General features: G+C 60.4%; 54 protein-coding genes and 1 tRNA gene (2 of these 55 cut by a window edge). 37 read left to right on the forward strand and 18 right to left on the reverse strand.

Features of this window, described 5'->3' with window-relative positions; translation table 11 throughout:
• The 3 genes in view from sdhA to HTY61_RS16700 are tightly spaced (at most 16 nt apart) and all read left to right on the forward strand, a layout consistent with a single transcriptional unit that may run on beyond the window.
• Positions 1-552, forward strand: the 3' portion of a protein-coding gene (sdhA, locus tag HTY61_RS16690; protein WP_175277865.1) for a succinate dehydrogenase flavoprotein subunit. It extends 1,293 nt beyond the left edge of the window; the window shows 552 of its 1,845 coding nt (coding positions 1,294-1,845); its start codon lies beyond the left edge, outside the window; it ends in the stop codon at positions 550-552.
• Positions 553-554: 2 nt separating this feature from the next.
• Entirely contained in the window at positions 555-992 is a 438-nt protein-coding gene (locus tag HTY61_RS16695; RefSeq protein ID WP_175277866.1) for a DUF3052 domain-containing protein, read from the forward strand.
• A gap of 16 nt (positions 993-1,008) precedes the next feature.
• Positions 1,009-1,788, forward strand: coding sequence for a succinate dehydrogenase iron-sulfur subunit (locus HTY61_RS16700; protein ID WP_175277867.1), 780 nt, complete (start codon positions 1,009-1,011; stop codon positions 1,786-1,788).
• A gap of 667 nt (positions 1,789-2,455) precedes the next feature.
• Here HTY61_RS16700 and HTY61_RS16705 read toward each other — a convergent pair.
• Both HTY61_RS16705 and HTY61_RS16710 read right to left on the reverse strand, forming a co-directional pair.
• Positions 2,456-3,574 (reverse strand): Leu/Phe/Val dehydrogenase, encoded by a 1,119-nt coding sequence (locus HTY61_RS16705; RefSeq protein WP_175277868.1) that lies wholly within the window; start codon positions 3,572-3,574, stop codon positions 2,456-2,458.
• A 157-nt stretch (positions 3,575-3,731) separates the two neighbouring features.
• Positions 3,732-4,157, reverse strand: coding sequence for an OsmC family protein (locus HTY61_RS16710; protein ID WP_175277869.1), 426 nt, complete (start codon positions 4,155-4,157; stop codon positions 3,732-3,734).
• Positions 4,158-4,357: 200 nt separating this feature from the next.
• Between HTY61_RS16710 and msrA the strand changes: the two genes are divergently transcribed.
• The 3 genes from msrA to scpC all read left to right on the forward strand — a co-directional run bounded on the left by msrA (position 4,358) and on the right by scpC (position 7,765).
• Positions 4,358-4,999, forward strand: a complete 642-nt coding sequence (gene msrA, locus HTY61_RS16715) for a peptide-methionine (S)-S-oxide reductase MsrA (RefSeq protein ID WP_343045198.1) — start codon at positions 4,358-4,360, stop codon at positions 4,997-4,999.
• A 155-nt stretch (positions 5,000-5,154) separates the two neighbouring features.
• Complete coding sequence (locus HTY61_RS16720; protein WP_175277870.1) at positions 5,155-6,054, forward strand: 1-acyl-sn-glycerol-3-phosphate acyltransferase; 900 nt, start codon at positions 5,155-5,157, stop codon at positions 6,052-6,054.
• Between the two features lie 199 nt (positions 6,055-6,253).
• Entirely contained in the window at positions 6,254-7,765 is a 1,512-nt protein-coding gene (gene scpC, locus HTY61_RS16725; RefSeq protein ID WP_175277871.1) for a succinyl-CoA:acetate CoA-transferase ScpC, read from the forward strand.
• 75 nt (positions 7,766-7,840) lie between these two features.
• Here scpC and fsa read toward each other — a convergent pair whose 3' ends face one another.
• Entirely contained in the window at positions 7,841-8,494 is a 654-nt protein-coding gene (fsa, locus tag HTY61_RS16730) for a fructose-6-phosphate aldolase (RefSeq protein WP_175277872.1), read from the reverse strand.
• A 79-nt stretch (positions 8,495-8,573) separates the two neighbouring features.
• Here fsa and HTY61_RS16735 point away from each other — a divergent pair, with 79 nt between their 5' ends.
• The 9 genes from HTY61_RS16735 (at position 8,574) to HTY61_RS16775 (ending at position 17,497) form a co-directional block, all read left to right on the forward strand.
• Positions 8,574-10,760, forward strand: a complete 2,187-nt coding sequence (locus HTY61_RS16735; protein WP_175277873.1) for a primosomal protein N' — start codon at positions 8,574-8,576, stop codon at positions 10,758-10,760.
• Positions 10,761-10,810: 50 nt separating this feature from the next.
• On the forward strand, positions 10,811-11,737 hold the full coding sequence (locus tag HTY61_RS16740) for a DMT family transporter (protein WP_246272838.1): 927 nt from the start codon (positions 10,811-10,813) through the stop codon (positions 11,735-11,737).
• A gap of 25 nt (positions 11,738-11,762) precedes the next feature.
• Entirely contained in the window at positions 11,763-12,155 is a 393-nt protein-coding gene (locus HTY61_RS16745) for an AGROH133_08824 family phage infection protein (RefSeq protein WP_175277874.1), read from the forward strand.
• A gap of 223 nt (positions 12,156-12,378) precedes the next feature.
• Positions 12,379-12,936 (forward strand): F0F1 ATP synthase subunit delta, encoded by a 558-nt coding sequence (locus tag HTY61_RS16750; protein WP_175277875.1) that lies wholly within the window; start codon positions 12,379-12,381, stop codon positions 12,934-12,936.
• Positions 12,936-14,465 carry a F0F1 ATP synthase subunit alpha gene (gene atpA / locus HTY61_RS16755; protein WP_175277876.1) on the forward strand — a complete coding sequence of 510 codons (1,530 nt, stop codon included), beginning with the start codon at positions 12,936-12,938 and terminating at the stop codon, positions 14,463-14,465. The genes HTY61_RS16750 and atpA overlap by 1 nt, the downstream gene beginning before the upstream one ends.
• Before the next feature lie 36 nt (positions 14,466-14,501).
• Complete coding sequence (locus HTY61_RS16760) at positions 14,502-15,380, forward strand: F0F1 ATP synthase subunit gamma (RefSeq protein ID WP_175277877.1); 879 nt, start codon at positions 14,502-14,504, stop codon at positions 15,378-15,380.
• Between the two features lie 15 nt (positions 15,381-15,395).
• Complete coding sequence (atpD, locus tag HTY61_RS16765) at positions 15,396-16,859, forward strand: F0F1 ATP synthase subunit beta (protein WP_175277878.1); 1,464 nt, start codon at positions 15,396-15,398, stop codon at positions 16,857-16,859.
• A gap of 27 nt (positions 16,860-16,886) precedes the next feature.
• Positions 16,887-17,081 (forward strand): hypothetical protein, encoded by a 195-nt coding sequence (locus tag HTY61_RS16770; RefSeq protein WP_175277879.1) that lies wholly within the window; start codon positions 16,887-16,889, stop codon positions 17,079-17,081.
• Positions 17,082-17,089: 8 nt separating this feature from the next.
• Entirely contained in the window at positions 17,090-17,497 is a 408-nt protein-coding gene (locus tag HTY61_RS16775; protein ID WP_175277880.1) for a F0F1 ATP synthase subunit epsilon, read from the forward strand.
• Between the two features lie 52 nt (positions 17,498-17,549).
• On the opposite strand, the gene HTY61_RS16780 is transcribed toward HTY61_RS16775, so the two are convergent.
• The 12 genes from HTY61_RS16780 to obgE all read right to left on the reverse strand — a co-directional run bounded on the left by HTY61_RS16780 (position 17,550) and on the right by obgE (position 28,607).
• Positions 17,550-18,050 (reverse strand): GNAT family N-acetyltransferase, encoded by a 501-nt coding sequence (locus tag HTY61_RS16780; RefSeq protein WP_175277881.1) that lies wholly within the window; start codon positions 18,048-18,050, stop codon positions 17,550-17,552.
• A gap of 24 nt (positions 18,051-18,074) precedes the next feature.
• Positions 18,075-18,791: an aspartate/glutamate racemase family protein gene (locus tag HTY61_RS16785; RefSeq protein ID WP_175277882.1), complete on the reverse strand. Its 717-nt coding sequence runs from the start codon at positions 18,789-18,791 to the stop codon at positions 18,075-18,077.
• Positions 18,788-19,324, reverse strand: a complete 537-nt coding sequence (locus HTY61_RS16790) for an RNA pyrophosphohydrolase (RefSeq protein WP_175277883.1) — start codon at positions 19,322-19,324, stop codon at positions 18,788-18,790. Before HTY61_RS16790 ends, HTY61_RS16785 begins: the two co-directional genes overlap by 4 nt.
• A 26-nt stretch (positions 19,325-19,350) precedes the next feature.
• The gene (locus tag HTY61_RS16795) at positions 19,351-20,568 is read right to left on the reverse strand and encodes a divergent polysaccharide deacetylase family protein (RefSeq protein ID WP_175277884.1); all 1,218 of its coding nucleotides are present in this window, start codon (positions 20,566-20,568) and stop codon (positions 19,351-19,353) included.
• 85 nt (positions 20,569-20,653) lie between these two features.
• A complete protein-coding gene (locus tag HTY61_RS16800; protein ID WP_175278608.1) occupies positions 20,654-21,979 on the reverse strand; it encodes a S41 family peptidase in 1,326 nt (441 codons plus the stop codon).
• Positions 21,980-21,984: 5 nt separating this feature from the next.
• The gene (locus tag HTY61_RS16805; protein ID WP_175277885.1) at positions 21,985-23,295 is read right to left on the reverse strand and encodes a murein hydrolase activator EnvC family protein; all 1,311 of its coding nucleotides are present in this window, start codon (positions 23,293-23,295) and stop codon (positions 21,985-21,987) included.
• Positions 23,296-23,402: 107 nt separating this feature from the next.
• Complete coding sequence (gene rlmH, locus HTY61_RS16810; protein ID WP_175277886.1) at positions 23,403-23,888, reverse strand: 23S rRNA (pseudouridine(1915)-N(3))-methyltransferase RlmH; 486 nt, start codon at positions 23,886-23,888, stop codon at positions 23,403-23,405.
• Between the two features lie 30 nt (positions 23,889-23,918).
• Positions 23,919-24,236, reverse strand: a complete 318-nt coding sequence (rsfS, locus tag HTY61_RS16815) for a ribosome silencing factor (RefSeq protein ID WP_175278609.1) — start codon at positions 24,234-24,236, stop codon at positions 23,919-23,921.
• A 193-nt stretch (positions 24,237-24,429) separates the two neighbouring features.
• On the reverse strand, positions 24,430-25,083 hold the full coding sequence (locus HTY61_RS16820; RefSeq protein WP_246272839.1) for a nicotinate-nucleotide adenylyltransferase: 654 nt from the start codon (positions 25,081-25,083) through the stop codon (positions 24,430-24,432).
• Between the two features lie 6 nt (positions 25,084-25,089).
• Positions 25,090-26,376 carry a glutamate-5-semialdehyde dehydrogenase gene (locus HTY61_RS16825; RefSeq protein WP_175277887.1) on the reverse strand — a complete coding sequence of 429 codons (1,287 nt, stop codon included), beginning with the start codon at positions 26,374-26,376 and terminating at the stop codon, positions 25,090-25,092.
• A 73-nt stretch (positions 26,377-26,449) separates the two neighbouring features.
• Positions 26,450-27,568, reverse strand: coding sequence for a glutamate 5-kinase (gene proB / locus HTY61_RS16830; protein ID WP_175277888.1), 1,119 nt, complete (start codon positions 27,566-27,568; stop codon positions 26,450-26,452).
• Between the two features lie 4 nt (positions 27,569-27,572).
• Complete coding sequence (gene obgE / locus HTY61_RS16835) at positions 27,573-28,607, reverse strand: GTPase ObgE (protein ID WP_175277889.1); 1,035 nt, start codon at positions 28,605-28,607, stop codon at positions 27,573-27,575.
• A gap of 84 nt (positions 28,608-28,691) precedes the next feature.
• Between obgE and HTY61_RS16840 the strand changes: the two genes are divergently transcribed.
• On the forward strand, positions 28,692-29,516 hold the full coding sequence (locus HTY61_RS16840; protein ID WP_175277890.1) for an endonuclease/exonuclease/phosphatase family protein: 825 nt from the start codon (positions 28,692-28,694) through the stop codon (positions 29,514-29,516).
• A gap of 145 nt (positions 29,517-29,661) precedes the next feature.
• Here HTY61_RS16840 and HTY61_RS16845 read toward each other — a convergent pair whose 3' ends face one another.
• The 3 genes from HTY61_RS16845 to HTY61_RS16855 all read right to left on the reverse strand — a co-directional run bounded on the left by HTY61_RS16845 (position 29,662) and on the right by HTY61_RS16855 (position 31,409).
• Positions 29,662-30,270 (reverse strand): GNAT family N-acetyltransferase, encoded by a 609-nt coding sequence (locus HTY61_RS16845; protein ID WP_246272840.1) that lies wholly within the window; start codon positions 30,268-30,270, stop codon positions 29,662-29,664.
• A 131-nt stretch (positions 30,271-30,401) separates the two neighbouring features.
• Positions 30,402-30,671 carry a 50S ribosomal protein L27 gene (gene rpmA, locus HTY61_RS16850; RefSeq protein ID WP_175277891.1) on the reverse strand — a complete coding sequence of 90 codons (270 nt, stop codon included), beginning with the start codon at positions 30,669-30,671 and terminating at the stop codon, positions 30,402-30,404.
• Positions 30,672-30,758: 87 nt separating this feature from the next.
• The gene (locus tag HTY61_RS16855) at positions 30,759-31,409 is read right to left on the reverse strand and encodes a 50S ribosomal protein L21 (RefSeq protein WP_175277892.1); all 651 of its coding nucleotides are present in this window, start codon (positions 31,407-31,409) and stop codon (positions 30,759-30,761) included.
• 265 nt (positions 31,410-31,674) lie between these two features.
• On the opposite strand from HTY61_RS16855, the gene HTY61_RS16860 reads away from it, so the two are divergent.
• The 21 genes from HTY61_RS16860 to HTY61_RS16960 form a co-directional block, all read left to right on the forward strand.
• Positions 31,675-31,764 (forward strand) — tRNA-Ser (locus HTY61_RS16860).
• A gap of 85 nt (positions 31,765-31,849) precedes the next feature.
• On the forward strand, positions 31,850-33,808 hold the full coding sequence (locus HTY61_RS16865; RefSeq protein ID WP_175277893.1) for a DUF6538 domain-containing protein: 1,959 nt from the start codon (positions 31,850-31,852) through the stop codon (positions 33,806-33,808).
• A 125-nt stretch (positions 33,809-33,933) separates the two neighbouring features.
• The gene (locus HTY61_RS16870; RefSeq protein WP_175277894.1) at positions 33,934-35,850 is read left to right on the forward strand and encodes a response regulator transcription factor; all 1,917 of its coding nucleotides are present in this window, start codon (positions 33,934-33,936) and stop codon (positions 35,848-35,850) included.
• 170 nt (positions 35,851-36,020) lie between these two features.
• A complete protein-coding gene (locus HTY61_RS16875) occupies positions 36,021-37,049 on the forward strand; it encodes an ABC transporter permease (protein WP_175277895.1) in 1,029 nt (342 codons plus the stop codon).
• The gene (locus HTY61_RS16880; protein ID WP_175277896.1) at positions 37,049-37,924 is read left to right on the forward strand and encodes an ABC transporter permease; all 876 of its coding nucleotides are present in this window, start codon (positions 37,049-37,051) and stop codon (positions 37,922-37,924) included. The genes HTY61_RS16875 and HTY61_RS16880 overlap by 1 nt, the downstream gene beginning before the upstream one ends.
• Positions 37,924-39,606 (forward strand): nickel ABC transporter ATP-binding protein NikE, encoded by a 1,683-nt coding sequence (gene nikE, locus HTY61_RS16885; protein WP_175277897.1) that lies wholly within the window; start codon positions 37,924-37,926, stop codon positions 39,604-39,606. The genes HTY61_RS16880 and nikE overlap by 1 nt, the downstream gene beginning before the upstream one ends.
• 31 nt (positions 39,607-39,637) lie before the next feature.
• Positions 39,638-41,200, forward strand: a complete 1,563-nt coding sequence (locus HTY61_RS16890; RefSeq protein WP_175277898.1) for a hydantoinase/oxoprolinase N-terminal domain-containing protein — start codon at positions 39,638-39,640, stop codon at positions 41,198-41,200.
• Entirely contained in the window at positions 41,190-42,320 is a 1,131-nt protein-coding gene (locus tag HTY61_RS16895) for an S-methyl thiohydantoin desulfurase family protein (RefSeq protein WP_175277899.1), read from the forward strand. Before HTY61_RS16890 ends, HTY61_RS16895 begins: the two co-directional genes overlap by 11 nt.
• Positions 42,317-43,414 (forward strand): S-methyl thiohydantoin desulfurase family protein, encoded by a 1,098-nt coding sequence (locus HTY61_RS16900; RefSeq protein ID WP_246272841.1) that lies wholly within the window; start codon positions 42,317-42,319, stop codon positions 43,412-43,414. The genes HTY61_RS16895 and HTY61_RS16900 overlap by 4 nt, the downstream gene beginning before the upstream one ends.
• A 35-nt stretch (positions 43,415-43,449) precedes the next feature.
• Positions 43,450-45,024 (forward strand): ABC transporter substrate-binding protein, encoded by a 1,575-nt coding sequence (locus HTY61_RS16905; RefSeq protein ID WP_175277900.1) that lies wholly within the window; start codon positions 43,450-43,452, stop codon positions 45,022-45,024.
• A gap of 752 nt (positions 45,025-45,776) precedes the next feature.
• Positions 45,777-47,315, forward strand: a complete 1,539-nt coding sequence (locus tag HTY61_RS16910; protein ID WP_175277901.1) for an ABC transporter substrate-binding protein — start codon at positions 45,777-45,779, stop codon at positions 47,313-47,315.
• Positions 47,316-47,348: 33 nt separating this feature from the next.
• Positions 47,349-48,356 carry an ABC transporter permease gene (locus HTY61_RS16915; RefSeq protein WP_175277902.1) on the forward strand — a complete coding sequence of 336 codons (1,008 nt, stop codon included), beginning with the start codon at positions 47,349-47,351 and terminating at the stop codon, positions 48,354-48,356.
• The gene (locus HTY61_RS16920; RefSeq protein WP_246272842.1) at positions 48,353-49,258 is read left to right on the forward strand and encodes an ABC transporter permease; all 906 of its coding nucleotides are present in this window, start codon (positions 48,353-48,355) and stop codon (positions 49,256-49,258) included. Before HTY61_RS16915 ends, HTY61_RS16920 begins: the two co-directional genes overlap by 4 nt.
• Positions 49,255-50,262 carry an ABC transporter ATP-binding protein gene (locus HTY61_RS16925; protein ID WP_175277903.1) on the forward strand — a complete coding sequence of 336 codons (1,008 nt, stop codon included), beginning with the start codon at positions 49,255-49,257 and terminating at the stop codon, positions 50,260-50,262. The genes HTY61_RS16920 and HTY61_RS16925 overlap by 4 nt, the downstream gene beginning before the upstream one ends.
• On the forward strand, positions 50,259-51,278 hold the full coding sequence (locus tag HTY61_RS16930; protein WP_175277904.1) for an ABC transporter ATP-binding protein: 1,020 nt from the start codon (positions 50,259-50,261) through the stop codon (positions 51,276-51,278). Before HTY61_RS16925 ends, HTY61_RS16930 begins: the two co-directional genes overlap by 4 nt.
• 1 nt (position 51,279) lies before the next feature.
• On the forward strand, positions 51,280-52,371 hold the full coding sequence (locus tag HTY61_RS16935) for a C45 family autoproteolytic acyltransferase/hydrolase (RefSeq protein WP_175277905.1): 1,092 nt from the start codon (positions 51,280-51,282) through the stop codon (positions 52,369-52,371).
• A 38-nt stretch (positions 52,372-52,409) separates the two neighbouring features.
• Positions 52,410-53,405, forward strand: a complete 996-nt coding sequence (locus HTY61_RS16940; RefSeq protein WP_175277906.1) for a sigma-54 interaction domain-containing protein — start codon at positions 52,410-52,412, stop codon at positions 53,403-53,405.
• A 158-nt stretch (positions 53,406-53,563) separates the two neighbouring features.
• On the forward strand, positions 53,564-54,922 hold the full coding sequence (locus HTY61_RS16945; RefSeq protein WP_175277907.1) for an acyclic terpene utilization AtuA family protein: 1,359 nt from the start codon (positions 53,564-53,566) through the stop codon (positions 54,920-54,922).
• Between the two features lie 2 nt (positions 54,923-54,924).
• A complete protein-coding gene (locus HTY61_RS16950; protein WP_175277908.1) occupies positions 54,925-55,257 on the forward strand; it encodes a DUF4387 domain-containing protein in 333 nt (110 codons plus the stop codon).
• A 300-nt stretch (positions 55,258-55,557) separates the two neighbouring features.
• The gene (locus HTY61_RS16955) at positions 55,558-56,811 is read left to right on the forward strand and encodes an NAD(P)/FAD-dependent oxidoreductase (protein ID WP_175277909.1); all 1,254 of its coding nucleotides are present in this window, start codon (positions 55,558-55,560) and stop codon (positions 56,809-56,811) included.
• Positions 56,812-56,847: 36 nt separating this feature from the next.
• On the forward strand, positions 56,848-57,010 hold the 5' portion of the coding sequence (locus HTY61_RS16960; RefSeq protein ID WP_175277910.1) for an acyl-CoA dehydrogenase. It continues 1,040 nt past the right edge of the window; only the first 163 of its 1,203 coding nucleotides appear in the window; its start codon is at positions 56,848-56,850; its stop codon lies beyond the right edge, outside the window.

The raw sequence follows: 57,010 nt of genomic DNA on the forward strand, positions 1-57,010 counted from the left end.
CGCGCAGGCGAGGTGATCGACCGCGACGAGCCGATCCCGGACGTCAACGAGGCGGCCTGCGAGAAGATCATGGACCGCTTCGACCGGCTGCGTCACGCCAACGGCTCCACGCCGACGGCGGATCTGCGCGAGAAGATGCAGCGCGCCATGCAGGAGGACGCCGCCGTCTTCCGCACCCAGGAGAGCCTGGAGCAGGGGTGCAGGCGCATCACGGAGATCTGGGGCGAGCTGTCGGACATCAAGGTTACCGACCGCTCGATGATCTGGAACTCCGATCTCGTCGAGACGCTCGAGCTGGAAAACCTGATGGCCTGCGCCACCACCACGGTGCACGGCGCCGAGGCCCGCAAGGAAAGCCGCGGCGCGCATGCGCGCGAGGACTACAAGGACGGTCCGATGGGCGGCCGCGACGACGAGAACTGGCGCAAGCACACGCTCGCCTGGGTGGACGAGAAGGGCAAGGTCACGCTCGACTATCGCCCGGTCCACACCGACCTGATCGCCGACGGCATCGACATCAAGAAGATCGCGCCGAAGGCGCGGGTCTACTGACGATGACCCTGGCGGCGGCCGGATATTCGGGCAGGCCCCTGGCCGACAAGCTCGGCATGAAGGACGGTCATGCCGCCCTGTTCGTGGGCTTGCCGGACGCGGTTGCCGGACTGGCGGAGGCGCGCGATTTCGCGTCCCTCGAAACCGCCGCATGGGACGCGCTGCCGGGCGAGGGGCATTACGATTTCGTGCACGCCTTCACGACCGAAAGGGCGGACCTGGAGGAAAACGCGGAGACGCTGCGCGACCGGATCATGCCGGACGGCATGGTCTGGATATCGTGGCCGAAGAAGTCGTCGAAGGTCGCGACCGACATCACCGAGGACCGGATTCGCGACGTGCTGCTGCCGTGCGGCCTCGTCGACGTGAAGGTCTGCGCCGTCACCGACATCTGGAGCGGGCTGAAGCTCGTCGTCCGCAAGGAACTGAGAACGCATTGATGCGGAGCCGATAGAAATGGTTGAACTCGCACTTCCCAAGAACTCGAAGATCACCCAGGGCAAGGTGTGGCCGAAGCCCGAGGGCGCGACCAACCTTCGCGAGTACCGGATCTACCGCTGGAGCCCGGATGACGGGAAAAACCCGCGAATCGACACCTACTATGTCGACATGGACGATTGCGGACCGATGGTGCTCGACGGCCTGCTGTGGATCAAGAACAGGATCGACCCGACGCTGACGCTGCGCCGCTCCTGCCGCGAGGGGATCTGCGGCTCCTGCGCCATGAACATCGACGGCACCAACACGCTGGCCTGCACGAAGGGCGTCGACGAGATCGACGGGCCGGTCAAGGTCTATCCGCTTCCGCACATGCCGGTGGTCAAGGACCTCGTGCCGGACCTGACCCAGTTCTACGCCCAGCACGCCTCGATCCAGCCCTGGCTGGAAACCAGGACCCCGGCGCCGGAAAAGGAATGGCGCCAGAGCCACGAGGACCGCGCCAAGCTCGATGGCCTCTACGAGTGCATCCTGTGTGCCTGCTGCTCGACCTCCTGCCCGTCCTACTGGTGGAACGGCGACCGCTATCTCGGACCCGCCGCGCTGCTGCAGGCCTATCGCTGGCTGATCGACAGCCGCGACGAGGCGACCGGCGAGCGGCTCGACCACCTGGAAGACCCGTTCCGGCTCTATCGCTGCCACACCATCATGAACTGCACCCAGGCCTGTCCGAAGGGCCTGAACCCGGCCAAGGCGATCGCCGAGATCAAGAAGATGATGGTCGAGCGGCGGGTCTAGGCGCGCCGTTTCTTTCCCGGGGCCGGTTCGCCGCGATGTCGGCGACCGGCCGATGTCGCGTGCCCTATACCCCGCGCCCCGTTGGATAAATTTCGCCCCCTTTCCCGGAACTCCGGCATTTCCGCGAAAACTTGTCCAACGCCCTCCGGCCTCGCCTATCCTTCCCCTTGCCCCCTCGCGGAAGCCTGAGTGCGCACCGGCATTTCGGGGAGGGGGACGGTACCCGGTGTCCGCGTGCAGGTGGCGCGGGCAGGAGCCGGCTTGACGGAAGTCGCCCAACAGCTCCGAAACCGGGGAGGCATATCGGTCCCGCGCGTGGCCGCCGTGCCGCCGGCTCCCCCGGGCGGTAGCAGCAGCGGCGGGCGAGCGGCGCCGGAACGCGAGCGCATCCGCCACGGGGAAGGCGGGTCACAGATGCGTGCCGTATCCGGCCTGCGAGCTGCCCACGGGCAAGGCGGCGGGATGACTGATGTCGTGAGAATGCCGAGCGGGCGGTCGGGGGACCGCGCAAAAATCAAGATGAGCGGCCTCCGACCGCCCGTCTTCCACCCGTTTCAATGGCCAGACCGGTTGGTTCCGGGGCGTGGCGAGGATGGCGCGCGCCTTCAGTTTGCCCGTGTCGCGATCGCCGCCGCCGCGCCGATCGCGCTGCCTTCGACGCGCCCGGCTAGGCGGACCTGGCCGCCGCGATGCGCTCCGCCGCGATGGCGTCGGCGATCTCGGCAGTGGTCGCGCCCGTTTCCGCCGCCCGGCGGAAGATCTCGTCCAGCGTGTCCGGGATCGTCGCGACCTTCGCCATGGCCGCGTCGCGGTCGTAGCCGCCCGGGGACAACTCGGCGGCGACATTGATCAGGCCGCCGGCATTGATGACGTAGTCGGGGGCGTAGAGGATGCCGCGATCAGCCAGCCTGCGCGCGTCCTCCGGGCGGGCGAGCTGGTTGTTGGCCGAGCCGGCGACGACCTTCGCCTCCAGCGCGGGGATCGTCCGCTCAGACAGCACGCCGCCCAGTGCGCAGGGGGCCAGAACGTCGGCTTCCGCCGCAAGGATCGCGTCCGGACCGGCCTTGCGGGCGCCGAACTCGGTCGCCGCCGCCTCGACGCGGGTGCTGTCGATGTCGGTCACGGTGAGAGCCGCGCCGGCTGCGTGAAGCCGCTCGCACAGCGCCCAGCCGACCGCGCCGAGACCCTGGACGGCGACGCGGATGCCCGCGAGATCCTCGCGTCCGAGCCGGTGGCGCACCGCCGCCCTCAGGCCGAGAAAGGTGCCTTCCGCCGTGACCGGCGAGGGGTTGCCGCTGCCGCCCGCCGTGGTGCCGGTGACGTTGGGCGTCAGCGTGTGCAGGAAATCGGCATCGGCCAGGCTCATGCCGACATCCTCGGCGGTGACATAGACGTCGCGCAGCGTCGCCAGCATCTCGCCATAGGCTTCCAGCATCGCCCTCGGCTTGCCGGCGCGCGCATCGGCGATGATCACCGCCTTGCCGCCGCCCAGCGGCAGGCCCGAGATCGCGGCCTTGTTGGTCATGCCGTGGGACAGGCGCAGCACGTCGGTCAGCGCCTCGTCGAAACCGGCATAGGGCCAGACCCGCGTCCCGCCAAGCGCCGGCCCGAGAACGGTGGAATGAATGGCGACGATAGCCGTCAGGCCGCGCGCGGAATCGCGGCCGGCGACGACACGCTCATGGTCCGCGAAGTCGGGCAGGGCGCGCGCCTCGCCGGTGATGTCGGTGATTTCGAGCGTGGGAGAGACCGCCCTGACGCCGGCCTCCTCGTTGCGTTTGAGCATGGTGTTTCCTCCTCCGGTATGGGAAAAGGATACGCCCGAAACCGCGACATTTGGTTGCGATCTTGGCGCGGGAAACGTCACGAAAAGCGAAGGAAATACCGTCGCTGCGTAACAAAATTGCCCGTTTCCCGATGCGCCGCGGCAGGCGCCCGCCGGCTCAGACCAGCCGGGCGTCCAGCGTGATTGCGATTGACGCCAGGGCGCCGGATACCGGGCACTCGCGCTTGGCCCGTTCCGCCAGTTCCGCGAAGCTGTCCGCGTCGATGCCGGGAACCTCTGCCTCGAGGTCGAGGGCCGAGCCCAGGATGCCCTCACCGGGCTTTACCTCGACGGTGGCCGTGCATTCGAGCTTCCTGGCCGGGGTGCCGTTCTCGGCGAGGAAGTGGGAAAGCTGCATCGCGTAGCAGCCCGCATGGGCGGCGGCGATCAGTTCCTCCGGATTGGTGCCGGTCGTGCCCTCCTCGTCCTCGAAGCGCGCGCGGAAATCGTAGCGCTTCTCGCTCAGCGCGCCGCTTTGCGTGGTCAGGTTGCCTCGGCCTTCCTGCAGGTTGCCGGTCCAGATCGCGGTTGCGTGGCGTTTCATCGTGTTCTCCTCGTGCAGGGATTTGCGGTTGGCGTCGCGCCTCAGGCAATAGGTTGCCCATTCGGAACGATCTTCAAGGGCATTTGTTGCGCTCCGCGTCCCGCCACGCGCCGGGCGTTCACGCAAGCGTGTTCAGTTATGACTGGGCTTGCCGGGGAGATTCGTGGTTTGTCTGCGACAGGAAACCCGGAGAAACCGAGATGGGAAAAATGAAGACCGCCATGCTGACACTGGCCCTTGCAGCCTCGGCGCTGGGCGCGGCGAAGGCGGAGACGCGGTCGCTGGTCGTCGCCGGTGGCTGCTTCTGGTGCGTGGAGAGCGATTTCGATCACATGGAGGGGGTGGTGGCCACAACCTCCGGCTATGCGGGCGGCGAGATGAGAAACCCGACCTACCGCAACCACGGAAAGCACCGCGAGGTGGTGAAGGTCGACTACGACGACACAAAGACCGACTACCGCACCCTGGTCGGAAACTTCCTGCGCACCATCGACGTGACCGATGCCGGCGGACAGTTCTGCGACCGCGGCCATTCCTACACGACCGCGATACACGCCGCCGATGAGGAGGAGGCACGAATCGCCCGGGAGCTGCTTGCCGAGGCCGAGAAGCAGCTCGGGCAGGAAGTCGTCACGCCGGTCGAGGGCAAGGTCGTCTTCTGGGAGGCGGAGGACTACCACCAGGACTACTATCTGAGCCAGGAGAAGCAGCTCACCCGGTTCGGCCTCGTCACCCGGGCGGAAGCCTACAAGGGTTACCGCGAGGGATGCGGGCGCGACCAGCGGGTGCGCGAGCTATGGGGAGACCAGGCCTTCCGCGGCGTCGTCAAGGAAGGCATGTAGGAACTTGCCCCCGGCGTGAACCCTTGCTAGATCGCCGTGCAACAGCCTGCGGCGCACGGTCCCGCAGCGCGGCACTTCAATATCACGCTGTTGTGTCATACTATCGATACACTAATCGGTGAGAGGACGGGTCAAAACCCACCGGACACATGGCCATGGAATTCCAGAGCGCATCTTCGACCTTCGCGGACATCGTGACCGGGCGTGCCGATGCGCGCTCTCTGCGACAGCAGCATATCGTCGACCAGCTGATCGAGGAACGTGGCCAGAACCTGGTCCGGCATCCGCTATGGCCGCTGATCCGCCCGGCGCTCTACAAGGTCCTCTACTATGAGCAGGCCGTGCGCATGGCCGACGATGTCGCCGAGATGAGCGGCATCGAGTGTTTCGAATATGTCAGCAGGCTGCTCGATCTCGACATCACGGTGGAGGGCAAGGAGAACCTGCCGAAGGAAGGTGGCTTCATCCTCGTCTCGAACCACCCGACCGGGATCGCCGACGGCGTCGCCGTCTACGACATGCTCAAGGACACGCGCCCGGATCTGGTCTTCTTCGCCAACCGCGATGCCATCCGCGTCAACCAGCGCCTGTCGGAGATCATCATCCCGGTCGAATGGCGCACCACGGAAAAGTCGCACGCCAAGAGCCGCGAGACACTGGTGCGCACCAGCCGCGCCTTCGCCGAGAAGCGGGCCATCGTTCTGTTCCCGTCCGGTCGCATCGCATACTGGTCGAAGGGACGCCTCAACGAGCGCCCCTGGCAGGCCACCGGCGTGCACATGGCCAAGCGCTACAACGTGCCGGTCGTTCCCATGCACATGAGCGCGCGCAACTCGAAGCTGTTCTATCTCCTGTCGCACCGCACGCCGGAACTGCGCGACATGACGGTTTTCCACGAGCTGCTCAACAAGAAGGGCCAGCCGTTCCGGATCAATATCGGCAAGCCGGTCGATCCCGGGACCATGGACGGCGACGTGCAGGACCTGACCGTGCGCCTGCAGCGGCATTGCGAGCATGTCCTGCGCGAAAGGCCCGACGCCGAATTCGAGGGCTGAAGCCTCGTTCCGCCAGAATGGCCGATGCACCCACTTGGTGCCGGCTGCGGCATTTCGTCCGGAATATGCCATTTCCGGCTTGCATCCGAGCATTTAATAAGCTGGCTGCCTATCTGTCGATCGACGGGCGGCGGATGCCATGTCCTGCCGCGCCGGATCGAGTGCCCGTCATTCTTTGCGTGATGCGAGGACATTTTCCATGACCAGCCGAATTGCCCATGCCGGACTCCGTTCCAAGATCGCGACGGCGGAAGAGGCCGCAGCGTTCATCCAGTCCGGATCGACGGTCGGGATGAGCGGTTTCACCGGATCGGGCTACCCCAAGTCGGTACCGGTGGCCCTGGCTTCCCGGATCGAGGCGGAGCGCGCCGCCGGACGGCCCTTCCGCGTGCGGGTGTGGACCGGGGCCTCGACCGGACCGGAACTCGATGGCGCGCTGGCCAAGGCAGACGGGATCGAGTTCCGCCTGCCCTACAATTCCGATCCGATCGCGCGCGAGAAGATCAACAGCGGCGAGATGAGCTATTTCGACATGCATCTCAGCCAGGTGGCACCAATGGCGTGGCAGGGCTTCCTCGGGCCGCTCGATACCGCCGTGGTCGAGGTCTCCGGCATCACGCCTGACGGCGCGCTGATTCCCTCCTCCTCCGTCGGCAACAACAAGACCTGGCTCGACCAGGCGAAGCAGGTCATCCTCGAGGTCAATCGCTGGCAGAGCGAGGCGCTCGACGGCATGCACGACATCTACTACGGCACTGCGCTGCCGCCGCATCGCAAGCCGATCCCGCTGGTCAATCCGGGTGACAGGATCGGCGAGCCGCATTTCCGGGTCGATCCCGACAAGATCGTGGCCATCGTCGAGACCGACGCGCCGGACCGCAACCTGCCCTTCTCCGAGCCGGACGAGGTGGCGAGGGCGATCGCCGGGCACTTGCAGGAATTCCTCGTGAACGAGGTCGCGCGGGGGCGGCTGACGAAGGAACTGCTGCCGCTCCAGTCCGGTGTCGGCAATGTCGCCAATGCGGTCATGGCGGGGCTGCTCGACGGGCCGTTCGAGAACATGACCGCATTTACCGAGGTCATCCAGGACGGCATGCTCGACATGCTCGATGCGGGCAAGTTGCGGATGGCTTCGGCAACGGCCTTCTCGCTTTCGCCCGAGTCGGCGCAGCGGTTCAATTCCAACGCTCACCTTTATCGCGACAAGCTCATCCTGCGGCCGCAGGAGATTTCCAATCACCCGGAACTGGTGCGGCGGCTCGGATGCATCGCCATGAACGGGCTGATCGAGGCCGACATCTACGGAAACGTGAACTCCACCCACGTCATGGGGTCGCGTATCCAGAACGGTATCGGCGGCTCCGGCGATTTCGCGCGCAATGCCTATGTATCGATCTTCATGACGCCTTCCACGGCCAAGGGCGGCAAGATCTCGGCCATCGTGCCGATGGCCAGCCATGTCGATCACATTTCGCAGGATGTCCAGGTGATCGTCACGGAGCAGGGCCTGGCCGACCTGCGGGGCCTCGCGCCGAAGCAGCGGGCCGAACTGATCATCTCCAATTGCGCGCATCCCGACTACCGGGATGCACTGCGGGACTACTACGACCGCGCCTGCAAGACCTCCTTCGGACGCCACTCGCCGAACATTCTGGACGAGGCGCTTTCCTGGCACCGCCGTTTCGTCGAAACCGGAACGATGCTTCCATAGAAGTGCAAGTGAAAACGCCTGCCCGGTTCCTACCGGGCAGGCGTCTTGAACAGCGTGTCGGCCATGTGCCGAAGATCAGGCGATCTTCTGGCCGGTCTTGGCCCAGTCGGCGAGGAAGGCGTCGAGGCCCTTGTCGGTCAGCGGATGCTTGACGAGCGCCTTCAGCACTGCCGGCGGCACGGTGGCGACATCGGCGCCGATCAGGGCCGCTTCCTTGACGTGATTGACCGTGCGGATCGACGCAGCAAGGATTTCCGTCTGGAAACCGTAATTGTCGTAGATGGTGCGGATCTCGCCGATCAGTTCCATGCCATTGAGGCCGATGTCGTCGAGACGGCCGAGGAATGGCGAGATGAAGGTCGCGCCGGCCTTGGCTGCGAGCAGCGCCTGGTTGGCCGAGAAGCACAGCGTCACGTTGGTCTTGTAGCCTTCCGAGGTCAGCGCCTTGCAGGCCTTCAGGCCCTCCAAGGTCAGCGGCAGCTTGATGCAGATATTGTCCGCGATCTTCGCGAGCACCTTGCCTTCCTTGATCATGCCCTCGAAATCGGTCGCGGTGACCTCGGCGGAAACCGGCCCGTCGATCATGTCGCAGATTTCCTTCGTGACCTCGGTGATGTCACGGCCCGATTTCATGATCAGCGACGGATTGGTGGTCACGCCGTCGACGAGTCCGATATCGTTCAGTTCGCGGATTTCCTTCACGTCCGCGGTATCGACAAAGAATTTCATGTTTTGGCCCCTGGTGTGCGCTTGAGGGAGTTCGATCGGGCTTCCGTTTAGACCAAAGAGTGGGCAAGGTCACGGGGTAATGCCGCAAGATTCGCTCTTCGTTTCCAGGACAGTCCCGGTTCTCGTCCCGACTCCGTCGGAACGGCCCTATACCTATGCCGTGCCCGAGGGAATGGAAGTCGAGCCGGGTGCGATCGTCGCGGTTCCGCTCGGTCCGCGCACGGTCGCCGGTGTCGTCTGGGACGACGACCGCAAGGACGAGGTGGATCCGAAGAAGCTGAGAGCCATCGAACGCGTTTTCGACTGTCCGCCACTGTCGGCGGACATGCGCCGTTTCGTCGACTGGGTGGCGCGCTACACGCTTTCGGCGCCCGGCATGGTCGCGCGCATGGTGCTTCGCGTGCCGGCCGCCTTCGACCCGGAGCCCGCGGTGCCGGGCCTGCGGCGGACCGAAGTGCTGCCCGAACGGATGACGCCGGCGCGTGCGCGCGTACTGGAACTGGCGACCGGGTGCCTCGGCTGGACCCGTTCCGGGCTGGCACATGCCGCAGGCGTGTCGCTGTCCGTCGTGGACGGGCTGACGAAGGCCGGCGTGTTCGAGGAGATCGAGTTGCCGCCGATGCCGGTCGTTGCCGCGCCCGATCCGGACTATGCCGGCGCGAGGCTTTCGGAGGACCAGCGGGCGGCCGCCGATTCGTTGCGGGTACCGGTCGAGGAAGGGGGGTTTTCCGCGACCCTGCTCGAGGGTGTCACCGGCTCCGGCAAGACGGAGGTCTATTTCGAGGCTATTGCCGCCGCGCTCGAGGCGGGAAAACAGGTGCTGGTCCTGTTGCCCGAGATCGCGCTGACGCACAGCTTCCTGGAACGATTCCACGACCGGTTCGGCGCGCCACCGGCCGAATGGCATTCCGAAATCGCGCCGAAGGCCCGCGAGCGGGTCTGGCGACAGGTCGCCGACGGCCGTGTCCGCGTCGTGGCCGGCGCGCGCTCGGCACTCTTCCTGCCGTTTTCCGAGCTCGGCCTGATTGTCGTCGACGAGGAGCATGATCCCGCCTACAAGCAGGAGGACCGCGTTTTCTATCATGCCCGGGACATGGCCGTGGTACGGGCCCATATCGGCGGGTTCCCGATGATCCTCTCGAGCGCGACGCCCTCGGTGGAAACGCGCTACAACGCGGAAAACGGGCGTTACCGGCATGTCAGGCTGTCGCGGCGCTTCGCCGAGGCCGCGATGCCGGAGATCGCTGCCATAGACATGCGGCGCACACCGCCGGCGCGCGGGCGGTTCCTCGCGCCGCCCCTGCTCAAGGCCATCGGCGAGACGCTGGAACGCGGAGAGCAGTCGCTCCTCTTCCTGAACAGGCGTGGATACGCGCCACTGACGCTGTGCCGCGTCTGCGGCCACCGGTTCCAGTGTTCCGACTGCTCGTCATGGCTGGTCGAGCATCGTTTCCGGGGCGTCCTGATGTGCCATCATTGTGGCCATCACGAGCCCGTGCCGGAGGCGTGTCCGGAATGCGGGACGCTTGATCACCTCGTCGCGTGCGGTCCGGGCATCGAGCGCATCGCCGAGGAGGTTGTGCAGGCATTCCCCGATGCGCGGACCATCGTGCTGTCGTCGGACATGCTTGGCGGGGTGAAGCGGCTGCGCCTTGAACTGGAAGCGATCGAGAAGGGCGACGTGGACATCGTCATCGGCACCCAGCTGGTCGCCAAGGGGCACAATTTTCCGAACATGACGCTGGTCGGCGTCGTCGACGCCGATCTGGGCCTGGCCAACGGCGATCCGCGCGCGGCCGAGCGCACATTCCAGCTGCTGTCCCAGGTGACCGGTCGTGCCGGGCGCACAGGCAAGAAGAGCCTCGGCCTGATCCAGACCTTCCAGCCCGAACATCCGGCAATGCGGGCCATCGTTTCCGGCGACGGGGAGGCCTTCTACGGGAACCAGATCGCCGAGCGCGAGCGCGGCCATCTGCCGCCTTTCGGCCGCCTCGCCTCGATCATCGTCTCGGCGAACAGCCGGGCCGAGGCGGAGACTCACGGGCGCGCCCTGCGTGCCGCGGCGCCGGTGGGGGAGATCATGGTGCTGGGGCCCGCGGAGGCGCCGCTGGCGCTGATCCGGGGACGGCACCGGTTCCGCCTGCTCGTTCACGGGCCGGAACGCGCGAACATCCAGGCATTCCTGCGCGCGATGATCGGCAACGCGCCGCGGCCGCGCGGCTCGGTGCGGGTCAGCGTCGATGTCGATCCGCAAAGTTTTCTTTGACATGGCCGGGGTCCCGGCGCATGGACGGGATGTTCATCGGAGGCAGAAAATTGTCCCCACAAAATACCCGCACGGATGTCGACAGCGAGGCGATGCCGCCGGTCGCCCTGGCGCTGTCGCTCGGCGTTTTCCTGATGTTCGCGCTTCTGGATACCTCGGCCAAGTATCTGGTCACCTCGGGGCTGGCCGCGATCTTCGTGGTGTGGTGCCGCTTCGCCCTGCAGGCGCTGCTCCAGGCGGTGATCTCCCGGGCCTGGGCCAATGCCGATGCCTGGCGGATGAGGAATGTTCCGCTGCAACTCGTGCGCGGCATCGCCTTGCCGGTGACAACGCTGCTCAACTTCAAGGCGCTGGAGACGCTGCAGCTGGCGCAGACGGTTTCCGTCTTCCTGTCGTCGCCGATGATGGTGACGGCACTTGCCGGCCCGCTGCTGGGCGAATGGGCGGGCCCGCGGCGCTGGGCGGCGATCATGGTCGGCTTTGTTGGTGTGCTTGTTGTGGTGCGCCCCGGCACCGCCATGTTCGACCCCGCGATCCTCTACTCGATATCCGCGACGCTGGTTTATGCCATCTATTCAATTCTTACGCGCAAGTTGGCCGGCACCGAAACCGAGGCGAGCCTGGTGTTCTATTCCTCCTTCTTCGGTGTTGTGCTGCTGGCACCTTTCGCCTGGGTGAGTGCGTCAATGCCAGACCGGCCGCTGGATGTAGTGCTCCTGTGCGTGTTCGGCATTTTCGGCATGATTGGCCACACGATGTTCATCAAGGCGAGTCGGCTCGCCTCAGCGCCGAAGATTGCCCCGTTCGTTTACAGCCAGCTCCTGTGGATGACCCTGCTTGGTTTCATCGTGTTCGGCGATTTTCCGGATTGGTGGACCATTCTTGGCGCGGCGATTATCTGTGCGAGCGGCCTCTACCTGATGTATCGAGAAAGGGTGCTCCGGCTGGCGCGAAGCGCGGCCCCCATAGAACGTTGATCCGAACACCAGAAAGAAGGCTTCCATGTTCGAGTTCGTACTTCCGCAGTCGCCCGGCGAGTGGTTGGCATGGGTATCGGCTCTGGCAACGCTGGCGTTGGGGCTCGCATATCTTCTGGCACCCAGACTTGCTTTGCGCGTCATGCGCCTTCGAATCGCCGAAGGTGTGCCGGAAGCCCTATTTGAATTTCGGGCAACCATATCCGGTTTCTATCTCGGCGTCTCGCTGATGGCGCTTCTGTTCAACCAGCCATTTCTGTGGATGGCCCTGGGCGCAGCATGGGGCCTTTCGGTGCTGGGCCGTCTGGTCTCAATCCTGATCGATCGCGGCGAGAGGAAATTCAACTGGATTGCCACCATCGTCGAGGCGGTCCTGGCTGCTTGCCCCCTCGTATATGTCTTCGGATATGTGGCCTGATCGACATTAAGCTGGCAGGAAACTGGCGTTTCTGCGACAAAAGGCGGTCCCGGTCGTGTTGCGCAGGCGAAAAGCATGTGCTAGACGGCTCGCAATTCGCAGCCGGGGTGCGACTGTCGTATTCTATTGCGAATAGTAAACATCAACAAGTTCAATGCGTTACGCATAGCCGGCCGGCTCCCTTCCGTTTGCGCATTGAGACGAGACAGAGAAGCGATAGCCAGTGGCCATATCATCTCTCACTTCAGGTGTTGCTTCCCGTTACGCACAGTCTCTTTTCGACATTGCGCTTGAGGCGAAAGCGCTTGCCAGGGTCGAAGAGCAGATGGTCGCGTTCGAAGCCCTTCTCAGCGAAAGCGATGACCTGCGGCGCCTGATCGGCAGCCCGGTCTTTTCTTCCGATGAACAGTTGCGCGCAATCGACGCGATCGTGGACAAGGCCGGTTTCGATGGCGTGTTCGGCAATTTCCTGAAGGTGGTGGCATCGAACCGTCGCCTGTTTGCGTTGCCAGGTATGTTTGGGGCATTTCGTGCCATAGCTGCCGAGCACAAGGGTGTCGTCGCCGCGGAGGTGACGAGTGCCGCGAAGCTGACGGCCGCGCAGGAGAAAGAACTGAAGGCGACCTTGAAGGATGTCGCCGGCAAAGACGTGGACATCAACGTGACGGTCGATCCGTCGCTTCTTGGCGGCCTGATTGTCAAGATCGGCTCGCGCCAGATCGACACGTCGCTACGCACCAAATTGTCATCAATGAAGCTCGCGCTGAAAGAGGTCGGCTGATGGATATTCGCGCTGCGGAAATTTCCGCGATCCTTAAGGACCAGATCAAGAATTTCGGACAGGAGGCTGAGGTATCCGAAGTCGGTTCCGTCCTGTCCGTAGGTGATGGTATCGCCCGCGTCTACGGTCTGGACAATGTCCAGGCCGGTGAAATGGTTGAATTTCCCGGTGGTATTCGCGGGATGGCGCTGAACCTCGAAACCGACAATGTCGGTGTCGTTATCTTCGGTGCTGACCGTGACATCAAGGAAGGCGACACTGTCAAACGGACCGGCGCCATCGTCGACGTGCCGGTCGGCAAGGAGCTTCTCGGTCGCGTGGTCGATGCGCTGGGGAATCCTATCGACGGAAAGGGGCCGCTCAAAGCGAAGAAGCGTGAGCGTGTCGATGTCAAGGCGCCCGGCATCATTCCGCGCAAGTCGGTGCATGAGCCGATGTCGACGGGTCTGAAGGCTATCGATGCGATGATTCCTGTCGGTCGCGGTCAGCGCGAGTTGATCATCGGTGACCGCCAGACCGGCAAGACTGCCATTGTTCTCGACACATTCCTTAACCAGAAGCCGATCCATGACAACGGCCCGGAAAAGGACAAGCTGTATTGTGTCTATGTCGCTGTCGGCCAAAAGCGTTCGACGGTTGCGCAATTCGTGAAGGTGCTTGAGGAGCGTGGTGCGCTCGAATATTCGGTCGTCGTCGCGGCAACCGCGTCGGATCCCGCACCGATGCAGTACCTCGCGCCGTTTGCGGGTTGTGCGATCGGCGAATATTTCCGTGATAACGGAATGCACGCGCTGATCGCCTATGACGATCTGTCCAAGCAGGCTGTCGCTTACCGTCAGATGTCGTTGCTGCTGCGTCGTCCGCCGGGGCGTGAAGCCTATCCGGGTGACGTCTTCTACCTTCATTCGCGCCTGTTGGAGCGCGCCGCGAAGCTCAACGACGATCACGGTGCCGGTTCGCTGACCGCGCTGCCGGTCATCGAGACGCAGGCCAATGACGTCTCGGCCTACATTCCTACCAACGTAATCTCGATCACGGATGGACAGATTTTCCTTGAGACCGACCTGTTCTTCCAGGGTATCCGCCCGGCTGTGAACGTGGGTCTGTCGGTTTCTCGTGTCGGTTCGGCCGCGCAGATCAAGGCGATGAAACAGGTTGCCGGCTCGATCAAGGGCGAGCTTGCCCAGTATCGCGAAATGGCGGCATTCGCCCAGTTCGGCTCCGATCTTGATGCCGCAACGCAGCGTCTGCTCAATCGTGGTGCGCGCCTGACCGAATTGTTGAAGCAGCCGCAGTTCTCACCGCTCAAGACGGAAGAGCAGGTCGCGGTGATCTTTGCGGGCGTGAATGGTTATCTCGATGACTTGCCCGTTTCCGATGTCGGTCGGTTCGAGCAGGGGCTGCTTGCCCACATGCGCGCGGAAGGCAAGGATGTGCTCGAGGCGATCCGCAAGGAGCAGAAGCTGACCGACGAAATCGAGGCGCAGCTCAAGGCGCAGATCGACGCCTACGCGAAGGCCTTCGCGTAAGGGCGGGGTCGAAACCAGAAAACGGAAAGCCCGGGCATGCCTTCACTCAAGGACCTTAGGAACCGCATCTCTTCGGTCAAGGCGACGCAGAAGATCACCAAGGCCATGCAGATGGTGGCTGCGGCGAAACTGCGTCGTGCTCAGGAAGCGGCCGAAGCCGCGCGCCCCTACTCGCAGCGTATGGGCGCGGTGCTTGCAAATATTGCCCAGACGCTCGGTGATGGTGACGACGCGCCGAAGCTGATGGTCGGTACCGGCAAGGACGATACGCATCTTCTGCTCGTCTGTACCGCTGAGCGCGGCCTATGCGGCGGTTTCAATTCTTCGATCGCGCGCATGGCTCGCGATCATGCTCGCAAATTGATCGCCGAGGGCAAGACGGTGAAGATCATCACCGTCGGCAAGAAGGGCTATGACATACTGCGTCGCGATCTCGGGAACTACGTAGTCGACCGGGTCGATCTGCGGGATGTGAAGCGAATCGGTTTCGACAATGCCGTGGCAATTGGCAAGAAAGTAATCGATTTGTTCGAGGCCGGCGAATTCGATGTCTGCACTCTCTTCTATTCGGAATTCAAATCGGTGATTTCCCAGATTCCGACGGCGCAGCAACTGATACCGGCGAGAGCCGAGGGCAGCGAGGCCGAAACGGCGGGTGACGCGATCTACGAGTATGAACCGGACGCAGGCGCGATTCTCGAGGACCTTATCCCGCGCAATATTTCCGTCCAGGTGTTTCGTGCACTTCTGGAGAACGCCGCTTCCGAACAGGGTGCGCGCATGTCCGCGATGGACAACGCGACACGCAATGCAGGCGAAATGATCGACAAACTGACGCTTTCCTACAACCGTCAGCGTCAGGCGCAGATCACCAAGGAACTGATTGAGATCATCTCTGGCGCGGAAGCGCTGTAAGAAAAGGGTAGCACGATGGCAAGAGCAGCAGCAAAGAAACCGGCCGCCGTGAAGTTGGCCAAGGGCCCGGAAGGCAAGATCGCACAGGTGATCGGCGCCGTCGTGGACGTGAAGTTCACCGACCACCTGCCGGCGATCCTGAATGCGCTTGAAACCGACAACAATGGCCAGCGCCTCGTTCTCGAGGTTGCGCAGCATCTCGGTGAAAACACGGTGCGCTGCATTGCGATGGACTCGACCGAAGGTCTTGTGCGGGGGCAGACGGTAGTTGATACCGGCAAGCCGATTTCGGTGCCTGTCGGGCCCCAGATGCTTGGCCGCATCATCAACGTCGTCGGTGAGCCGGTTGACGAAGCCGGTCCTGTCAAGGGCGAGGAAATCCGCAGTATTCACCAACCGGCTCCGGAGTATGTCGAACAGTCGACGGAAGCCGAAATTCTTGTGACGGGCATCAAGGTCCTCGATCTGCTGGCACCCTATGCAAAGGGCGGCAAGATCGGTCTGTTCGGTGGCGCCGGCGTCGGCAAGACGGTTCTTATCCAGGAACTCATCAACAACATCGCGAAGGCACATGGTGGCTATTCGGTGTTCGCCGGGGTGGGTGAACGGACCCGCGAGGGTAACGATCTCTACCACGAGTTCATCGAATCCGGCGTGAACAAGGCCGGTGGCGGTGAGGGTTCCAAGGCCGCTCTCGTTTATGGTCAGATGAACGAGCCGCCCGGTGCCCGTGCTCGCGTTGGCTTGACCGGCCTGACCATTGCGGAGTATTTCCGTGACCAGGGGCAGGACGTGCTGTTCTTCGTGGACAACATCTTCCGCTTTACCCAGGCCGGTTCGGAAGTTTCGGCCCTGCTGGGACGCATCCCGTCTGCCGTGGGCTATCAGCCGACGCTCGCGACGGATATGGGGGCGCTGCAGGAGCGCATCACAACAACAACAAAGGGTTCGATCACCTCGGTACAGGCCATCTACGTGCCCGCCGACGACCTGACCGACCCCGCCCCGGCGACCTCGTTCGCCCACCTCGACGCGACGACGGTGCTCAACCGCGCCATTTCCGAGAAGGGCATCTACCCGGCCGTCGACCCGCTCGACTCCACGTCGCGCATGCTCGATCCGCAGATCGTCGGCGAGGAGCACTACAAGGTGGCCCGCGACGTCCAGCAGACGCTGCAGCGCTACAAGTCGCTGCAGGACATCATCGCCATCCTGGGCATGGACGAGCTTTCGGAAGAGGACAAGCTGACGGTGGCACGCGCGCGCAAGATCGAGCGCTTCCTGTCACAGCCTTTCTTCGTGGCCGAGGTGTTCACCGGCTCGCCTGGCAAGCTTGTCGATCTGGAAGACACGATCAAGGGCTTCAAGGGCCTTGTCGAGGGCGAATACGACCACCTTCCGGAAGCCGCCTTCTACATGGTCGGCACCATCGAAGAAGCGGTTGAAAAGGCAAAGCGTCTGGCTGCGGAAGCGGCCTGACGCGCAAGCTGAACGCGGAACGGCACCATGGGCCGATGGACGGAAATCGCGCAGATCGCGCTGGCGGGAGCCCTCACGGGCTTCCTGATCGGGCCCGACTCGCTCGACCAGTTCTTCGGTCTCAGCATTTCCAACCCGGCTGCGCTGAACGTAATCGTCGGCGCGGCGGCCGGGTTGGTCCTCGGGTTCCTGGCGACGCTGTCCAAAAAACAGGCTGAGTGATCTGAATCATGGCTGACGCATTCAAATTCGAACTGGTTTCGCCGGAACGCCTCCTGGTCTCCGAAGACGTGCTGGAGGTGGTGGTGCCTGGGCAGGAGGGATATTTCACCGTCCTTTCCAACCACGCGCCGCTGATGGCCGGGCTTCAACCGGGCGTGGTCGAGGTCAAGAACGCTTCCGGCGAACAGGAGCGATACTGCGTGTTCGGCGGTTTCGTCGACATCATGCCCGATTCCTGCACCTTGCTTGCCGAATCGGCGGTCAATGTGAAGGATATCGATCCGGAGGATGTTGCCCGGCGCGTCCAGGATGCGCGCGAGGACCTCGAGGACGCGAAAAGCGACGAAGCGATCCAGAAGGCGAAGCTCTACCTCGATCAGCTCACGACGCTGCAGCAGGCAATCCTGCCCGCGTGAGAGGTTCAACCATTCGGTGTTCGAGGCCCGCCCACGGCGGGCCTTTTTCGTTTCACGATTCCAGGAAGGCCTCGGGATATACCACGGCTCCCCGATAGCCATCCAGGGCGCGGGGCACCAACTCCAGTGCCATGAAACCGGGTCCCGACCAAGGCGCATCCATTTCCCGGGTCAATTCCGCCTTGAAGCCGAACCGACCATAGTAGACCGGGTCTCCGAGAACGAACACCGACATCCAGCCCTTGTCGCGTGCGCTGGCCAGCGCTCGGTTCGTCAATTCCGTGCCAATCAGGAAATCGCGCCAGTCGGGATCGACACAAAGGGGTGCCAGGGCGAGGGCTCCTTCCGGGCCACGCAATTCGGTCAACAGGATGTGCCCCACAATCATGCCGTCAAGATCCGCAACCATCGAGATCGTCCTTTCAGGACCCTCGATCAGGCGATCGACCAGTTCCGCCTCCGCATCACGTCCGAATGCACGGCGCTGCAGGGCCAGGATGCCCAGCCTGTCTTCGGGTATTGCAGGCCGGAATTCGGTCTTGTCCAGAATCATGTCAGCCTCACTTTCGGAGCCGTGTCAGGTTTTCTGTCCGAGAAGGTCACCCTGCAATGCCAAGGCGACCGCTGCCCGCGCATGCAGCGCGGTTGTATCGAACACGGGCAGGGCGCTACGTTCGGGAGATACGATCATCCCGATCTCCGTGCATCCGAGAATGACGGATTCGCAGCCCGCCCACTTCATGCGATCGATTATTTGACGGAACCTCGCGGCCGATACTTCCCGAAACACGCCGAGGCACAGTTCCTCGTAGATGATACGATGGATATCGGCACGTTCATCCTCCCCGGGAATCTCGACCTTGAGGTGAAAACGGTTTTCCAGCCGCTGCCGGTAGAAGTTTTCTTCCATCGTGAACCGGGTCGCCAACAAGCCAACCTTCCGGTGACCGGCCTGCCGGATCGCCTCACCCGTCGGGTCCGCGATATGAAGGACCGGAAGGCCCGAGCCTTCCTCGATTTCGTCAGCCAGCTTGTGCATCGTATTGGTGGCAATCACCAGGAATGAAGCACCGCCAGCCTTCAGGGACCTGCCTGCATCGACGAGGACCCGTGCGCATCGTCCCCACTTGCCTTCGTGCTGGTCGTGCTGGATGGGCTCGAAATCGACGGAATGCAGCAACACCCGTGCCGAGTGCAGCCCGCCGAGCGCATCCCGAGCCGTTTCGTTCATTATGCGGTAATAGATCGCGGTCGACTCCCAGCTCATGCCGCCGAGCAAGCCGATGAGCATCATGATGCCTGCGCCTTCGCAAGATGGTTGAAAACGCGCACGACCTCTTCATATACGCCGCGCTTGAAGGGCACGATCAATTCGGGGAGCGTATCCATCGGCACCCAGGCCCATTCGTCGAACTCGCGCTGGTGTCCGTCAGGGGGCGGGTCGATCCGTATCTCGGATTCGTCACCGGTGAACCGCATGGCAAACCATTTCTGTGTCTGGCCACGATACCTGCCCTTCAGGCCGATCCCGATCATGTCCGCAGGCAGATCGTAGTGAATCCATTCCGGCGCTTCCTCGACCAGTTCCACCGAGTGCATGCCCGTTTCCTCGTAGAGTTCCCGAAGCGCGGCCGGCAAAGGTTCTTCTCCCTTGTCGATTCCGCCCTGGGGCATCTGCCAGAGCTTGGGATGGCCCGAATATTCGGTGTTGCCTTCCTTGGCCCTCTTGCCGACCCAGACAAGGCCATCCGGGTTCAGCACCATGATCCCGACGCAGGGCCGATAGGGCAGATCCTGCGCGGAAACCTCGTTCGCCTTCTTCTTCATGTTTCAAGCCTTCACAACGAACCGGGTCAGCGCGCCAGCGCGGAGACCCCGACGATCTCGAATCCACGCTTCTTGGCGCTGTTCGCCCAGGCAGCAACCGTATCCACGGTAACTTCGAACGCGGAGCCGCTTCCGATAGCGAAGCCGTTTGCGTCTGCGATGCTTTCCAGTTCCTCGAGCCGTTCCCTGATGGAGGCGGGGTCCTGGGTCGAATCGATTACGACATGGCCGGAGACATAGGGCGTATCGAAGTCTTGGGCGAGTGCGGCCAGCTTCGGTCCTCCTGCAGTACCGTCGTTCAGGTACAGGAGACCCCGGTCCGATATCTCGTCCAGCACGGGGCCGATGGCGTCGGGATCCGCCGCGAAGCGGGCGCCAAGATAATTGACGATGCCCGTGAAGTTGGTGAGCCGACCAAGTGCCCAGCGCAAGTTCGCCAGGTTAGCATCCCTTTCGGCCGATACCGTGAGCGTATGCGGGCCCGGATCATTGCGTGGGTAGTCGAAGGGTTCCATCGGAACCTGCACAAGAAGTTCATGCCCCTTGCTGCGAGCCTCCCGCATCCATCGGTTGAGACTGTAGCCTTGCGGAGCGAAGGCGAGGGTGATTTCGGGCGGTAACGTCTTTATCGCATACAGCGTGCCGGTCTGCGATAGGCCCAAGCCACCGATGACGACGGCGATCCGCTTTCCGCCGGCCGTCGACCATGGGCGGGCATAGATGTCCATCGGGCGCCGGCCGTCCGGCGTCCGCACCGGCAGCATGCCCCATTCGCTCTCCTCAAGCGCCTCGTCGACCGGAAGATGCGCGAGCTGCGCCGGTTGGCCGATTTCCACCGCGGTGGGATCCCGTACGATAATGACCTTGGGACCACCCTCTGAAATTCTGCCCTCGGCGAGCTGTTCCCCGGCGTCGTCAGCCGGCCTTGAATCCTCCGGCGATCCGTAGACGATCTCCACGCCATCCGTTTCCGACGGGCGCGGAGAATTCCCGCTTGCCACCGCATTTTCCCCGGATTGCCCTTTCGAGGGCGAGGCATCGGCGAGGACGATGCTGGCGGTCGACGGCAGGCGGTCCCGGGAAACGAAAGTCCATGCGTTGAGCGCGGCAATGGCAGCAAGAACGAAAGCGGCCCCGACGATTCCGCCGCTGCGCCTTTCCGGACGGTCTCCGTCCGGGCGTGGTGCACCCGCCCTGGTACGTTTCGCGCCGGATTTACCGAGGGGTGCGTTGATATCTGTCATCGTCGCCTGCTGTCCCCGAATCAAGAGGCCACCGGAATTCGGTGGCCTCTTGTATCATGGCAGTTTGACTATTTGGCAAAAGCGATCAATTCGGCAATGCCTTGGCCGGGTCCGGCGGAAAGGCCGGATCCGTCTTTTCGCCGCGCAACAATGCCAAAGCGAAACCAAGCTGGTCATCTTCAGCCGGATCCTGCGGCACGTAGGCTATCGATCCGGATCCCTTTTCGTCTTCCTCGGGGCCGGGAATGTGTCCGCGCAGATCCGACTCGCCACGCGACAGGTCGCGGCCAAGCAGGTCCTCGGGAATGGTTTGCGACACCTCGATGTCCGGCGTGATGCCCTTGCCCTGGATCGATACGCCGGCCGGCGTGTAGTACAGGGCGGTTGTCAGCCGCAGGGCACCGTTTTCCCCGAGCGGGATGATCGTCTGGACGGAGCCCTTGCCAAAGGACCGCGTGCCGACAACCGTGGCCCGGCGATGATCCTGCAGTGCGCCGGCGACGATCTCCGATGCGCTTGCTGAGCCGCCATTGACCAGAACGATCAGCGGCTTGCCGCCAGTCAAGTCGCCCGGGCGGGCGGAATAACGCCGGCTGTCGCGCTCGTCTCGTCCACGCGTCGAAACGATCAGACCCTTGTCGAGGAAGGCGTCCGATACGTTGATCGCCTGATCGAGCAATCCGCCGGGATTGAGCCGCAGGTCGAGCACGAAGCCCTTCAGCGTATCCTCACCGATATCTTCGGTGAGCTTCTGTATGCCTTCCTGAAGATCGTCGAATGTCTGTTCGTTGAAGGACATGATGCGCAGATAACCGACATCGCCCTCGGCCCGATAGCGCACCGCCTGGATCTTGATGATGTCGCGGACAATCGTGATCTTAAGCGGCTTGTCGGCGCCTTCGCGCAAGATGGTCAGTTCGATCGGCGTATTGACCGGTCCGCGCATCTTGTCGACGGCGTCCTGGAGGGTCAGGCCGCGAACCTCTTCGCCATCGATCTCCGCGATCAGGTCACCGGCGAGCACGCCGGCCTTCTCGGCGGGCGTCCCGTACATCGGCGTGATAACCTTGACCAGCTCGTTCTCCATCGTCACCTCGATGCCGAGGCCGCCGAATTCGCCCTTGGTCTGGGTGCGCATGTCGGCGGCGTCTTCCGCATTCAGGTAGGAGGAATGCGGGTCAAGCGAGGTCAACATGCCGTTGATGGCGCTCTCGATCAGCTCCTTCTCGTCGGGTTCCTCGACATAGTTGGCACGCACGCGCTCGAACACGTCGCCGAAAATCGAGAGCTGCTTGTAGGTTTCGCTGCCGGCCGCATTCGCCTGAATCATGCCGCCGCCGGATGAAACTGCGAGCACGGAGGCCGCTCCCATCAGGGCGCCGGCAAACAGCAAGGAAAACTTTCGCATCATGTTCTTCATGTCCTTCCGGAGCCGGTTGGCTCCCACCACGGACCGGGATCAACCGGTTTGCCGTCCTTCCTGATCTCTATATAGAGCGTCGGATTCTCGTTTGCAGCAGCCGCGGCCGACACGCTTGCCAAGTGAATCCTGCCCATAACGCCGACCGGTTCGCCAGCCAGAACGAACTGACCCTGTGTGACGTCGATGCGTTCCATCCCGGCGATCACCATATGATAGTCGTCACCGACATTCAGGATCAAGAGTTGACCGTAAGAACGGAAGGGTCCCGCATACAGAACCCACCCGTCCGCGGGAGCGGTCACATAGGCTCCCGGCGAGGCTTCGATCGTGTCGCCCTGGGCCCGACCGCCAAGTCCGTCATCGTCGCCAAATGCGGTAATTGTGCGACCGGCGACAGGCCGCGCCACCCGGCCACGGAGATCGGAAAACGCGAATGCCGGCGCGATCCGCGCGGCGGAAAGTGATTGGTTTTCAGCACGTTCACGCCCCTCCTCGACGCGACGCTCGGCCTCGAGACGGGCCTGCTCGGCCGCCTTGCGCGCCGACTGGATTTCCCTCTCGATGGAGGCGATCAGTTCCTGCAGGTCGGCGGCCCGGCTCGCGAGCTCGGCGGCGCGCGCCTGCTCGGCGGCAAGATCGTCGGCGGCGCGCGCCTCCAGCAAGCGCTTCTCCTCAAGCAAAAGTGAAAGCCGGGCCTGTTCCTCTTTCTGGGCGGCAAGCGTCGCACGCAGTTCCTCGCGTTCCGCCCGGAACGTCGCGGTGAGGCGTTGCAACTCCTGCAGGTCGGCGACCAGAACGCGCGTTTCCTCGCGCATGCCGGGCACGACGGCGGAAAGCAGGATGGAGCTGCGAACCGAGGACAGTGCATCTTCCGGGGTAACAAGGATCGCCGGCGGGGGGTTGAGGCCCATGCGCTGCAGTGCCGCAAGAACCTCTGCCAACAGGGCACGTCGCTCATACAGGCTGGCGCGCACCGCATCGGCTTCGCGTGCAGTGGCGATGAGCCGTTCCTCGAGATCCAGAACGTCCGTCGCCAGCTTCTTTTCCGTCTTCGCCGCCTGGATAAGGGCGGTATTGAGGGATTCGCGGTCCTTGCGGATGCGCGCGACCTCCTCCGCCAGCTCCTTCGCGCGCTTCTCGCTGATCGCGCGATCGCGCAGTATGCCGGTCAGCTGCGACGCACTCGTCTCGAGACTTTTGGCCAGTTCGCCGGTCTCGTTCGCCGTCTCCTGGGAATGCACCGGCGACGGCGCGCCGGCAAGGCAGGCGGCGAGCAGGCAGGCTAGGCTGACAAGTTGACGCATCGGGCGAGGCCTGGCGAATCGTTTGGACCGAGGTGACCGACCTTAAATCAGGCTGGCCGCAATGGAACCGCCAAGTTCGGCCAGATCGTGGCCCGCGGGGTTTTTCGTCAATCGCGGTGATAGGGGTGGCCGGACAGGATGGTCACCGCCCGGTAGAGCTGCTCGGCGAGCATGATGCGAGCCAGCTGGTGCGGCCAGGTCTGGTTGCCGAAGGCGATGACAAGGTCCGCGCGCCCGCGCAATGCCGGATCGTGACCGTCCGGTCCGCCGAGAGCGAAAACGATGCGCGAAAAGCCGCGGTCGCGGAATTCGGCGAGCTTTCCGGCGAATTCGCGGGAGGGCAGCGACTTGCCCCGCTCGTCGAGCAGGACCAGGACGGTCGAGGGATCGGACGCGAGTGCGGCAGCCCTGCCGGCTTCCTCCGCCTTGCGCCGGTCCGATGACTGTGCCCGGCTCTCCGGGATCTCGATCACGCCGTCGAAATCGATGCCGAGCGCCTTGCCCGACCGGGCGAGACGGTCGGAATAGCGCGACACGAGTTCAGCGTCGGGGCCGGATTTCATCCGGCCTACCGCCAGTATGGTCAGTTTCATGGCGCTCCGGACCGGGAATGTCCCCGGCTCCTAGTGCAGGGTTCCGGACGGTTCCTCGGGCTCCTGCCACATCTTCTCGAGCGCGTAAAAGTCCCGGACCTCCGGGCGGAAGACATGAATGATCACGTCGCCCGCGTCGATCAGAACCCAGTCCGCAGCGGACAGGCCCTCGACCCTCGCGGTGCCGTGACCGGCCTCCTTCAGCGCCCTGAGCAATTGTTCGGCCACCGCGCCCACGTGACGGTGGGAACGGCCCGATGCGACAACCATGTAGTCGGCCATCGCGGATTTGCCCTGGATGTTGATGGAGACGATGTCCTCGGCCTTGGAGTCTTCCAGACTTTCCATGACCAGTTCAAGGACCCGATCGGCGGCTTCAAGCTCGCTGACGTCGGGTGTCGAAGGCGCATTCGCGGCCTTCCTGATTGTCGTTGTTCTCAAGAGCTTCCTTTCAGTTCGGAACAAACGATGCGAAAGACGACTCGGCCTTCCACACCCCAAAGATAGTCACGAGCCGTTAACAGTTTCAAGACAAAGGCAATCAAGCTTTCTTAAAGAGCTTCTCGGTGCCGTTGCGGATCGCGGTGGAGGAGACCGGCGAACGCGGACCGTGCAGGAAGGTCCAGGCCGGTGCGGGCAGCGTCGGCAGGAGGGCGGCATCGGACTCATCGACACGCGCATAGTCGAAGGTCTTGGCCATTTTCGATGACAGGTATGCCAAAGTCGAACCCGGCCGGTCGACAACGGCGATCGGAAAGGTAAGGGCGATGTCGCGCCATTTCTGCCAGCGGTGGAAACCCGCGAGATTGTCCGCACCCATTATCCAGACGAAGCGTCTGGCCGGGTTGTAGCGTCGCACGAGGGCTAGGGTGTCGGCGGTGTAACGCACCTCGTGCAGGGCCTCGAAGGCGGTCACCTTGACGCGCGGATCCGGGTTCATGCGTTCGGACCAGGCGATCCTGTCCGCCAGCGGCGGGAGGCTGGTGACGTCCTTGAGCGGGTTGCCGGGCGTTACGATCCACCAAAGCTGGTCGAGCCGAAGGCGGCGGATGGCGATCTCCGCGACGAGCCGGTGTCCCTCATGCGGAGGGTTGAATGAACCTCCGAACAGGCCGATCCGCATGCCTGGCTCGACATGCGGCATGCGCAAGTACTTGCGGGCGACGCCCGGAAAAAGCGCCGTTCTTCCGGTCATTCGCCTTCAGGGCCTGATCTGGCCGGTGCCGTGCACCCGGTACTTGAAGGATGTCAGCTGCTCCACGCCGACCGGACCGCGCGCATGCATCTTGCCGGTCGCGATGCCGATTTCGGCGCCCATGCCGAACTCGCCGCCGTCGGCGAATTGCGTCGAGGCATTGTGCAACAGGATGGCGCTGTCGACCTCGTTGAAAAAACGTTCCACGACAGCCTCGTCCTCGGCGATCACCGCCTCGGTGTGGCTGGATGAATAGTCGGCGATGTGCCGGATGGCACCGTCGATTCCGTCGACCAGTGCCACCGAAATGAGCGGGCCGAGATATTCGGTCATCCAGTCGGCTTCGGTCGCCGGCGCAGCTTTCGGCCACAGCTTGCAGACATTTGTGTCCCCGCGTACTTCGCAGCCGGAACCGTGGAGTGCGTCAAGGATGGGCGCCAGGTGCGTATCCGCTGCCGCGCGGTCGACCAGCAGGGTCTCGGCAGCGCCGCAAATGCCGGTACGGCGCATCTTGGCGTTGACCGCGATGCTCCGAGCCATGTCGATATCGGCAGATCTGTCGACATAGACGTGACACAAGCCCTCGAGATGCGCGAATACCGGGACGCGCGCGTCGTTCTGGACCCGCTCGACAAGACCGCGGCCGCCACGCGGAACGATGACGTCGATCGCACCGTCAAGGCCTGCCAGCATCTCGCCGACGGCCGCCCGGTCGGTTACCGGAACCAGCTGGACGGCATCGGCGGGAAGTCCGGCGGACTCCAATCCCGAAACAAGGCAGGCATGAATGGCGCGCGAGGAATTGGCGGAATCGGAACCACCGCGAAGGATGACGGCATTGCCGGCCTTGAGGCACAGGGCACCTGCATCAGCGGTGACGTTCGGTCTGCTCTCGTAGATGACGCCGATGACGCCAAGCGGCGTACGCACGCGCTCGATCCTGAGTCCGTTCGGTCGCTCCCAGGCGGCCATCACGGAGCCGACAGGGTCGGGCAACCCGGCAATGGCGCGGATGCCATCGGCCATTGCGTGCACGCGCTCCTCCGTCAGCTTGAGGCGGTCCTTGAACGCGGGCGTCAGGTCGGCCTTCCCGGCCGCTTCCATGTCGGCATCGTTCGCGGCAAGGATGTCGCTGCAGCCATCGATGATCGCCTCCGCCATTGCAAGAAGTGCCGCGTTCTTTTGCGCAGTCGAGGCGATCGCCAACGGTCGGCTGGCGGCTTTCGCGCGTGCACCCATGTCCGCCATCAATGCGGCGATATCGGTCGTATTGCTGTCGGCCCTGGTCAGCATGGCTGGTCGTCCCGTCTTCGGAAGCCGCTTGTTTAGCGTTCAATGCCGGCAAGGGCAATGCGCGGTCGAAAAGTCAGCCTTTCACGACCATGTCGTCGCGATGCACCATCGCGGCGCGCGGGGCATAGCCCAGAATGGGTTCGATCTCGGAGGACTTGCGCCCCGCGATGCGGACCGCCTCGCTGGAATCGTATCCTGCGAGGCCACGCGCGATTTCCGCGCCCGTATCCTCAAGCACGATCGCCAGCGTGTCTCCACGCTCGAACGTGCCTTCCACCCGCTTGACGCCGGCCGGGAGCAGGCTCTTGCCCGATTTCAATGCCGCGTGAGCGCCGGCATCGACGACGAGGCGTCCCTGGGGTTCCAGCTGGCCGGCTATCCAGCTCTTCCAGGCCGATACCGGTGCTGAGGCTGCACGGAAAAGGGTTGATTTGGCACCTTCGTCCAGTGCACGCAGCGGGTGGTCGACCGTGCCCCTGGTTATGACCATCGCAGTGCCCGCCTGGGTCGCGATCTTCGCAGCCTCGATCTTGGTGCGCATGCCGCCACGCGACAATTCGGAGGCTGCATCGCCGGCCATGTCCTCGATTTCCGGTGTGATCGCCGGGACATCGGGAAGGTGCATAGCATCCGGATCCATTGCCGGGGAGGCGGTGTAGAGGCCGTCGACATCGGACAGGACGATCAGCAGATCGGCATTCATCATGGTGGCGACCCGCGCAGCCAACCGGTCGTTGTCGCCGTAGCGAATCTCGTTGGTGGCGACGGTGTCGTTCTCGTTGATGACCGGCACGGCTCCCATGCGCAAGAGGGCACCGATGGTGGCGCGGGCATTGAGATAGCGCCGCCGTGTTTCCGTGTCGTCGATGGTGACGAGGACCTGGCCGGTCGTGATCGACCGGGCACCGAGTGCTTCATCCCATGCGTGGGCCAGCGCAATCTGGCCGACGGCGGCGGCGGCCTGGCTTTCCTCCAGTTTCAGAGAACCCGAGCGCAGATCGAGCACGGTGCGGCCCATCGCGACGGCGCCCGACGAGACGACAAGCACTTCATGGCCGGAAGCGCGCAAGGCGGCAATGTCAGCCGCCAAGCTTTGCAGCCAGGAGCGTCTCAGTCCCGAACCGCGATCCACCAGGAGGGCGGAGCCGATCTTGACGACAATGCGCTTGTAGGATGCGAGACGGCCTTGCATGGGATCAGCTCTGCCAGCGCGGATCAGGTTCTTTCGGCTTGTCGGATTTCTTCTTCTCTTCGATAAATGCCATCAGCGCACGCAGCACTTCTTCGAGACCGTCGCGGCTTACCGAGGAAAAGATGAGGGGCTCCCTGCCGGCCGCCTTCTTCAGCGCCTCGGCCTTTTGGGTGATCGACTTCGCGTCGGCAGTATCGATCTGCGAAAGGGCAACGATTTCGGGCTTTTCGGCAAGGCCGTGGCCATAGGCCTCCAGTTCGTGACGTACGGTCTCGTATGCCTTGGCCGGGTCCTCCTCGAGAGCGGAGACCAGGTGCAGGATTACATTGGTGCGTTCGACGTGGCCGAGGAACCGGTCGCCGATGCCAACGCCCTCGTGGGCGCCCTCGATCAGGCCGGGAATGTCGGCGAGCACGAATTCTCGCGTATCGATGCGCACCACGCCGAGATTTGGATGCAGCGTGGTGAAGGGATAGTCGGCGATCTTGGGCTTGGCCGCGGTGACGCTGGCCAGAAAGGTCGATTTGCCTGCGTTCGGCAGGCCGACAAGGCCGGCATCGGCAATCAGCTTCAGGCGAAGCCAGATGGTGCGCTCCTGGCCTTCCTGGCCAGGATTGGCGCGGCGCGGCGCCTGGTTGGTCGACGACTTGAAATGGGCGTTGCCGAAACCCCCATTGCCCCCCTTGGCGAGAAGGAAACGCTGGCCCTTTTCGGTCAGGTCGCAGATCAGGGTTTCGTTGTCTTCCTCGTAAATTTGCGTGCCGACGGGTACTTTCAGCGTGACGTCCGCGCCCTTGGCGCCGGTGCGGTCGCGGCCCATGCCGTGCATGCCGGTCTTGGCTTTGAAATGCTGCCGATAGCGATAGTCGATCAGGGTATTCAGCCCTTCCACGGCTTCCGCCCAGACATCGCCGCCGCGGCCGCCGTCGCCCCCATCCGGGCCGCCGAATTCGATATACTTCTCCCGGCGAAAGGACACCGCCCCTGCGCCGCCGTCGCCGGAACGGATATAGACCTTTGCCTGATCCAGGAATTTCATGGTTCTGTTACATGTCTCGTTCAGTTTCGGGTCCGTCTACCGCATCGCGGGGAAAAGCGCGAGGATGAATTCGGGGTACGGTCAATGACAGTCAGGGTCGCCACCTACAATATCCAGTTCGGGATCGGGTTGGACGGTTCCTACAATCTGGAACGTATCGTGGACGCGGTCAGGGATGCCGACATCATCGCTTTCCAGGAGGTGACGCGCGGCTTCATGCGCAATGGTGGACGCGACATGGTTGCCGAAATCGGGGAACTTTTGCCCGACAGGTTCACCGTCTGCCACATGCCCGCCGACATCGATTTCGGTAGCCGGGTCGAAAACGGCAAGGCGATTCAGAGCCGGTTCCAGTTCGGTAACATGATTGTTTCTCGCTGGCCGATCCTGTCCGCACGGGGGCTCCTTCTGCCGCGATCGTCGCGCATGGCATCGCTCAACCTGCAGCGCGGAGCACTCGAGGCGCTGATCGAAACCCCTGCCGGCCCTTTCCGGTTCTACTCGATTCATCTCGACCACATCGATCCGGACGAGCGGATCAGCCAGATCGCGGCCCTGAAGGACATCGCGTTCTCGGCACCCCGTACGGGCATGGCGGTTACCGGACTCGGCGAATACGGCTTTCCCGAATTGCCACGTGCAGAGGACTTCCTGCTTCTCGGCGACTTCAACTTTGAGCCCGATCTCGCGGAATATCGCGACATGCTGGCCGAGAACGGAACCCTGGTCGACGCGACGGCTGCCGATTCGGGCTGGAGCTGGACGGACCCGGAGAAACGGAAGCCGAACAAGCGCCTCGATTACGGATTTGCCACCCCCGCACTGGCCGAACGCATAGGCAATGTCCGGGTGGACAGGAGCGCGGAAGGCTCCGACCACATGCCCGTATGGATGCAGATCAACATCTGAACTTGGCGGCTACAATATCGCTGCCGAGCCGCCTTCTTGGTCGCGTCGTCGCGATATCGGCGAATGTCCGGCCTTCGGTCAAACTCGATTCGACTTCGCCGGCGGTGTCGCGCGCCGGCGAAGTCCTCGATGGTTGTGGGACGGTTCAACCGCGTCTGCGTTCCGTCTTGCGTTCCAGCCAGGCGGGACGGCTCAGCGTGTAGCGTTCAACCGGCACACGTCCGGCGGCGACACTGTCGATCTCGTCCTTGCCGACAAATGTGAAGCCGCACTTGCGAATGACATTACGCGAGCGTGGATTGACCGTCCGGCAGACAGCGTGGATCTGCTCGGCATCGGTTGAACGGAATGCCTGGTCGACCAACGCGTTGGCCGCCTCGGTCGCGTAGCCTGCTCCCCAATAGTCCTCGCCCAGCCAGAAGCCGATTTCAAAACCGGCGGAGCGGGTGCGTTTTTCGAGGCCGCAGAAGCCGATCAAATGGCCGGTGTCTGCCAGGGTGATGGCGTAGACATAGCCGTCATGCTCACCCCGCAGGCAGCTGCCGACAAATGCCTCGGCGTCGCTCAGCCGGTAGGGAAACGGCATGCGCGAAGTCATTTCGGCGATCTGCCGATTGTTGGCGATCTTCGCCAGTTCCTCCACGTCGTCCTCATGCGGCGGGCGCAGGACCAGACGTTCCGTGAGCAGGACGGGCGTGTCGTAGCCCATGTCCGTCTGACGAGACAATGCGGTGTCTGTCGTCGTGTCGATCATAGCCTTGTCCCTTCAAACAAACTTGCTTCTTCCAACAAAAAAGGGAGATGGTGGTGTCCCATCTCCCTTCAAGCCTGACTATTGCAAAATCCGGGGTACGAGACACCGGACTTGAATTTCGCGGCTCCGGCTTACTCCGCTGCTTCCTGTTTCGGCATCACCGATACGTAGGTTCGGCCGTTTGCCTTGGCCCTGAACTCCACGGCACCATCGGTGAGCGCAAAAAGCGTGTGATCCTTGCCCATGCCGACATTGGTGCCGGGGTGCCATCTGGTGCCGCGCTGACGCACGATGATGTTGCCGGCAACGACATTCTCGCCGCCGAATTTCTTCACGCCAAGACGTTTGGATTCCGATTCGCGACCGTTGCGCGACGAACCGCCAGCTTTCTTGTGTGCCATTCTCTTTCTCCTGCCGCGCTCGGATTTGCGCGTTTTCAGTCCTTATGGTGGCAAGGGGGCATTCTTGCAACCCCGCCGACACGATTGTTACTTCTTGGCCAGTTCCTTGGCCTGTTCCTTCCAGTCCTTGATCTGGTCGGCGCTGAACGGCATGTGCTCGTCGATCTTCTTAATCTCGGCGGCGGTCAGCTTCGCAATCTGGGCGAAGGTCGTGATGCCCTGCTCGTTGAGTTGCTTCTCGGCCACCGGGCCGATACCCTTGATTTCGGTCAGCTTGTCCGCCTCGCCCTCGGGCGCGGCAAACAGGGCGGCGGTAGACTCTTCCTTCTTGGCGGGTTTGGGCGCTTCCGCCTTCTTTGTCTCGGCCTTCGGCGCCTCTTTCGGCGTCGGCTTCTTGGCGGCAGCCTTCTTCGACGGTTTCGCGCCACCCGTCAGGATCTCGGAAATGCGGACTGTCGTCAGATGCTGGCGATGGCCGCGGGTGCGCTTGGAATTCTGGCGACGGCGCTTCTTGAAGGCGATAACCTTGCGCGCACGGCCCTGTTCGACGACTTCCGCCGTCACCAGAGCGCCTTCGACGAAGGGTGCGCCAATGGTGGCGTCGGCGCCTTCGCCGACCATGAGTACCTCGTTGAACTCGACAATGTCACCGGCATTGCCGTCGACCTTCTCGATCTTCAGGATGTCGTCGGCGGCTACGCGGTACTGCTTGCCACCGGTCTTGATGACTGCGAACATCTTTCTTCCTTCCGTGTTCGGTCCGGCTCTTGCCCCATTGCCGCTTCCACGGAAAGGCAGGCCGTCTTTTTGGTCAGTCGTGACGGTTTCGTTTCGATTTTGCGCCCGGACAAAGCCGGACACAAAACAAAGCGGCGCGGATTTCCCCGCGCCAGCGGCACCCCTATGATGGGTGACATGCGAAAAGTCAAGCATTTCGACAGCAAGAGGCTTGTTTTCGTCGCCATTGGCGGTTATGCAGCGGCCCGCCCGCAAAGGCAGTCACGGAGAGGTGGCTGAGTGGTTGAAAGCGCCGCACTCGAAATGCGGTATAGGGGCAACTCTATCGGGGGTTCGAATCCCTCCCTCTCCGCCATCTGCTTTTGCACTCTCCGTCATCACGGAATCCCGCATTTTCGGTCGATTTCAGGCCCTGCCGCCCGTTTCGGGAGCATTTTGCCATGGCAGGAGATGTCGGTGTATCGCGCGGTGTATCGTCCCGTGTATCGCTTGGTGTATCGCGCAAGGAGGCCGACGACGGCAAATCGCGCCGTCGTGCGGGCCGGGGCCCCGGTCCTTACCTCGTGCGCTCAGGTTCCGTTTACATTTTCCAGATCAGGATACCGAAGGATCTCGGAGGCGGGCGCGGCACGCCGCCACTGAGAGTAAGCCTCGGCGCCTGCCCGGCGCGCCGGGCGCGCTACATGGCCGACCTGCTGGCGGCCGAAGCCCGGGCGTGCTTCGAACGTTTGCGGGCAAGACGGATGGACGAAAGGGATATCGAAAAGGACAAGGCTGACGAAGGCGGATCGGAACTGCCTTTTTATCTCACACCGGAGGGCCGGGACGCGGCCATCGAAATGAAGGGCGCGTTCGAAATGGCGCGTGCGGTTGTCTCGCAGCCCGTTGCCCCGATGACGCCGGAGGAAGAGGTTCGCTCAAAGGCTTGGAAAGGCCTGGTGGAGCTCGGGCGCGAGATCGCCAGGGGCGGGGACGGCAACCCGATCGTCAGGGAGAATGCCGACCTGATCGCGCAACGCCATGCCGACAGGCTGATGACGACAGTGTCACGGAAACAGGAAACCGATGCCGCCGGGCCGCGGAAAAGTTTTCCGAGGCAGTTTGAATGGCAGCCGGAGCCCGTCAGTGCGCCATCGGTTCCGGATGCCGGAAAGCTGTACTCGCTGGGCGGTAATGACATGGAAACCACGAGTGTTTCCGATCACGCCTCGACGGTTGTGCCAGCCACTGACAATGCGCCCGCGAAGTCGGAAACGGACCCGTTCGACGAAGACCGTCGTTTCGTGCCGAGGCCTGCATCTCGCCTTCCGCGTTTCAGCGAGGTCGCGGAAGCCTATTTCGCGTCCTGGGCCGTCCAGGCGGGCGAGAACAGCAAGGACATCCGCACGGCGCGGCGCAGGGCGGCGCTGTTTGCCGAGCTGATCGGCGATCATCCGATCGATACCTACAAGGCCGGGGACCTGCAGGCCTATGTGCGGCTGCTGCAGTTCTGGCCGGGCGACAACAACAAGCGCCCGGAAGGCAAGAGCGCGCGCGAGATCATTGAGGACAACCGGGATCTTCACCTGAAACCGATTTCGCTGAGTTCGCTGAAGAACGGCTATGTGTGGATCGTCCGGACTGTCGTTTCCCACGGCGCGCAGGAGCATGATTTCAGGAATCCGTTCGACAAGGTCCGGCTTCACTATCCGCGCACGGCCGCGCGCCCGAAATCGTCCCAGCCGCTTAGTGCCGCGGCGATCTCGTCGATCTTCCGTACGGGCGTGGAGAGCGGGCTGCTCGACGAGGCCATGCTGCCCTTGCTGGGGCACCTGACGGGCCGCAGGCTCGGTCTTCTGGTCCACCTGACGGGCAACGACATTCGCGAGAAATATCCGGGCGTCTGGGTCGCGGAGACGGACGGCATCGTCAAGCAGAATGGTGTCTGGAAGCGCGTGCCGTTCAAGACGGATGCCAGCACGGGCTTCTTCGTCCTGCATGGCTTCCTCGAAGAGATCGGCTTCATCGAATGGGCGAGAGCGCAGGGCGACAGGTTCCTGTTTGCCGAGCTCATGAAACTGAAGGACCCGAGCAAGAGCGCGTCGTCCTACATGCAGCGCCTGTTCCTCAGGGCCGGGATCGAGAAGGGGCGGCGCGAGGTCTTCCATTCGCTGCGTGCAGGAAACATCGAGGACATGCGCGACGCGAAGATCGATCCGCGCGATCGGCGGATGCAGGCGGGCCACACGGTCGGCACTGATGAGCACGACAATTACGGTTTCAAGGCGATCAGCGAAACCCGGGCGCGGGAGATGGTGCGCCTGCCGCTCAACCCCGAGATCGACTACTCGGTGTTCCGTGGACTGGATTTCGAGAAGATGGCGCGGAAGAAGAGGGCCAAGGGCAGGAAGAGAAGATAGTCATGGTGGTAGGTAACTTCTCTCGGGAATAAATCGCTAAACGCAAGCGGTTCGCTTCGGTAATCCCGGTGCGGTTCAAAGGCTCAAATTCTGTGTTATCTGCAATGAGTTGCGTTGAGAGTGGTATGAATTCACCGGAAAGTTCACTGGTCTTGGACGTTTTGGCCGGGGTCTCAGAAGAAGAACATCGGGTCTTGGCCCGGATTGCCAGCACGCCATCTGGTGTCCCAGCTACGCTGCTTGAAGCCAAGCCACTGGCCGAATTGCTTTCGCGTTTTCCCAATACGCTTCGTCAAGACAATGGGTCCGGTATGGTTCGTTTTGAGCGTCCCGACCTGGCCAAGCTTTTCGCCGAGGCGATCGAACGTGGGGGGCTGGCTGGCAATGCTGTGCGACATGTGGGGGGCAGTACAGCATTGATCGAACGGATATTTGCGGCTCAGGCGCGTGGAGAAAATGAGGAAGCATTGCGCTTGTTTCGTGAGGGAGGTGGAGTGTTCTTCATGCACTTTCATGGCCTTGATGCGTGTTCCAGAGTGCTCCGGCGTTTTCCCGAGGGCATGCGGACAAAGGAGCCTCTCCTTGTGTTCGCTCGATCGATGCATGCCCTCAAATCCGGCAATGTCAGCCGGGCACGTTATCTGATGGCCGAGCGGTTCGGGCCCGAGGCGAACGATCTCCGACACCTGTTGTCGCGCCCGCAGAGTTTTTCACTCGACCTCTGCCTGTTCCGATTCTTGATGGCAATGTACGAGGACACGCCCATTTCGGATGCCATGTGCGAGAAGCTGTTTGACTTGCTTGGTCAAGTACCACTGGATGATCATCTGCAGCGAGGCAGTTTCTACAATGCCATGCTTGAGGTTCAGGTGCGCAAGCGTGAACTCGATGCCGCGATGGAAATCGCCCAGCGCGCGCGTTTCCACTACGAGCAGGCAAATGCTCACCTCCTGGGCTTTTACATCGATCTATACTTGTCTATACTTAACCTGATGCGTGGCGAGCTACCTGCGGCCGCAGAGCATGCTGGTGAGGCCAATACCAAGCTCGCCAAGGTGCCTTTCGAAACGAAGTCGGACGAACGGCTCATCGGGCTTGTCAATGCAGTGATCCATTACGAGCAGGGCGATATCGAGGCGCTCGTCCATTTTCTGAACGAAGAATTCGATGGTTTCGCATATGGTGAACTTTGGCCCACCGTAGCCGAACTTGCCATCAATTATGGTGGGCAAGCTCTCAGTCGCCATATCGCTGTAGCTGCTGCGCGCGTCTATCTCGACAGATGGCGGGTCCAAGAGTGGCGTTCCAATCGTTTCCGATTGGTGATTACCTTACGAGAGGCTGCTATCCTGCAGACGGGCAATCGGTGGCAGGAGGCCACCGATCTCTTGGCCGCTGTGAAATCGCGCATAAACCGCACCTGGGTGGAAAGTGCGGTCGAGACTCTCTCTCGACTTGCCGATCCGCAGGAAATTGCCTTGGTCATGGCGTGGCTGCGCCATCTCATCTGGGAGATTCCGACTCGTCTGATCCTTCGTGATCAGTTGAGTGAATTGCTGAAGAATAATCATTTGACTGCCCGGCAAGCGATCACCTTGCAAGTATGGATGGCGCATCTGGCGCGGGTTAATCGCGACGTCAGTACTGCGCGCGCATCGCTTTTGAAGGCGTTGGAGGCAAGCGGGCGCCTTGGGGCCATTATGCAATTGGTCGAGGAAGCGGACATGCTCAAGAAGCTTCTCGAGAACGAGCGCATTCGCGAATTCGTTCTTGCATCAGGTGATGCTCGTAAGGTCATTCGGAAACTGAGAGTACTCGACAGCCCCGTATCTGAAGGTCCGCGCAAGGCAGGGCTTACCAGGCAGGAAATTAAGGTCCTCTATCTCGTCGCCGAAGGTCGAACGAACAAGCATATCGCTCGTCAACTTGGCTTGGCCGAAGTGACGGTCAAATTTCACGTGTCAAACATATACCGCAAGATTGGTTGTCGGCGTCGCGCCGAAGCGGTTGCCACAGCTAAAGCGCTTGGCTGGGTAGCGTAGCGTAACGTTCGCTGCAGTCTGTTATGATCGCATAAAACCTATACCCATTTGTCAAAAAGCTATACTTCTGGCGCCTTGTCCCTAGCAGCCGCCGGCTTCTAACTTTTTGCGAGATGCACGTCGCTTCAGTGCAGCCTGAAAGCGCAACCGGAAGGCCTAGGAGGAACTGGATGCATATCGGTTCGTTCGACATCCTGTTTCGGCGGGCGATCGGTTTTGTCGGTGTAATGCTCGTTCTGTCGCTGTTGATCTTTCTGCTTGCCCGTGTCGTGCCGGGTGATCCGGCGCGAATTGCACTCGGTCCAAGCGCGACGCAGGCCCAAGTGGAAGCAATGCGCGAACAGATGGGGCTCGATGACCCGATTATTGTGCAATATGTGAATTATGTTGCCGGCGCATTGCGAGGCGATCTCGGGCATTCGCTGATCTCTGGGAAGCCCGTCATGCGAGAGATCGCGGAGCTTTTGCCAGCGACCTTGGAACTGGTGGTCGTTACTCTACTTCTCATAATTGTCATCTCGGTTCCGCTTGGCGTGATGACCGCACGCTATCGGAACACGTGGATCGACAATTGTGGTCGCTTCTTCTCGATCGTCGGTGTCACGATGCCGAGTTTCCTGTTCGCGATCCTCCTTCAACTGATAGCCGCCAACTTCATTCCAGGGTGGCCGTTGTTGGGGCGGGTTGACCACGCCTTCTCCCTTCCCGATGGTCCTACCGGACTGCTGCTTGTCGACTCGTTGGTACATGGTCGTGGCGACATCTTCGTCAACGCATTGCAGCACATCGCGTTTCCTGCGTTGGCACTGGCAATGGCCGGCATAGGGCAGGTAACGCGGATTACGCGCTCTTCGATGATCGAACATCAACGGCGCGATCACGTGCTCACGTTACAGTCGTTCGGCGTGCCCGATCGCGTGATCGTCTTTCGCTACCTGCTGAAGCTTTCATCGATTGCACCGCTGACCATTATGGGCCTTGAGTTCGCTTCGTTGATCGGGAATGCCTTTGTCGTCGAGATGGTTTTTGCGTGGGGAGGGTTCGCCTCCTACGGGCTCGAGGCGATCCTGCAGAAGGATATCAACGCGGTCATGGCCGTAGTTCTTGTTTCGGGCATGTTCTTTATTGTCGCGAACCTGGCGATCGATCTTGTCTTGATGGTTATCGACCCGCGGATGCGCTTCAGGGAGGCCCGATAATGTCGGACGTCCTTGCCCCGCCTCAGAAAGCGATGTCGGTCCGTTACATGGCATGGTATCGCTTCACTCGGAATCGATCCGCAGTGGTCGGCGGTATCATGGTGCTGTCAGTGGTCCTCTTGGCGTTGTTCGCGCCACTGATCGTACCATATCCGGACCATGTCGGGTCGGTGGTCGATTTCAAGCATCGCCACGCTTCGCCCGAATGGGCCAATCTTCTCGGTACCGACAAGGTCGGCCGCGATATCCTTACCCGGGTCATTTTCGGGTTTCGGATTTCTCTCCTGTTGGTCATTGGTGTGTTGGGTATTGCCGTGCCGATTGGAGCGGCGTTGGGCCTTTTGGCGGGTTATTTTACTGGTGCTGTCGAGCGGCTTATCACCGGCTTCACAAATGTCATGCTGGCAATTCCGCCGCTTGTCATGGCCTTAGCCATTGGCAACGTGCTTGAGCCCAATCTCGTCAACGCAATGCTTGCAATCACCCTCTTGTGGTGGACCTGGCACGCCCGGCTAATTTATCGCGTTTCCAAATCTGTTGCTGCAGAGGACTTCATAGAGGCAGCCAAGCTTGCGGGTGCTAGTGACTGGCACATTCTCACGCGAGAGATACTACCCAATTGTGTCTCGGTGATTTCGGTCAAGACCACGTTGGACGCAGCATTCGTGATCCTGTTTGGCGCGACACTTTCCTTCTTGGGCCTGGGAGTGAAGCCACCAACCCCAGATTTGGGGACAATGGTTGCCGACGGTCGTCAATTCCTGCCGGAAATGTGGTGGGAGGTTCTCGCTCCGGGCTTCGCCATCTTTTACGCCACGCTCGGTTTCAACCTGCTCGGCGACGGCTTGCGCGACATGTTTGATGTGGAGGCATGATGACGCGCCCATTGCTGGATATTTTGAACCTCAACGTTTCCTTCCGCACCTACGGCCATCGAACTCACGTGCTCAAGGACGTGGCACTGACTATTCCTGAAGGCGGTCGCGTGTCGCTAATCGGTGAGACCGGTTCTGGCAAGTCGGTTACAGCCAAGGCGATCCTTGGAACTTTGCCAGCCAATGCCGAAGTGGATGGCGGTGCGATAACTTTCGAAGGGCGCAATGTGCTCGCGCTGCCTGCCGCAGAGCGAAATGCTTTGAAGGGGACTGCCTTCTCGATCATCATGCAAGACCCGTTGTCGTCGTTCAATCCGGTGTTCCGGATAGGGCGGCACCTTGATGATGTCATGCGCTTTGCTGACCTTAGGTTGGGGCGTGGCAGCAACCGGGCCGAACGTACGGCGCGTATTCATGAAGTACTGCGCCAGGTCCAGCTTTCCGATCCGGCTCGTGTCTGTGCCTCCTATCCGGCACAGCTTTCCGGCGGCATGAGGCAGCGTGTGCTGATTGCGCTTGCGCTGCTTCATCAACCCAAGCTGTTGATTGCCGATGAGCCGGGTACGGCGCTGGACGTGACGACACAGGACGAGATCATGAAGCTGATCAACCGTCTTGTCGCCGAAAATGGTCTGTCGCTGCTGATGATTACGCACAATCTTGGTGTGGTGCGTCAGATGGCCGATGACGTTTATGTCATGCGTCGGGGTGAAATCGTCGAGCATGCGCCTCTCCGCAGGCTGTTCACTGCACCGCGTGAAACATATACGCGCCAACTCGTAGACGCGATTCCGCCGCTGTATGGTCCGCGCGTCGTCGATCAGCCTGAAATGCAGAGTGACCCAATAGTCACGCTGTCGAGTGTATCAAAAACCTTTCATGAGCCTCGGTTGATCGGTCGCGGGGTCAGCCACAAGGCTGTGCGCAATGTCAACTTGTCGATCCGACGCGGCGAGATATTTGGGCTTGCCGGCGAGTCCGGCTCAGGCAAAACCACAGTCGCGCGTATGATTATGGGGCTTATTGCACCTAGTGCGGGAGAGATCACCGTCGATGGTGCGGTGATGGCAGGACGGACGCGCAATGCCGCTTTCCGACGATTGGCCCAGATCGTCTACCAAAACCCTGGGACTTCGCTGAACCCGAAACGCACGGTCGGGCAGACACTGTCGGTCCCGTTGCGTTTCGCCGGATTCGAGCGGTCGCGGATGGAAGCACGGATACATGAATTGCTCGAGCAGGTGGATCTGGCGGCCAGCTATGCGTCGAAATATCCCCATGAACTGTCCGGCGGCCAGAAACAGCGCGTAGCAATAGCCCGGGCACTTGCTGCCAATCCAAAAATAATTGTGCTCGACGAGCCGACCTCAGCACTAGACGTTTCAGTGCAGAAGAATGTCATCGCGCTTTTGCAGCGGCTGCGTGATGAACTTGGTCTTACTTATCTCTTCATCTCGCATGATCTCTCGCTCATGCGCAATTTCTGCAGCCGGATAGCAATCATGTTCCGTGGTGAGATCGTTGAGGAAGGGGTGCCCCGCGCCGTGTTTGACGCACCTCAGCATCCGTACACTCGTGCGCTTATTTCGGCCGTTCCGGTGATGGCTGATGAGGAAGAGAAAATGAAGCCGGTCGTTACGCCAGAACAGCGGCGGCAATTCCTTGTCGACGCGGTCGCTTAACTACCGACGAATGTTGAAAAAGGAGAGCTCTGTGTATCGCTTGGGAATAGACGTCGGGGGAACCAATACCGATGCCGTGATCATTCGTGATCGCGAAGTCCTGGCTGGTGTCAAGGCAGCGACGACTGAAGACGTGACCTCGGGCGTGCTTGAGGCGTTGGAGCAGGTACTCGACAAGGCCGGTGTCGACCGCGCCAAGATATCCAATGTCATGATTGGTACTACGCATTTCACCAACGCGGTTATCGAGCGCAGACATATAAGCCCTGTTGCTGCGATCCGGCTTGGCCTGCCGGCTACGGCATGTTTGCCACCGATGGTGGATTGGCCGGATGATCTACGCAAGGCCACGGGCGACTTGGGATACATGGTGACGGGTGGCTACGAATTCGACGGCAGACCGATTGCGGCACTTGATGAAGATGAGCTCGATCGTATCGCTGATGATATCCGCGAGAAGAAGGTCAAGGCAGCGGCGATCACGTCGGTATTCAGCCCCATCAACCGCGACATGGAGGTTGCAGCATGTGAGCGGTTGCAGCGCAAGATTCCCGACCTGTCAGTAGTCCTTTCAAGCGATATCGGCCGTATCGGACTGCTCGAACGCGAGAGCGCGGCGATCATGAACGCTAGCCTTCTAGCCTTGAGCGAACACACGGTTGATGCATTTGCACGAGCCCTGAAGACAACCGGACTACAATGTCCGTTCTACATTACGCAGAATGACGGAACGCTGATGGATGCCGAAACCGTCAAGCGGTTTCCGGTGCTGACATTCGCATCTGGTCCGACAAACTCAATGCGCGGAGCGGCATTCCTTACTGGCATCAAGAACGGAGTTGTTGTGGACATTGGTGGCACGACCACGGATGTCGGAGCGTTGCAGCAGGGATTTCCGCGCCAGGCCGCAACAGTGGTCGATATCGGAGGCGTGCGCACCAATTTCCGAATGCCGGACGTTTTCTCGGTAGGGTTGGGTGGCGGCTCGCTGGTGCAGCAGAACCGCGATGGCATGGTCAAGGTAGGGCCGCAATCGGTCGGCTATCGCATTGCTCAAGAGGCGTTGGTATTTGGCGGAGCTACGCTGACTGCGACGGATATCGCAGTCGCCTTGGGCGATGCCGAAGTCGGCGATGTCGCGAAAGCCGAGCGTATCGATCGCGCGGTGGCGGAAGCTGCGCGTGCAGAAATGACTCGAATGCTCGAGGCTGCGGTGGAACGTAGCCGCATCTCGCCGGAACCGGTGCCAGTAATTGCCGTGGGTGGTGGCTCCATACTGATGCCCTCGAAACTCGGTGAACTTGAGGTGTTGCGCCCCGACCACTTTTCAGTTGCCAACGCGGTCGGTGCAGCGATTGCCCAGATCAGTGGTGAGATTGATCGCATTTATGCCCTCGACAATGGCCTCAGCCGGGAAGAATGTCTGCGGCAGGCACAGGAGGAGGCTACACGTAACGCTGTCCGGGCTGGTGCCAACATCGATACAATCGAGGTCATTGAACGTGAGGATGTGCCGCTTGCCTATCTGCCCGGCAACGCAACCCGTATCCACGTAAAGGTCGTGGGAGAAATGGGAGGCGTGAATGCTCACTAGGCCTGAACGGTGCTGGACGTTGACCGAGGATGATATTCTGGCGTTGGAAATCGGCGCAGCCATCCTCGGAACCGGAGGTGGAGGTAACCCCTATATTGGAAAGCTGCGTGCCCGGCAGGCATTGCGCGACGGCCACAAGCTGCGCGTTGTTTCCCTGCAAGCGCTGCCTGATGATGCAAAGGTGGTTTCGCTTGGCGGTATCGGTGCGCCGCTGGTCTCGTTTGAGCGCATAAAGGAAGGGCGAGAGGGCTTGCGCTGCGTGCGCGCCCTCGAGGAACGGTTGGGTTTCAAGGCCGACGCCATAGCATGCGAAGAGATCGGCGGACAGAATGCCATGGAGCCACTGATCGTAGCGTCGCTGGCCGGAATCCCCGTGGTCGATTGTGACGGTATGGGGCGCGCGTTTCCCGAAATGCAGATGTCCACCTATTCAATCTACGGACATCGCTCGACTCCAAGCGTGATGTGCGATCCGCACGGCAATGTAGTCATCTTCGACCATGCAATATCGGAGAAATGGCATGAACGGATGGCTCGTGCCTGCGTGATTGCGCAGGGGGGAGCATCCACCCTGGCCAGCGCGCCGATGTCGGGCGCATTTCTCAAACGCTTTGCCGTGCCGAATTCCTATACTCGGGCTGTGGCACTTGGACGCGCCGTGATGGAAGCGCGCCGCAACCATGCGGATCCGATCGCCGCGATCTGCGAAATGGAACAGGGTAAACTCATTCACACGGGCAAGATTGTCGATCTCAAGCGGCATCTGCGAGGTGGTTTCGTAACTGGTGAAGCGATTATCGAGGGTTTCGATGCGTATCAGGGTGAAACCGGATCGGTGCTGATTCAGAACGAGAATCTGGTTTTCAAGCGTGATGGTCAGGTGGAGGTAGTTGTGCCAGACTTGATCATTATCCTCGATATTGATGGCGGCGAAGCAATCACCACCGAAATGTTGCGCTACGGACAGCGAGTGGCGGTTTTGGCCGTGCCTTGTCATCCGTTGCTCCGCACGTCCGAGGCTCTCGAAGTGATCGGCCCCAGGGGCTTTGGATTTGACGACATCGTGTACCGACCGTTCGGTGCCGACGTGGTTCGGAATCAGAGGGCAGGGGACGAATGATGACGAAGTTCACGGTATCGGCCGGGGAAATGGATGCGATTGCGCTGGGCGGTGCGTTCCTAGGAACAGGCGGTGGCGGCGACCCGCATATCGGCAAGCTTATGGCGAAGGCGGCAATTGCGGAACATGGCCCGGTAGATGTCATTGATGTTGGGGATGTCTCCGACGACGCACTGTGCGTCCCCGTCGCGATGATGGGAGCCCCGACGGTGATGGTGGAGAAATTGCCGCGCGGCGACGAGGCAAACGAAGCGCTCAGGCAGCTCGAGACATTTCTCGGGCGCAAAGCGGATGCTTTAATCTGCATCGAGGCTGGCGGGCTCAATTCAACAATTCCGTTTGCTGTTGCCGCCGCGACAGGTTTGCCGCTTGTCGATGGCGATGGAATGGGGCGCGCATTTCCGGAACTGCAAATGGTCAGTTTTACCATGCACGGAATCGCCGCGACGCCGATGGTCATCGCAGATGAAAAGGGCAACTCTTCTGTCATCAATACCATTTCCAACCAGTGGACCGAACGGATTGCTCGAGCACAGACGGTGGAAATGGGAGGCGCTGCCCTCGTGGCATTGTACCCGATGAGCGGCGCACAAATGAAAAAGGGCATTCTGCGCAATACGCTTTCATTCGTCAGAGAGGTTGGCGAGACGATCGAGGCCGAGCGCAAAGCTCATCGCAACCCCGTGGAAGCGCTGACGGCTCGACTTGGAGGCCGACGGTTGTTCACTGGCCGGGTTGTGGATATCGAGCGGCGTACCACTGGGGGCTTTGCGCGCGGCAAGGCAACCTTGAAAGGCATGGATGCCGACGTCGGGCATACATTCTCTGTCGAGTTCCAGAACGAGTTCCTCATTGCACGTGACGATGCCGGCAATACGCTCGCGACAACCCCTGATCTGATCTGTGCGCTCGATGCCGACGGGGGGCTTCCCGTCACGACGGAACAGCTTCGCTTCGGCCTTGCCGTGTCATTTGTCGGGGTGCCCAGCGATCCGCAATGGCGGACCGAGGCAGGACTCGGTCTCGTGGGCCCCGGCTACTTCGGCTACGACCAAGCATTTGTCCCTGTCGAAAGTATCGAAGCAGTTACCTGAACATATTCGGAAGATGCCAACTAAAGGAGATCGTCATGAGAGGATTGCTGCCGCTAACCCTTGCCGCCGCACTGGCTGGCACAAGCCTGATGCCGCTGTCAGCCAGTGCCCAGGAAAAGGTCTCGCTCGTAGTCAATACGGTACAGATCTTTGGCACGATCGACCCAGCGAAAATCAATGACTACACCGAATACATGGGAGCGGTAAATCTCTATGACGGCCTGACCACGGTCGATGGCAAGGGTAATGTCGTTCCGCAGTTGGCCGAGAGCTGGGAGGTCTCGGACGACAACTTGACTTACACCTTTTATCTCAAGAAGGACGCTACATTCCAGGACGGCAGCCCAGTTGAGGCGAAGGACGTCGTTTACACGATGCAGCGTCTGCTCGCTATCAACGAAGGTCCGTCCTATCTGTTCAACGATTTGATAGATCCCGAAGCAGTCAAGGCCATCGATGACCGCACGGTGCAGATCACCCTCAACAGGGTTTATGCACCGTTCATTTCCAATACCCCTTTGATCCTGGTCGTCAATTCGGACTTGGTGACGGCACAGGGCGAAGACGAGTGGGGGGAATCCTATCTCGCCGACCATTCCGCCGGTGCCGGCGCATACATGCTTGATAGCTGGACGCGCGGGGCGCAGATGGTGATGAAGCGCTATAGCGACTATCATGGCGGCTGGCCACAAGCGAAGCCGATAGACGAGTTGCGCTTTGTTGTTACTCGCGACGAGGCGACCGTAAAGGCGCTCGCCACCAAGGGCGAGCTTGGCATGTCGTCGCAGTACCAAGCCAACGAGACATATGATGCGATCTCAAAAATGGATGGCTACAAGATTATCTCGGCGGAAACGGCAACCAATTTCTACTTGAAGCTCAACAATCAGATAGCGCCGACCGATGACGTTCACATTCGTCGCGCTATCGCGCTGGCCACTGACTACGAGACGATCAGGAACGAGATATATCCCGGAGGCGAGCTTAAAGGGCCGTTGGCGCCTGTTTTTGCCGATGCTCATCTTAATGCCCTGCCGGCACCGAGATATGATCTCGAAGCAGCAAAGGCCGAGGTCGCAAAGTCGAAATATGCCGGCCAAGAACCAATACCGCTTAGCTTCGTATATGTTGCCAAGACTGCTTTCGAAGAGGAAATCGGCCTGTTGATGAAGGCCAATCTGGAAAGCATCGGCTTCTCGGTCGATCTCCGGCCCGAGCCGTGGAACCGTATCACAGAACTGGCTTCCAAGGCAGAGACTACCCCGGCGGTTACAGAAGTCTTCTACGGTCCAACCTATCCCTCGCCGGATGCGGTGTTCTATGTGCAATATCATTCGGAAGCCAAGGGTACTTGGTCTTCCATGGCTTGGACGATGAATCCAGAGATCGATATGCTGATCGACAAATCGCGCACTCAGACCGATCCGGCCGAACGCAATGCGACTTACAAGGATATTCAGCAGAAGCTTAATGACATGCAGTCCGATGTTTTCCTTCTGACACAAAGGAAAAGGTTCGCTGCCAACGAGTGCCTGCAAGGCTACACATGGGTTCCTATGCAAAGTTGGGATACTGACTTTTCGCGGTATTGGTGGGACTGCGAAAACTGAGCCGTCGCAATTGACGTCCATCTAGAATGAGGCGTTTGCTCGCAAAGGAGAGTGAACGCCTCAGAACTTCCGAATGTCGTTTGGCATGTATAGCGTAACCATCTTTGGTTGCGGCCAAATGAATGTTCAGTGGCGATCCAAAGGCTGCCCCCCTGCCGGAGACGGCGGGGGGGGGGCTTGTTTGATCATTCTGGGAAACCGACCGTGAAGTCGCCGGGTGAATGAAAGCCCGTCTTCGCGTCGGCGTGGGCCCGCGGTTCGGGTCTAGTCTTGTTCTCGTTCTGCCGCCTTCGAAAACTTTTCCGCGCCGGAAACGGGGCCATCTGCACAGTGGTTCCCGCGTTCTTTGTGAGCCCGCCGTCAACCATGCGATCAAGAAATTGCGGGCCGTTCATTTTGTGGGTGAAGTGGGTCCGGTTTTCCGGACAGATCGGCTGCTGACCTATGGTGTATCGAGTCTATAGGGGCAGGCAACATAGGTAGGCGGCTTGCGATGAAATCAAGGCTCATGAACTGAAAGCTAAAGGCATGCGTGAAAATAACTCATATGTGTGAATCACACGCGCATTGAAGGTAGTGGTTTCGTACGTGTTTCTGGGCGAGCACTAGAAGCACCTGATTTCAAAGGAAAAACATACCCAAATAGATCTGTCTGCAAAATGGCATGACGTTTGCTTCCTCGAAACTATCCGGTCTCGCTGCAGGAGGGTCGATGCGGCTGCCGGTGGGGAGCTCAAAAGGGAGACTATGATATGACCAAGTTCAGGCGCGTTCTTTTCGCATCAGCAACCGCCCTATCCGTTAGCTTGCCTGTGGCACAAGCATCGGAAGTTCGAGTCGGCTTCACGCAAGACGCCGATACATTGGATCCGGCCAACCATCGAAACCGAGAAACGGAAACGATTATTCGGAACATGTATGACGGGCTACTGACTCGTGATCCCTCTATGAATATCGTGCCCGAGCTTGCTGAATCGTTCACGCAGATTTCGCCAACGGTTTACGAATTCAAGCTGCGCGACGGGGTCAAGTTTCACGATGGCTCGCCCCTGACGACAGAAGACATAAAATTTACCTTCGACAGGCTGATCCAGGAAGGTGGAATGGGCGATGGCCAGACCAGTCCGCGCAAGAGCTTGCTTGGTCCGTTGCAATCCGTTGATGTCGTCGATGATCGGACGGTACGTTTCAATCTTGAGGCACCGTGGCCGTTGCTGCCTGCGATGCTGCCTTTTCAGGAGATGGTTTCGAAGTCCTTTGTCGAGAGAGTTGGAACGGAGGGCATGGCTACCCAAGTCAATGGTACCGGCCCGTTCAAGCTGGTCGAATGGCGTACGGGCGACTCCATCATCATGGAGCGCTTCGACGACTATTACGGCGGTGCCGCTGACATCGAGCCGGTCGGCAAGGCCTGTGTTGACCGCGCAATCTTCAAGATCATTCCCGAATCTGCTTCGCGGGTAGCGGCGCTGCTGGCCGGCGATGTCGATCTCATCAATGAGTTGCCGCCGCATTCCATTGCGCAGGTTAAGAACAATCCGGATACCGATGTCGTAACCGTGAATGGCACGCGCTCGTTTTTCATTGCGATGAACATGGAAAACGAGCTGTTCAAGGACATCAGGGTTCGCCAAGCGGTGGCGCACGCGATTGATAAGAACTTGATCATCGACAGGATCCTCGGTGGAAACGCTGTTTCTATCTCCGGCATTCTCTCGCCTGATGCTTTCGGCAAGAACAAGGAATTGCAGGGTATCGATTACGATCCCGAGACGTCGAAGATGTTGCTCGCCGAGGCCGGCTATCCGGACGGAATCGATGTAACACTCGATGTTACCGGCGCCTTCAAGGATACCGCTGAGGCGATTGCGTCATTGCTGACAAAGGCTGGTATCCGAACAACCGTTGCCGTTGGTGAGGGTGGTCAACTCAACAGCAAGTGGCGCACCAAGGGCGGGCCCAAATCCGGTGACATGTATTTCACGTCCTGGGGCAACGGTTCGCTTGATCCATACGGCATCTTCAACCCGACGCATCGCACCGATGATCGCGGCAACTCTGCCGGATACTCCAATCCGGATCTTGACGCGTTACTTGATGCTGCCGTTACCGAAACCGACCGAGCCAAGCGCGCCGAGATTTACCGCGAAGCCGAAGCGCTAGCCGCAGCCGATGTCCCGTATGTCTACCTCTGGGTGCCTCAGGACATTTACGGTGTTTCCAAGCGTCTGAAGGGATGGCGTCCAAGTGCGGATAGCCGCATCAACCTGCATGACGCCTGCGTTGACTAGCCAGCCCATGAGGACCGACAAGGAGGGAATGTAATGACGCCGGGAAAGCTCGTTGAGAGGCTTTTGCATCTCATTCCCGTCCTTGCCGGGGTGAGCGTCATCGTCTTTCTTATGATGACACTTACCCCGGGCGATCCCGTCGAGATCATGATAGGCGACCAGAATATCACCGAGGAAGGCGAAGCTGCGTTGCGCCGCGATCTCGGACTGGACAAGCCGGTTTTCCAGCGCTTCTTCATTTTTGTCGGCAATGCCCTTCAAGGTGACTTCGGGCTAAGCTTCTTCCATCGTCGTCCGGTGATCGACGTGATCGCTGAACGGCTCCCGGCAACAATTGAACTTAGCCTTGTAGCGCTGATCATAGCGCTCGCCACCGCTATTCCTCTCGGCGTTTTGGCGGCGATTCGCAAAAATTCTATCTTTGACAAGCTGGCTACTGTGGGGTCGTTGCTTGGCGTCTCATTGCCGGGATTCTGGTTTGGTATCCTGTTATTGATGCTGTTTTCGGTGCATCTGCACTTGTTGCCGGTGTCCGGCCGTGTGGGCTTCGAAAGCGAGGTGGAGCCGATCACGCATATGCTCCTGCTTGATAGCTTGTTGCGCGGCCGCTTCGATGCCTTTCTTGATGCGCTGTCGCATATAATCCTGCCGGCCGTTACACTAGGCTTGCCTATGACCGCGATCCTTATGCGCGTCACGCGTACCTCGATGTTGGAGGTGATGCGTCAGGATTATATCACTTTTGCCGAGGCAAAGGGGCTCAACCGTAATCGTATCCTGTTCCGGCACGCTCTGAAAAACGCGTTGATACCGACGGTTTCCGTTGCGGCGATCGAGACCGGTTCTCTTCTTGGCGGCAACATGATCGTGGAAACGGTGTTTGGTTGGCCTGGCCTCGGCCGCCTCGTCGTGGAAAGCATCTTCCTTCGTAACTATCCGCTCGTGCAGGCTGCAGTGCTATTTTACGCAGTGACCTATGTGTTGCTGAATTTCCTTGCCGACATTCTCTATACCGTACTGAATCCGAGGGTAGAGCTGTGAGCGCTGTTCTTTCCGACGCCGTTGCGGTGCCTGCCGAGGCCGGCATCTCGATCTTTCGTCGTAATCTCAATAGCTTTGCCGCCAACAAACTGGCCATGGCTAGTGCGACAATTGTGCTGGTGTTCGTTGCTATGGCAGTATTCGCGCCGTTGATCGCGCCGCACGATCCGAACGAAACCGATCTATTCCGACGGTTGCAGCCACCGGCTTGGCACGAGGGAGGGGACTGGTCCTACGTGCTGGGCTGTGATGCGCTGGGGCGTGATATCCTCTCCCGTATCATCTACGGCAGTCGTATATCGATATTCATTGGTGTGGCGGTGATAACGGTGGCTACCACCATTGGTATCGTCGCCGGGCTGGCTGCGGGTTATTTCCGCGGCTGGATCGATGTTGCGATTTCCCGTTTGGTCGACATTCTTCTTGGTTTCCCCTACCTGATTTTCGCGATCGGCCTGATGGCGATGATGGGACCTGGCTTGATCAACATCGTCTTGGCATTGGCCTACAAGGAGTGGGTCATACCTTGCCGCGTCGTCCGTGGGGAAACGCTGGCAACTCGTGATCTCGAATACGTAGAGGCTGCGCGCGCAATAGGGGCTTCGTCTGGCCATATCATGGCTCGCGAAATTCTGCCCAATATTCTGTCGCCTGTCATTGTTGTCTCTACCATTCGCATGGCGCACGTCATCATCCTGGAGGCAAGCCTGTCATTTCTTGGCCTTGGCGTTCAGCCGCCGACCGCATCCTGGGGGTCGATGGTCTCGGATGGTCGAGCCTTCATTCTCGATGCCTGGTGGGTTTCGACATTCCCCGGAATTGCCATCCTCGTGCTGGTGCTTGCGATTAATGTCGCCAGTCAGGGCCTGCGAGACGCGTTCGACCCGAGGTTCCACGAATGAATACCAGAAACGACATTCTTTTGGAGGTGACCGGTTTGCGTACGGTCTTCGATACGCGCGATGGCATGGTGTGCGCAGTCGATGGCGTGGATGTCACGGTTCGGCGGGGCGAATGCGTTGGCGTTGTCGGAGAATCGGGGTCGGGCAAAAGTGTCACCTTTTCTTCGGTCATGGGACTGGTGCGATCGCCGGGACGAATTGATGCGGGTACGATCCATTTCGATGGGCGCGACCTGCGGGCATTGTCCGCTCGACAGATGCGCGCCATACGTGGCCGCGACATTGCCATGACGATGCAGGACGCGCTGACGGCCCTCAATCCCGCTCTAACAGTGGGCGAACAGCTCGCCGAGATGCTGGTTGCCCATGACGAGTCGTTGCCATCCGGACGCGCGGAGCGCAGGCGTGCTATTCGCGAGAGGTCAATCGAGATGCTCGGTCTTGTCGGTATTCCGTCGGCCGGCGACAGGCTCGACCAGTATCCGCATGAATTTTCCGGTGGCATGCGTCAGCGCATAATGATCGCCATCGCACTGGCCTCGAGACCCAAGCTGTTGATCGCGGATGAGCCGACTACTGCATTGGATGTGACTATCCAGGCACAAGTTCTGGAACTGATTTCGGATCTTCGGGCCAAGCTTGGAATGAGTGTAGTGCTGATAACGCATGATCTCGGTGTCGTGGCTGAACACTGCGACCGAGTAATGGTGATGTATGCTGGTCAGGTCGTGGAGGAAGGCCCGACGGAGGCCGTGATCCGCGGGCCGCAGCATCCTTACACCAAGGGACTGCTCGGTTCGATCCCGCGCCTGTCGCTGCGCGGCCAGCCGATCCGTCCGATTGAGGGGCAAGTGCCTGATCTGGTCGGCCTGCCGCCGCAATGCCGTTTCTATTCGCGATGCGGTGAACGCATGGAGAACTGCCTTCGACCTATTGGAATGCAGGACACAGGCACGGACCGGCAAACCCGCTGCGTCAAGGTCACAAGGGAGCAGGCAGCATGAAACGCGAAACTGTTCCTCTTCTTCAGGTCGAGAAACTGAGCAAGACATATCTTGGCCGTTCTACTCTTTTGGACCGTATCACCGGTGCTGTGCCTCCGACTGTGAGAGCAGTGAATGACGTGTCGTTCTCGGTCGAACGTGGGGAAATTTTGGGCCTGATTGGCGAAAGCGGTTGCGGCAAATCCACTCTGGGCCGATCGATCCTGCGTCTACATGAGCCGACATCGGGCAAGGTTCGGTTTGATGGCACGGAAGTAACCGCGCTTGGTGCCGATGATTTGAAAGTGTTGCGTCGGCGTATGCAAATTATCTTTCAAGATCCCTATGCCTCGCTCAATCCGCGCCGCACCGTTGCCGAGATAGTTGGCTTGCCCCTATCCCTGCACCGGATTGTCACGAATCGTTCGCAAGAACGCGAGCTCGTTGTCGAGATGCTGGAGAAGGTTGGCCTGAAATCTAGCCACCTCGATCGGTATCCTCACCAGTTTTCCGGTGGGCAGCGTCAGCGCATCGGCATTGCACGGGCTTTGGTCAGCAATCCGGAGTTTATAATCTGTGATGAGCCTGTCTCTGCACTGGATGTGTCCATCCAGGCTCAGATCATACAGCTTCTCCTCGACCTGAAGCGGGATATGGGACTTACCTATGTTTTCATATCGCATGACATCTCCGTTATCGGTTACTTGTCGAGTCGCGTGGCAGTCATGTACCTTGGCGAGATCGTGGAATTGGGGCCGGTGGAATCCGTGCTGACACGGCCGCGCCATCCGTATACGCAGAGTCTGATGTCGGCCGTTCCGGAAGTCGATGCACCGGGCAAACTCAAACGCGTACGGCTAACCGGCGACCTACCGACACCACTTAATCCGCCGTCAGGCTGCAAGTTTCACACACGCTGTCCGTTGGCAATAAAACGTTGCAGCCAAGAGACACCGGTGACCGAGATGCTCGAGCCCGATCATCGCGTCGCATGTCATCGCGCTCGCGAAGCTGTTTCCGTGTTGGAGAAGGTTTGACATGTCTGTATCAGGAGTGGCGGATGGTCAGCCAATCGTCATGGATGGCGACGCATGGCTGCGCGGTGCGCGGCAGGCGGCCGCGTCGGGTGCAAATAGGGATCAGGTTGTAAGCGCGACAGTTGGCCGCGTAGAGCAGGCGCGCGCCGACGGCCTCATTGATGACCGCGCTCGGATTTATCTCGCCGCGCAAAAACAGTTTGCGGAGGAACATGACCCCCATTCGATGGCGGAGTTAAGCGGTATCGCCGACGGGTTCGGTATCGCTTTCGATGACCTGTTTGCGCATCTTCACCTTGGCATGCTTAGAGACATCGCCCAAGGTGCCGTGCTTGACGGGGACGGCTGTAGCGCGGTTGCCGTCGGCGACACGGCGGACGGACCGCTGGTGGCAAAAAACCGGGATTTCTCAGGTGCGCACCTCGGAATTCAGAAAGTGTTTCGGCATTCCGGCCCTGATATCTCGAGCGGTGCCATTGTTGCCGTCGGAAGTCTCGGCAGTCCGTGCGCTTACTCCAGTGGCATGAACGCATCTGGCCTGTTGCTGGCAGATACTCAGGTGGGGGTTCGCGCACATCGCGTTGGCTGGTTGCGCTATTTCCTGATGAACCGGATACTGGCGACGTGTAGCAACGTGGACGAGGCTGTTGCGTTCATTCGTTCGGTGCAGCATGCGGGTGGTGGGACCCTCGTGATCGCCGATCATACCGGTGCGGTTGCGGCGATCGAACTTGGTGCGAATGCTGTGGCCGTGGAGCGAGGCGTTATAGCGCGGCGGACCAACCATTTCATTTCCAACGATTTGTGTTCTGAGACGCTCAACGCGGAAGACGATAGGAACTTGGCGAATTCGCGCAAGCGGCTCGACTATCTGGACCATGTGCTTCCAAGTATGGCTTTGACGGTTGCAAACCTCATGACGGTGCTGGCTCGCCATGAGGAAGACGCGCCGCAATCCGCGCCGATCTGTCAGCATGCCTGCGACGACGGCTCGCAGACAATTTCTTCGGCGGTTTATTCCTGGAGTGAACGGTGTCTATATTTTCATGAAGGCAATCCGTGCCTCGGCAACTGGAAGCGTTACGCCTTGTGATCCATTTGGCCGAGACCGAGCGTTGACCAGGAATAGGAATGGCGGGCTATCAAGACGACCTGATTGGTGATCATCCCTCGATTGATGCTTTGCGCGCCTTGATCAAACGTGTAGCCAAAAGTCCGGCACAAACCGTTTTGATCTATGGTCCGACCGGTACAGGCAAGGGGATGGTGGCGCGTATGCTTCACCGGCTATCGAAGCGTGCTGCCAAGCAGTTTGTTGACGTGAATTGTGCCGCGATCCCATCTAGCCTGCTGGAATCGGAGCTGTTTGGCCATGAGAAAGGTGCATTTACCGGTGCCGTGGAACGCAAGGTAGGCCTTCTTGAGGCGGCCAATCACGGTACCATTTTTCTGGATGAAATCCGCGAACTGGAACCGATGTTGCAGGCAAAATTGCTCAGCCTGCTGGACACGCATGAATTTCGCCGTGTCGGGGCAGTCAAGTCAACTTCGGTCGATGTGCGATTTATCGCGGCCACTAACAAGGTTCTGCTGTCTGAGGTTCTGGCCGGGAACTTCCGGGAGGATCTTTATTATAGGTTGCAGGTTGTAGCCATCAACATCCCGGCATTGAAGGATCGTGGCCGCGATGTGTTGACGTTGTCAGACTACTTTATCTCGAAATACAACAAACGCTATGGCCGCAATATCGTTGGGTTGGCCGACGAGACCGCCGATATTTTCCTGAAATATCCATGGCCAGGCAATGTCCGGGAACTGGAAAATCTTCTGGAACGCATTTTCATCCTGGAAGACGATGATATTGTGCTTCCGCACCATTTGCCGGATCGGATCATCCGCACAGTTCGTGCGTGCAGTTCCTCCGTATCGCCAGCCTTGGTTAAGGACGGTGACGACGTCGATTTCGAGCTCGGATTTCATGCCGCGACCGAGAAATACCAGCGCCGCCTGATCGAGCAGGCATTGGCCGCTTCGCGCAACAATTTGAAGGATACTGCGGCACGGCTAAAGATCAGCCGCCATGCGCTCCGCCACCAGATGATCAAGCTCGGCATGATGAGTGCGTGAAATACACGCCCGTCTGCGCGATTTCAGCGCGCGAATTGAGTGACGGCATCCACACCGGAGAATGTTTCCTTTCAGAACAAAGCCTTAGCGGCTAGATCGTTGTTGGCACATCGCATGCATCTCTGCGCCTGAAACAATCTGAGGTCGGAGAAGCATTCATGCAATCGTTAAGAGTAATATGTCCGAACGGGCATCTCGGCTTCGCGCCATTGAAGACGGAGAGTTTCCGGATCGGTGTCGATGCCGGTGTGGATTACATCGCAGCCGATTCCGGCAGCGATGATATTGGCCCGGTGCCGCTTGGCAGTGACACATGTGCCAGTCCGCGTGCTTGGCAGGAACACGACCTCGAAGTCATGCTTCTGGCTGCACGACGTATCAACAAGCCGATGATAATAGGGTCGGCCGGCGATACCGGGTCGAACAGTCGCGTCGACATGTACGTTCAGATCATCCGCGATCTGGCACGAAAGCACGATTTGCCGGCGTTCAGGCTCGGCTGGTTCTACTCTGAAGTCGACAAGGATCTGGTACGCAGCAAAATCCGTGGCGGCTCAGCAATCGCCGGCCTTGATGGACGACCGGACCTCGACGAAGCTGAACTTGACGCTACCAGCCGAATTGTTGCGTTGGCCGGTGTGCATCCATACCGGAAGCTTCTTGCGGAAGGCTGTGATGTGATCATCGGCGGTCGTTCATCCGATAGTGCAATTTTTGCTGCGGCGGCTCTCCACGAGGGCTTTCCTGAGGCGCAAGCCTACTATCTCGGCAAGGTTCTCGAATGTGCCTCGTTCTGTGCGGAACCTTACGGGGGTAAGGAAACCGTACTCGGCGAGATCACGCCCGACTATGTTGAAGTTACGGCGATGAGCCCCGCGCAGTCCTGCACGGTGGCTTCAGTTGCCGGACACGCCATGTACGAACGCTCTAACCCGTTCGAGGAATTCGTCGCCGGCGGTAGGCTGGACATGGCCAACTGCAACTACGAACAGGTATCGGCAAAGACCACCCGGGTGACCGGAATGCGCTTCGATCCTGCCCAAGAATTTCGGGTCAAGTTGGAAGGGTCAGGCAGGGTCGGTGAGCGCTTTGTCGGCATTGCTGCAATACGCGACCCCTACACGATCGCGAATGTCGACAAGGTCATTGATTGGGCGCGTGAACAGGCGCGGGAGAGATTCGGCAAGACTGGCTGGGAACTTCACTATAATGTTTTTGGCCGTAACGGCGTTATGGGTGACATGGAGCCGTTCAAGGATAAGCCGGCGCACGAAGTCTGCATCCTGGTGCAGGGCGTCGCACCGACGCGCGAACTGGCGGAAGAGCTGACGATTACGGGGACGCGGCAGTTGTTCTATGCCCGTCTTGCCGACGTCAAGGGGACCGCGGGCGGTGTCGCCTTCCCGCTTGATGAGGTCATGCCCGCAAGCCCCGCATATCGGTGGACCATCAACCATACGATGGCCGTGGATAATCCGCTCGAACTTTTCCCGACACACTCCGAGATGGTTGGTTGAACATGAAAAACGAAACCAGAAAATTGTCGGATCTCGCAAAGACAATCCGATCCAAAAATGCCGGTACCGACAAGATCACCTTCGATATCATTTTCCGCGAAAAGGAAACCTATGAGCTGGTGAAGCGCGCCAAGGCGCTGACCCGCGAACGCGTCAGCGAGGTACTCGGAATCGATCCTTCGAGAATTACCGATTTCGTGATGTTTGATCCTGCCAATGCGATCAAATTCACGATCAAACGGCTTCGGCCGAGTGGCTACGCAGGCGATCCAGATATCTTCGGGGCCCAGCAATATGCGCCCTTCCTTGATATTGAAGTGGATCTCACTGTGTAGATCGAGTTGTTGGCGATTTCGAGCACCGACATGGGGCGCCTTTCTTCCTTGGACCGCCGGTAACGACTGCATTGGTCGAATGTCGATATGTGAAGTCGAGGTCCGCTCTTGCCCTGCGGGGGCTGTGGAAGTCGTGCAAAATACTTCACTTTGCCAGATGATGACGAGCTTGCAGATGTCGATGGGTCGTCCGTGTCCGGCTCGGTGCATGCCGCAATGATGCAACCGGGCGGGTAAGAGCACAATGACTCCCGATTGCCATCACTCCCGATTTCTTGCGGTTCAGGAGCCATAATCGAGATGTATGTCGACACGATCGTTCTGGGAGCGGGAATAGTCGGTGTCAGCGCCGCCATCCATCTGGCACGGCGTGACCGGTCTGTTCTTCTTATTGATATCCGGGAAGCAGGCGAGGGAACATCGAAAGGCAATGCTGGATTGATACAGCGTGAGGGGGTCCTTCCGCATGCGTTCCCCCAGAAAATCTGGCAAATCCTGAAATATGGGCTGAATACCAGCCGTGACATGCGGTACCATCTGCGTGATATCCCTCCGCTCATTCCGTACTTGGTTCGCTACTGGTGGCATTCGCGCCCCAAGAATTACCAAGCCATCGTGCGTGACTATGCGCAGTTCATTTCGCATTCGGTTTCGGAGCACGCCTTGCTTGTCGAGAAAGCGTGCGCGCAGCATCTGATCGTCAGGAACGGTTGGCTCGAGGCATACCGAAGTGACGAGGCACTAACAAAAGCATATGCCGAAGCCGATTGGTTGAGGAGCGAATACGAGATTGCAAGCAGCAGAGTCGAAGCCGCCGAGCTCAGAATGATTGAGCCAAGTCTGAAGATCGACTTTGCAGGGGCAATCCGTTGGACGGATCCTTGGACCGTCAAAAATCCGTTGGAACTGACGAGAGCCTATTTCGCGTATTTTCGGAAGCTGGGTGGACAATATTTGCAGGGTGATGCTCATACACTGACCTGCGGCCCGGACGGGCGGTGGAGCGTCATGACCTGTAGCGGCGTTGTGTCCGCCCGTGATGCAGTTGTAGCTCTCGGTCCGTGGTCTACGGATCTGGTGAGAATGCTTGGGTATCGCTTCCCGATCGCAGTGCAGCGAGGGTATTCGATTCACTACCGGCCTGAAGAAGATGCACCCTTGCAGAATTGGTTTGCAGACCGGGAAATGGCCTTTCTGCTTGCGCCCATGACGAATGGTATCCGGCTGACAACTGGTTCGGAATTCGCACGGAGAGATGCGGCAAAATCGCCTGTACAGCTTGACGTCGCCGAGAAGACTGCACGGGAAACGGTTAGATTTGGCGAGCGCGTGGATACGGAACCTTGGCTCGGCGCGCGTCCGTGTACGGCAGACATGCTACCGATCATAGGCCCTGCACCTCGTCACCGGGGACTATGGTTCGCATTCGGACACGCGCATCATGGTTTGACCTTGGGGCCCGCGACCGGGCGCCTGATCGCCGAAATGATTGTCGGCGAGGAGACGTTTACAAACGCAGAACCATTCTCTGCGCGTCGGTTTCGCTCTCTGTAAGCGATTGCTTTCGGAGCATATAATGGAGAAACAACGATGAGTAATGTCACCGCGCCGGAACTCGGCTCGTTTTCCTGGGAGGATCCTTTTCGCCTCGACAGCCAGCTGAGCGACGAGGAGCGCATGCTGCGCGACGGCGCGCATGCCTTCGCGCAGGACAGGCTGCAACCGCGCGTCATCGAGGCATTCGCCAACGAGA

The sequence above is a fragment of the Oricola thermophila genome, assembly GCF_013358405.1.
Classification (GTDB): Bacteria; Pseudomonadota; Alphaproteobacteria; order Rhizobiales; family Rhizobiaceae; genus Oricola; species Oricola thermophila.

Excerpts from the sequence above, each read along its gene's own strand:
- HTY61_RS16695 (WP_175277866.1), top strand. The coding sequence starts at position 555 with ATGACCCTGGCGGCGGCCGGATATTCGGGCAGGCCCCTGGCCGACAAG.
- HTY61_RS16700 (WP_175277867.1), top strand. The coding sequence starts at position 1,009 with ATGGTTGAACTCGCACTTCCCAAGAACTCGAAGATCACCCAGGGCAAG.
- HTY61_RS16705 (WP_175277868.1), bottom strand. The coding sequence starts at position 3,574 with ATGCTCAAACGCAACGAGGAGGCCGGCGTCAGGGCGGTCTCTCCCACG.
- HTY61_RS16710 (WP_175277869.1), bottom strand. The coding sequence starts at position 4,157 with ATGAAACGCCACGCAACCGCGATCTGGACCGGCAACCTGCAGGAAGGC.
- msrA (WP_343045198.1), top strand. The coding sequence starts at position 4,358 with ATGGGAAAAATGAAGACCGCCATGCTGACACTGGCCCTTGCAGCCTCG.
- HTY61_RS16720 (WP_175277870.1), top strand. The coding sequence starts at position 5,155 with ATGGAATTCCAGAGCGCATCTTCGACCTTCGCGGACATCGTGACCGGG.
- scpC (WP_175277871.1), top strand. The coding sequence starts at position 6,254 with ATGACCAGCCGAATTGCCCATGCCGGACTCCGTTCCAAGATCGCGACG.
- fsa (WP_175277872.1), bottom strand. The coding sequence starts at position 8,494 with ATGAAATTCTTTGTCGATACCGCGGACGTGAAGGAAATCCGCGAACTG.
- HTY61_RS16735 (WP_175277873.1), top strand. The coding sequence starts at position 8,574 with ATGCCGCAAGATTCGCTCTTCGTTTCCAGGACAGTCCCGGTTCTCGTC.
- HTY61_RS16745 (WP_175277874.1), top strand. The coding sequence starts at position 11,763 with ATGTTCGAGTTCGTACTTCCGCAGTCGCCCGGCGAGTGGTTGGCATGG.
- atpA (WP_175277876.1), top strand. The coding sequence starts at position 12,936 with ATGGATATTCGCGCTGCGGAAATTTCCGCGATCCTTAAGGACCAGATC.
- HTY61_RS16760 (WP_175277877.1), top strand. The coding sequence starts at position 14,502 with ATGCCTTCACTCAAGGACCTTAGGAACCGCATCTCTTCGGTCAAGGCG.
- atpD (WP_175277878.1), top strand. The coding sequence starts at position 15,396 with ATGGCAAGAGCAGCAGCAAAGAAACCGGCCGCCGTGAAGTTGGCCAAG.
- HTY61_RS16770 (WP_175277879.1), top strand. The coding sequence starts at position 16,887 with ATGGGCCGATGGACGGAAATCGCGCAGATCGCGCTGGCGGGAGCCCTC.
- HTY61_RS16775 (WP_175277880.1), top strand. The coding sequence starts at position 17,090 with ATGGCTGACGCATTCAAATTCGAACTGGTTTCGCCGGAACGCCTCCTG.
- HTY61_RS16780 (WP_175277881.1), bottom strand. The coding sequence starts at position 18,050 with ATGATTCTGGACAAGACCGAATTCCGGCCTGCAATACCCGAAGACAGG.
- HTY61_RS16785 (WP_175277882.1), bottom strand. The coding sequence starts at position 18,791 with ATGATGCTCATCGGCTTGCTCGGCGGCATGAGCTGGGAGTCGACCGCG.
- HTY61_RS16790 (WP_175277883.1), bottom strand. The coding sequence starts at position 19,324 with ATGAAGAAGAAGGCGAACGAGGTTTCCGCGCAGGATCTGCCCTATCGG.
- HTY61_RS16795 (WP_175277884.1), bottom strand. The coding sequence starts at position 20,568 with ATGACAGATATCAACGCACCCCTCGGTAAATCCGGCGCGAAACGTACC.
- HTY61_RS16800 (WP_175278608.1), bottom strand. The coding sequence starts at position 21,979 with ATGATGCGAAAGTTTTCCTTGCTGTTTGCCGGCGCCCTGATGGGAGCG.
- HTY61_RS16805 (WP_175277885.1), bottom strand. The coding sequence starts at position 23,295 with ATGCGTCAACTTGTCAGCCTAGCCTGCCTGCTCGCCGCCTGCCTTGCC.
- rlmH (WP_175277886.1), bottom strand. The coding sequence starts at position 23,888 with ATGAAACTGACCATACTGGCGGTAGGCCGGATGAAATCCGGCCCCGAC.
- rsfS (WP_175278609.1), bottom strand. The coding sequence starts at position 24,236 with ATGGAAAGTCTGGAAGACTCCAAGGCCGAGGACATCGTCTCCATCAAC.
- HTY61_RS16820 (WP_246272839.1), bottom strand. The coding sequence starts at position 25,083 with ATGACCGGAAGAACGGCGCTTTTTCCGGGCGTCGCCCGCAAGTACTTG.
- HTY61_RS16825 (WP_175277887.1), bottom strand. The coding sequence starts at position 26,376 with ATGCTGACCAGGGCCGACAGCAATACGACCGATATCGCCGCATTGATG.
- proB (WP_175277888.1), bottom strand. The coding sequence starts at position 27,568 with ATGCAAGGCCGTCTCGCATCCTACAAGCGCATTGTCGTCAAGATCGGC.
- obgE (WP_175277889.1), bottom strand. The coding sequence starts at position 28,607 with ATGAAATTCCTGGATCAGGCAAAGGTCTATATCCGTTCCGGCGACGGC.
- HTY61_RS16840 (WP_175277890.1), top strand. The coding sequence starts at position 28,692 with ATGACAGTCAGGGTCGCCACCTACAATATCCAGTTCGGGATCGGGTTG.
- HTY61_RS16845 (WP_246272840.1), bottom strand. The coding sequence starts at position 30,270 with ATGATCGACACGACGACAGACACCGCATTGTCTCGTCAGACGGACATG.
- rpmA (WP_175277891.1), bottom strand. The coding sequence starts at position 30,671 with ATGGCACACAAGAAAGCTGGCGGTTCGTCGCGCAACGGTCGCGAATCG.
- HTY61_RS16855 (WP_175277892.1), bottom strand. The coding sequence starts at position 31,409 with ATGTTCGCAGTCATCAAGACCGGTGGCAAGCAGTACCGCGTAGCCGCC.
- HTY61_RS16865 (WP_175277893.1), top strand. The coding sequence starts at position 31,850 with ATGGCAGGAGATGTCGGTGTATCGCGCGGTGTATCGTCCCGTGTATCG.
- HTY61_RS16870 (WP_175277894.1), top strand. The coding sequence starts at position 33,934 with ATGAATTCACCGGAAAGTTCACTGGTCTTGGACGTTTTGGCCGGGGTC.
- HTY61_RS16875 (WP_175277895.1), top strand. The coding sequence starts at position 36,021 with ATGCATATCGGTTCGTTCGACATCCTGTTTCGGCGGGCGATCGGTTTT.
- HTY61_RS16880 (WP_175277896.1), top strand. The coding sequence starts at position 37,049 with ATGTCGGACGTCCTTGCCCCGCCTCAGAAAGCGATGTCGGTCCGTTAC.
- nikE (WP_175277897.1), top strand. The coding sequence starts at position 37,924 with ATGACGCGCCCATTGCTGGATATTTTGAACCTCAACGTTTCCTTCCGC.
- HTY61_RS16895 (WP_175277899.1), top strand. The coding sequence starts at position 41,190 with ATGCTCACTAGGCCTGAACGGTGCTGGACGTTGACCGAGGATGATATT.
- HTY61_RS16900 (WP_246272841.1), top strand. The coding sequence starts at position 42,317 with ATGATGACGAAGTTCACGGTATCGGCCGGGGAAATGGATGCGATTGCG.
- HTY61_RS16905 (WP_175277900.1), top strand. The coding sequence starts at position 43,450 with ATGAGAGGATTGCTGCCGCTAACCCTTGCCGCCGCACTGGCTGGCACA.
- HTY61_RS16910 (WP_175277901.1), top strand. The coding sequence starts at position 45,777 with ATGACCAAGTTCAGGCGCGTTCTTTTCGCATCAGCAACCGCCCTATCC.
- HTY61_RS16915 (WP_175277902.1), top strand. The coding sequence starts at position 47,349 with ATGACGCCGGGAAAGCTCGTTGAGAGGCTTTTGCATCTCATTCCCGTC.
- HTY61_RS16925 (WP_175277903.1), top strand. The coding sequence starts at position 49,255 with ATGAATACCAGAAACGACATTCTTTTGGAGGTGACCGGTTTGCGTACG.
- HTY61_RS16930 (WP_175277904.1), top strand. The coding sequence starts at position 50,259 with ATGAAACGCGAAACTGTTCCTCTTCTTCAGGTCGAGAAACTGAGCAAG.
- HTY61_RS16935 (WP_175277905.1), top strand. The coding sequence starts at position 51,280 with ATGTCTGTATCAGGAGTGGCGGATGGTCAGCCAATCGTCATGGATGGC.
- HTY61_RS16940 (WP_175277906.1), top strand. The coding sequence starts at position 52,410 with ATGGCGGGCTATCAAGACGACCTGATTGGTGATCATCCCTCGATTGAT.
- HTY61_RS16945 (WP_175277907.1), top strand. The coding sequence starts at position 53,564 with ATGCAATCGTTAAGAGTAATATGTCCGAACGGGCATCTCGGCTTCGCG.
- HTY61_RS16950 (WP_175277908.1), top strand. The coding sequence starts at position 54,925 with ATGAAAAACGAAACCAGAAAATTGTCGGATCTCGCAAAGACAATCCGA.
- HTY61_RS16955 (WP_175277909.1), top strand. The coding sequence starts at position 55,558 with ATGTATGTCGACACGATCGTTCTGGGAGCGGGAATAGTCGGTGTCAGC.